The organism is Curtobacterium sp. ME12 (genome assembly GCF_903970855.1).
GTDB lineage: Bacteria > Actinomycetota > Actinomycetes > Actinomycetales > Microbacteriaceae > Curtobacterium > Curtobacterium poinsettiae_A.
Genome location: NZ_CAJCKD010000023.1, coordinates 1 through 54,818, shown reverse-complemented (window position 1 = coordinate 54,818; position 54,818 = coordinate 1). Strand labels below are relative to the sequence as shown.

The following is a 54,818-nucleotide window of genomic DNA, read 5'->3' as shown; positions in this document are numbered from 1 at the left end:
ACCCGGCCGCGGGACGGTCGCCGCAGGAACTCGGCGGCCAGGTCCGGCCAGTCCGTCAGCTCGGAGGCCGACCACGGCATGTCGATGCCACTCGTCATGGTGAGCAGGTGCCGGAGGGTGACCCGGTCGACGCCGGGGCCGAGAGCGAGGCCGCTGCCGGCCAGGTACGTCGCGATCGGTTCCTCGAGGTCGACCAGGCCGTCGTCGGCGGCGATGCCGGCGGCCAGGACGCAGATGCCCTTGGCGGCGGAGTGGACCTCGCGCCGGACGTCGGGGGTCCAGCGGTGCTCGGCGACGTCGTCCGCGGTGCCGTCGGTGCCCGGCGCCGCAGTCCGCGTGCGCACGTGGATGCCGTGTGCGGCGAACCCCGTCGCGTCGATGTGCCGGACGACGGCGTCGAGGATGGTCGCGGCGGTGTGCACAACCCCATCCTCTCGTGGCCGGGCGGCTGCGGGGACGGGCAGGGGCCGCCGCGTACCGTCGGCTCGTGTCCGACGAACAGCCCCGCCGCCCCGATCCCACCCGCGTCGGCGACCAGCCCGCGCTCCGGACGGCGTCGGGCTCGAACTGGCTCGTGTGGGGAGCCGTCACGGCCGTCATCGTCGCCGCGGTGATGGTGCTCATGGCGATCCGAGCACCGGCGATCGGCTGGCCGGCGCTGGTGCTCGTCGTCGTGTTGTTCGTGGCGATGGTCGTGGTGCGGACGGCCGTCCGGCCGCAGCGTGCCCGACTCGTCACCCTGGCCGCACTCGACCTCGGCATCGTGGCCGTCGGCCTGGTGGCGACCCTGGCGGTCCTGTACTCGACGCCGGCGGGCTGAGCGCCCGCGCGACTGAGCGCCCCAGCACCTCAGCGCCGGACGAGCACCCCGGCGACGAGTCGGAGCAGCAGGGCGACCACACCGACCGCGGCGATCCCGACCGACACGACCGTCGCCATCAGCATTCGAAGGCCGTCCGGCACGGCCGTCTCGTCGGACGCGGGGAGGAACGCCGACGCGACGAACACGCATCCCGCGGCGATCAGGAACAACACCCCGATGATCGTCACGGCCCGCAGCGCGGTCGGCACCGGTTCGTGGTCACCAGGACGAGCCGGACGGGCCCGGGCCCCCTCGGTCTCCCAGTCCGCCGGTTCCGTCATGGTGGTCCCCCTTCGTCGGAACGATCGTAGGTCCCGGCCCGGGCGGCACGGGCGCCGGTGCGGCCCGAGGCGGCCGCAGCGGTCGCGACGACGGACGGGAGGCGCGTCACGGGCCCTCCCCGCGCCTCCAGTCCGACGCCGGTCGCGACCAGTGCACGTGGCCGGCTACGCGCTGTCGGTCACCGTCGGCTGCGCCTGCCGCAGCCCGGTGACCAGGAGCGTCACGATCGTCCGGACGTCGTAGTCGGGGTCCTCGGGGCTCCACGCCACCAGGTCCCCGACGGCCCGGAGCAGCTGGTAGGGCGGGGTCGGCGCCGCCACCTCGCCGGACTCCCGCGCGGCGTCGAGCAGCCGTCCGAGCACGGGCACGAGCTCGTCGACGAACAGGGTGTGCAGCGCCGTGAACCCGTCGGCGTCGCCCTCCCAGACGCGCGCCAGGCCGTGCTTGGTGCCGAGGAAGTCGACGAACTGGTGCACCCAGCGCAGCAGGGCGGCGAACGGTGTCGGCTCGGAGTCGAGCAGCGCCGGCCCCGCGTCGACCAGGGCCTCGATCTGGTGCCGGTAGACGGCGACGACCAGGTCCGAACGGGTCGGGAAGTGCCGGTAGAGCGTGCCCACCCCGACACCGGCGGCGGCGGCGACCTCGCGCACCGGTGCGCCGACGCCCGAGGCCGTGAAGACCGCGGCAGCGGCGTCGAGGATCGTGCGCTCGTTGCGCTCGACGTCGCGACGGCGACGCGGCACGGGGTCGGTCGACGGGGTGCTCATGCATCGATCATCGCACGACACCGACGGGATACGGAACAGCGCTCCGCTTTCTTTTGCGATCCGGATCGTTGTTCCGTATCGTTCCGGAACGTCGCTCCGTTTCAGACGACAGTCGCTCCATCCGCGGGCGACACGGCATCCCGGAAAGGCCCCACATGGCACCCACAGCACCCCGACCACAGGTCATCAGCGTGCGACCCGTCACGCTCTCCGCCCCTTCGCGCGGTCAGGACCTCGAGGTCCGCATCACCGCACCGACGACCGGCACGGACCTGCCCGTCATCGTCTTCGCCCACGGCTTCGGCCAGTCCATGACCGGCGGCGACCCGCTGGTCGACCACTGGACCGCGAACGGCTTCGTCGTCGTCCAGCCGACGTTCCTCGACGCGAAGGCCTACGGACTGACGCTCGACGACCCGCGGTACCCGACCATCTGGCAGACACGGGTCGACGACCTCGAGCGGGTGCTCGACGACCTCGACCAGATCATCGACGCGGTCCCCGGCCTCACCGGACGCGTCGACACCGCGCGCATCGCGGCGGTCGGACACTCGTGGGGCGGACAGTCCGTGGGCATGCTGCTCGGGGCCCGCGTCCTGGACGCCGACGGACGGCCGGGTGAGGACCGCACCGACCACCGCCTGCGTGCCGGGGTCCTGCTGTCCACCACGGGGATCGCGCGCGGCGACCTCGTGCCGTTCGCGCAGGAGCACTTCGCGTTCATGAGCCCCGACTTCAGCCGACTGCACACCCCGTCGCTCGTCGTCGCCGGCGATCACGACCAGTCCCAGCTCTCGACGCGAGGCCCGGACTGGTTCACCGACGTCTACCACCTGAGCCCCGGTGCGCGGCACCTGGTGACCGTCCACGGCGGGGAGCACCTGCTCGGCGGGATCCAGGACTACGAGTCGACCGCCACCACGGACGAGAGCCCCGAACGTGTGGACCTCGTCCGCCGCACCACGACGGCGTTCCTCCGCACCGAGCTCGGCCTCGACCCCGACGCGTGGTCGGCGATCGTCGACGCCGTCGGCCCTGCTGCCGCCGTCGGCCCTGCTGCCGCCGTCGGCCACATCGAATCGAAGGAGCACCACTCGTGATCACCGACCAGCACCCCCTGCCCACTCCGTTCACCGCCGCGTCCACCGCCGCCGACGTCCTGCACGGCATCGACCTGACCGGCCGGAACGTCGTCGTGACCGGCGGACACAGCCGGCTCGGACGCGAGACCAGCCGCGCCCTCGCGGCGGTCGGCGCCGACGTCACCGTCGCGTCCCGTGACGTCGACCGGGCATCGGCAGCCGTCGCCGACATCCCGGGCATCCACGTCGAGGCCCTCGACCTCACCGACCCGGCGTCGGTCGATGCCTTCGCCACGCGCTGGTCGGCCTCCGGCCGCCCGCTGCACATCCTCGTGAACAGTGCCGCGATGCTCTTCACCCCGGACCGCCGGCTCGACGGGCGCGGCAACGAGCTGGCGTTCTCGACGACGCACCTCGGGCACTTCCAGCTCACGCGGGCGCTCCTCCCCGCCCTCCTGGAGGCCCGTGGTGCGCGGGTCCTGACCGTCACCTCCGGCGCTGCCCGGTTCGGCGAGATCCGGTGGGACGACCTGACGTTCGCCCGCGGGTACGACCCGGTCACCGCCTACGGGCAGTCGAAGCGGGCGAACGTCCTGTTCACGGTGGAGCTCGACAGCCGGTACGCCGACCAGGGCATCCGTGCTTTCGCCGCGCACCCGGGCGTCATCATCGGGCCCGGCCCCCACGACCCGACGGTGCTCGCGTCGTACCGCGAGCAGGGGCTGGTCGACGACCACGGGGTGACCGTCATCGACCCCGAGGTCGGCAAGAAGACCGTCGAGCAGGGCGCAGCGACGCTCGTGTTCGGTGCCGCGAGCCCGCTGCTCGACGGCGTCGGCGGGGTCTACCTGAAGGACAGCGACGTCGCCGTGATCGACGACCGGGTCCTACCCCTCACCGCGGACCGCATCCCGTCGGACGCGAACTCGGCGATGCTCGACGCCGACGATGCCCGGCGACTGTGGGAGGTCAGCGAGGGACTCCTGGCCTGATCGTGGTCGGCCGGGGGCCTCGTCTGCTCATCGTCCTCGTCGTCCTCGCTACTGTGTGACGGTGCTGACCGTGCGGATCGAGAGCCCCCGGCAGGACGACGTCCTGCACCTGCTGCAGCAGGGCGACGACTACGGACTGAGCCTCTACGCGGCCGAGAACTACCACGCCCTGGACGTCGACGACCTGGACCGGCCCGACGTCACGTTCCTGGTGGCGCGCGAGGACGGTACCGCCCTCGGCACGGTGGCGCTCGTCGACGCCGGTGACGGCACCGGCGAGGTCAAACGCATGTTCGTGAGCGACGCCGCGCGCGGGCTCGGCGTGGGGACGCGGCTGCTCGACGCCCTGCACGACCGCGCCCGTGCGGTCGGCATCGGGACCGTCCGGCTCGAGACCGGCCTGCCGCAGGCCGCGGCCATCGCGCTGTACCGGAAGGCCGGGTACGCGGACATCCCGCGGTTCGGCCCGTACGTCGACGACCCGACGAGCGTGTGCATGGAGCGGCAGCTCGGCTGATCGGCGCGCAGCAGCTCGTCTGATCGGCCCTCGGTCCCGACGTAGGATCGCGTGTGAGCTCCGAGCACCCCGAACCCAGCGGCATCGACCCCGACGACCTGAGCGTCGCGCTCCGGGTGCTCGAGCAGCTGCCGTCGATCGACGAGACGCATCCGGACTTCATCCGGGTCCGCCAGGCCACCGCGAAGATGTTCAAGGCGGTCAAGCGTGCGCACCGTCTCGAGAAGCGCAGCGTCATCGCCGAGGCCGACCGCCGGGTGATCGCCGCCACCGCCACAGGTGCCGCCGACCGGATCGACGACGAGACCCGCGGCGTCCCGATCAGCACCTCGACCGCGTCGACGACCGCCGGCACGCTGCTGAAATCGCGGCCCTGCTACATGTGCAAGCAGCACTACACGGTCGTCGACGCGTTCTACCACCAGCTCTGCCCGGCGTGCGCCCGCATGAGCCACGCGAAGCGCGACGCCCGGACGGACCTGACCGGCAAGCGGGCGCTGCTCACCGGTGGCCGCGCGAAGATCGGCATGTACATCGCCCTCCGGCTGCTACGCGACGGCGCCCACACCACCATCACCACGCGGTTCCCCCGCGACGCCGTACGCCGGTTCGCGAGCCTGCCCGACGCCGCCGACTGGATGGACCGGTTGAAGGTCGTCGGCATCGACCTGCGCGACCCTGCCCAGGTGATCGGGCTCGCCGAGGACGTCGCCGCATCCGGTCCCCTCGACATCCTGATCAACAACGCGACGCAGACCGTGCGCCGGTCGACCGGGGCCTACCAGCCGCTGGTCGACGCGGAACTCGCGCCCCTGCCCGACGGACCGCTGCCCGAACTCGTCACCTTCGGGCACACGAACGACCAGCACCCGCTGGCGCTCGCCCGCTCGGTGGCCGCGCACCCGATCCTCGCGGCCGCCGCAGCCCGAGCCGACGAACTGACGGAACAGGCGATGGCACCGGGATCGAGCTCGCTCGAACGGCTCGCCCTGGGCACCGCGATCGACGCCGGCGGCCTGGTCCCCGACCTGCACGACGAGAACTCATGGACGCAAGCCGTCGACGAGGTCGACCCGCTCGAGATGCTCGAGGTCCAGCTGGCCAACACCACGGCACCGTTCATCCTGATCTCGAAGCTCCGCCCCGCGATGGCCGCGAGCACGGGACGCCGCACCTACGTGGTGAACGTCAGTGCCATGGAAGGCGTGTTCGGCCGCGCCTACAAGGGGCCGGGACACCCGCACACGAACATGGCGAAGGCCGCCGTGAACATGCTCACCCGCACGAGTGCACAGGAGATGTTCGAGACCGACGACATCCTGATGACGAGCGTCGACACCGGCTGGATCACCGACGAACGGCCGCACCCCACGAAGGTCCGGCTCGCGGAAGAGGGCTTCCACGCGCCGCTCGACCTGGTCGACGGGGCGGCCCGCGTCTACGACCCGATCGTCCGGGGCGAAGCGGGCGAGGACGTGTTCGGCGTCTTCCTGAAGGACTACGCGCCGAGCTCGTGGTGACGAACGGCTGACCGGACCGGTCCCGTCAGCGCTCGGGCCCGGCCGTCTCCTGCGGCAGGACCGCGGCGAACCGCAGCAGGAAGTCCCGCACCACCGTCAGCGTGGCGTCGTCGTACGAAGCGAGCGCCTCGTCCAGTTCCGCGGCGCGTGCCCCGAGGAACCCGCTACTGCGCTCTCGGGTCAGCTCGGTGACGCGGAGGGTGACGATCCGGCGGTCCGTGCTCTCACGGCTCCGCTCGATCAACCCGCGCTCCTCGAGTCGGTTGACCAACGCGTTCGCCGCACCCGAGGTCATCCCGATCCGCCGGGCGAGACGCGTGCCGGTCATCGGCTCGCCCTCGTTCTCGGCCCAGAGGATCTCCCCCAGCGCGACGCCGTCCGACGTCGGCAGCTCCATCCACGCCGCGAAGTGCAACGCCGACTCCTGGTACCGGACGGCGTAGTGGCGGAGCGCCTCGAGGGTCTGGGAGCGCAGGTCGGTCATGCGACCGATTCTCCCGCGTTCGGTGCCCCCTGCAGTGTCGGGTAGTGCGGCAGGACGGGGACGTGCTTCTCGCTCGTCAGCAGGTACTTCTGGGCGAAACCGCGGACCGGACCGAGGGACGCAACCCGGAACACCGTCCGCATCGCGCGGACTCCGGTCGTCGACGACGGGTGCAGCAGGCGTGCACCGCCGCGGGGCAGGCCCTGGGCGCTGTCGGCGTACCCGCGGAGCAGGTCCTCGTAGCGCGCGAAGGCGTCCGCGATCGCGAAGCCCGTGCCGGGCTCGATCGTCCGCGCCAGCTCCCCGGCCAGGATGTGTGCGCCGACCAGTGACAGCGTGGTGCCCATGCCGGTCGGCCCGGAGCCCCAGGCAGCGTCACCGAGCAGGGCGATCCGGCCCTTGCTCCACCGCGACACGACGACCTGCTCCATCCGCTGCGTGTAGAACTCGTCGGGCCGCTCGGTGAACCCGTCGAGGATCCGCTCGGTCTGCCACCCCGCTCCCCGGAAGCGCTCGCGCAGGATCCGCAGCTGCACGTCGACGGGGAGCTGCTCGAAGCCCATCGGCTCCGACTCGAACGACATGCTCGCCCGGATCGTCCCCTCGTTGTCCGGGCGGATCGACGCCACACGTCCACGCGGTGCCGTGTACCAGTCCCAGTGGTCGGTGTCGCTGCTGATCCGGTCGATGGTGCCGTAGGTGATGCTGACGCCGAAGTCGCGGTACTCGGTCTCGTCGGCGAACAGGATCCGGCGGCTCCGCGAGCTCCTGCCCTCGGCGACGACGACCAGGTCGAACCGCTCCGGAGCGCCGCTGTCGTACCGGACGTCCACCCCGGTGTCGTCCTGCTCGGCTCCGGTGATGAAGTCCCCGTAGCGGCGCTCGATCGTGTCCGGCAACGCATCGACGAGGATCCCGGCGAACGTCCCGCGCAGGATCTCGATCTCGGCGGTCGGGCCGTCCTGCCCCTCGGCCTTCGGGAACGTGGCGTACGGGGTGCCGTGCTCGTCCACGTACCGGGTACCCGCTTCGCCGGTGAGGTGCCGCATGACGGTCCCGCGCAGGCCCATCCGCTCGAGGACCTCACGCCCGAGGCCCCGGACGTCGATGTTCTGGCCGGTGGTCCGCTGCTCCGGTGACCGCTCGAGCAGTGTGACGTCGAACCCCGAGCGGTCGAGTCCCCACGCGAGTGCAGGGCCGGCGATGCTCGCTCCGGTGATCAGGACGCGCGGGCGGTGGTGTGGCGTGGTCGCCATGAGTGGTCCTCTGCTCGTGGGGCGGCAAGTACCGCCCGATGACGAGTATACCTTCACTGTGATATCTCTTCGCAGAGAAGACAATTGACCTGGGAGACGTCGCCTCGAGACGGGGGCCGACCGCCTCCTCAGGCTGGGAGCTGCCGCCCCGTGACCCTCGACGCGCCATCGACGAATTGTTCGAAGCGTGCACGAGCCGACAGGTCCCCGCCGATGTCGAGGTGCGTCGGAACGGTTCCCCGCTCGTCGGACACCATGAGCTCGGCGTCGCCCGAATCCCGTACGAGCAAGTCGTGGGCGACCAGATCGGACACCACCAACAGGTGGGTGCTTCGGTTGTCCCGGTCCTCGGGGGAGCGCCGCAGCTCGGTGGTCACGGCGTCGGCCTCGAGCTGCGCCATCAGGAGCGAACCCCAGCGGTGGAAGTCTTCCGAGATCGACACTGCGCGCACCCCTCCTGCTCCTACGGCGACAGAGGAGCCCGCTTCCCCGCTCCGCCTCCAGGATTCGAACCCGGACCTAACGGCACCAAAGGCCGTCGTGCTGCCATTACACCAAGGCGGAACGCACCCGCAGGTGCTCCTCCATCCTCCCACGACCGACGAGGCTGGCTGTCCGCTCCGGGTTCGGCCAAGATGGAGGGATGCCGCATGAGGACGAGGTCGATCGCATCGTCGCGGCGTGGGGTCGTGAGCGCGCCGACCTCGACTTCGGCCCGCTCGAGGTGCTGTCCCGGGTGGATCGGCTCGCCCGACACCTGGACCGCGCCCGGCGGACGGCGTTCGACGCGAGCGACATGGAACCGTGGGAGTTCGACGTGCTGTCCGCCCTGCGGCGAGCGGGTGAGCCGTACGAGCTGAGCCCGAAGACCCTGCTGCAGCAGACCCTGGTGTCGAGCGGCACGATGACGAATCGGGTGGACCGCCTGGCAGCCCGGGGCTTCGTGGGCCGACGGACCGACCCGAAGGACGGCCGCGGCATCCTCGTCTCGCTGACGAGCAAGGGTCGGGTGGCCGTGGACGCGGCGATCGCGGACCTGTTGTCTGCCGAGCGGGACATCCTGTCGGGGGTGTCCGCCGAAGAGCAGGGCCAGTTGGCCGGGCTGCTCCGCCGACTCATCCTGGGTCTCGGGGACTGACCGAAAGCGTGGCACGGGCCGAGCGGCCCCGGCGTAGCGTGCGGCGCATGCACGCCATCACCCTCGCCGTCGCCGACGTCGCTCGATCGGCCGAGTTCTACCGCGCCCTGCTCGGCGTCGAGGGCAGCGGCGTCATCGGCACCGAATACCCCGCCACCGAGACGCAGGCCGGCGGCACCACGGCGATGTTCACCCTCGACGACGGCCTGATCGTCAGCGTCTACGGCCGGGACGACATGGCGAAGGACTCCGGCGTGCAGCTGGCCACGGCGCCGAGCAGCACGATCGGGCACTTCACGGGCAGTCAGACCGAGGCCGAGGCGTTCCTCGAGCGAGCGCAGGCAGCGGGCGCAACGATGCCCGAACCGCCGTACACACGCCCGTGGGGCATGTGGTCCGGCTTCTTCCAGGACCCGGACGGGCACCTGTGGGAGGTCGTGGCGAACCCCGGCGGCGGGGCGCCCGAGGACGCCACACCGGTGGACAGCGGCCAGGGCGCGGTCGACCCCGCGTCCGTCGAGTAGACCGGCTCAGACCCCGAGCAGCTCCGCGACCTCGAGCCAGCGCTCCTCGAGCTGCTCGACCTCGGCCTCGAGCGCAGCGAGCTTCGACTGCAGTTCGCCGAGCCCGGCGTAGTCGGACTGGTCGTGCGTCGCGAACTGGTCGAGCAGCTTCTTGCGGTCCGCGCCGACCTTCGCGATCTTCCGGTCGAGCGCCGACATCTCCTTCTCGGCCGTGCGACGCTCCGCGCCCGACAGCGACGACGCGGCAGACCCGGAACCGGACGTCGATGCACTGGACCCGGCCACGGCACCGGCCGAGCCGGTCCCGCCGACGGTGTCGGGCCTCCCGGCAGACGCGGCGGCAGCCGCAGAGGCGGTCCCGCCACCGGTGCCGGCCTCGCGCAGCCGCATGTACTCGTCGACGCCCCCGGGCAGGTGGCGCAGGTGCCCGCCGAGCACGGCGTACTGCTGGTCGGTGACGCGCTCGAGCAGGTACCGGTCGTGGCTGACGACCAGCAGGGTGCCGGGCCAGGTGTCGAGCAGGTCCTCCATCGCGGCGAGCATGTCGGTGTCGAGGTCGTTGGTGGGCTCGTCGAGGATGAGCACGTTCGGCTCGTCGAGCAGGATGAGCATGAGCTGCAGGCGCCGCTTCTGCCCACCGGACAGGTCCTTGACCGGCGTGGAGAGCTGCTCCGAGGTGAAGCCGAGCCGCTCGAGCAGCTGCGACGGCGTCATCTCCTTGCCGTCGGCGACGTAGCTCGTCTTCTTGCGCGCCACGACCTCGCGCACGCGGTCGTCGGCGAACTGCTGCAGGTCGGCGAGCTGCTGGTCGAGCACCGCCACCTGCACGGTCTTGCCGGTCTTCACCCGCCCGCTCGTCGGCTGCAGCCGACCCGAGACCAGGTTGAGGAGCGTCGACTTGCCGGCGCCGTTCGGGCCGAGGATGCCGGTCCGCTCCCCCGGGGCGATGCGCCACTCGATGCGGTCGAGGATCTGCGTGCCGTCGAACGAGACGCTCACGTCGAGCAGGTCGACGACGTCCTTGCCGAGGCGTGCGGTCGCCGTCCGGGACAGCGCGACCGTGTCGCGGATGGGCGGGACGTCGTCGATCAGGGCGTTCGCCGCGTCGATGCGGAACTTCGGCTTGCTCGTGCGGGCCGGGGCGCCGCGGCGCAGCCACGCGAGCTCCTTGCGGGCCAGGTTCTGCCGGCGCTGCTCGATCGTGGCCGCCTGCCGGTCACGCTCGACGCGCTGCAGGATGTACGCGGCGTAGCCGCCCTCGAAGGGGTCGACGACCCCGTCGTGGACCTCCCACGTGTCGGTCGACACGGCATCGAGGAACCACCGGTCGTGCGTCACGACGACCATGCCGCCCTGGTTCGACGACCAGCGGCGGTTGATGTGCCCGGCGAGCCACTCGATGCCCTCGACGTCCAGGTGGTTGGTCGGCTCGTCCAGGAACAGGACGTCCCAGTCGCCGACCAGCAGCCGCGCGAGCGCAACACGACGACGCTGCCCACCGGACAGGTCGTCGACGCTGACGTCCCACGGGATGTCGGAGACCAGCCCACCGATGATGTCGCGGATCTTCGGGTCACCGGCCCACTCGTGCTCCTCGAGGTCGCCGACGACGGTGCTGCCGACGGTCGCGCCCTCGGGCAGGATGTCGCGCTGGTCCAGGTAGCCGATGGTCAGCCCGCGGCGGTGCGTGACGCGGCCGCCGTCCGGCTCGAGGCGCTGCGACAGCAGTGCAAGGAGGGTCGACTTGCCGTCGCCGTTCCGACCGACCACGCCGATCCGGTCACCCTCGTCGATGCCGAGGGTGACGTTGTCGAAGACGACCTTGGTGGGGAACTCGAGATGCAGGTTCTCGGCGCCGAGGAGATGTGCCACCCGTCAAGGGTAGGTGGCGCGGCGGGGTGGTGGGTGCGGGGCGGGTGGTCGGGTGCGTTCGGCTGACGCGTGGCGGGCTCGTCGCACGGTGCGCGCTTGTTCGAGTGGTGCGAGGTTGCCCGCTCGGTGCGAGCCTGTAGCGGCACACGGAGCGCGCAACCTCGCACCAGTCGACAGAGGGCGCACGGTGCGTCGACCCGCCGACGTCGGCCTGGAGGCCCGGGTCAGCTCGCGGGGGTCGGCTCGGCTCCGGCGCGGGGCTCGGTCTCCTGCAGGAACGCGCGCCACTGCTTCCGGTAGCGCAGCGTCAGGACGAGGACCGTGACGAAGAACACCGATGCGACGATCTGGAGCAGGGAGGACGGCGCCCACTCGTGGTCGAAGAGGTTCGCGGCCCAGAGCAGCACGAATCCCGGTGCGAGCACCACGGTGAACGCCGACTGCTGCAGACGGTTGTCCGCGATGGACCGGAGCTCCTCGACGTGATCAGCCGGGAACGCCGCACGACCCTGGATCATCCTGTCGATCCACTGCCGCTCGCGTCGCGGCACACCGCTGGTCGGGGTTGACCACGCCTGCGGTGCACCCTGCCGGAGGTACCGCACGAACCCGATGACCCAGGCGACCAGCGCCCCGGCCGTCAGGACCGATCCGACGGTCGACGGCCAGCCAGATCGCATCTCCCCCGTCAGATCGTCGACGTGTGCGCCGGCGACGCCACCGAAGACGAAACCGAGAACCATGCAGAGGCCGGCGCTGACGACGACCACCACGGCCCAGCGCTGCCGGTTCATCCGCACCTTCGGGCGCGGTCGTCCAGCGATGTTGTCGGCGACGAGGGACCAGGTCTCCTCGGAGACCCTGACGTCGGCCGCGTTCTCCGCAGCCGGCACAGGCACGGTCAGCTCGCGGGGGCGGTGTCGCCCTCGCCCGCGGCTTCCTTCGCGCGCTTCAGGCGGGCCTGCGCCTCCCAGTACTCGATCTCGCGCTCGAGCTCGGCGAGCTCCTGCTCGGTGCCGGTCACGCGCTTCGTGCCGTGGGCGCTGCGGGCCTCGCCGAGGGTGGCGTAGCGGTCCTCGTGGCGGGTGGGCTCGATGTAGCGACCGTGGTTCCGTTCGCCCGGAGCCCAGTCGTGCCCGATGGCGAACCAGACGATGCTGCCGACGACGGGGACCAGGATCACGAGGATCACCCACGCGATCTTCGGCAGGCCGCGGATCTGGTCATCCGTCTTCGTCAGGATGTCGATCAGGGCGAAGACCAACAGGATGACGGTGATCCCGGGCAGCAAGACGCTCATGTTCGCGATTCTATGGACCCGCTTGGAGTCTCACCATTCCCCGAACGAGCGTCGTGGTTGCGAAGGTGCACAGGGTGGGCGTCGAGGTACCGACGGGCGAGCACGACGGAACGTGCCGTCAAGGCGAACTGCCCCGCGGCGGCGATACCACCCGCCAGGTAGACGGGCCAGAACGTGAACCCGGAGAACGCAACCGCCGCCCAAACGACGACGAGCCCCACGGTCAGCTGGAGGCCGGTGCCGTCGGCGAGTTCGACGGCTCGAGCTCGAACGATCGCCAGCCGGTCGGCGGGGGCAGCGCGCCGCCCGGTCGCAGCCGCGGTCACCGCGCGCTGCTCGTGTTGCTGCAACGGCGCGAGCACCGGCGCAGGACGAGCTGCCACCCCGTTCCGTCTCCGGCGGATGCCGACCTGCACGGCTTCACCGAGACCGGCCCCGAAACCCAGTGCGGCGACCGCCGCCGAGAGTGCGAAGCGCGCGTCGGAGCCGGCGGGCAGGACGATCGCCCCGACGCCGAGCACGACCAACACCAGCACGATCGCCAGGACGAACCAACGGACCTGCAGGAGCGCACCCGGGGGCTTCGCCGAGACGGCGCGAGCGCGGTCCTCGGACTCGGCCCACCGGCGTTCCACCGCTGTCAGTTCGGCGTTGGACCGTTCGGCAGATGTCACAGCGCCGCGACCCACTCGTCCGTCCCGTCGGTGAACCGCTGGTGCTTCCAGATCGGCACGCGCTCCTTCACCCGGTCGACCAGGGCACCGCACGCGGCGAACGCCTGCGCACGGTGCGACGACGACACCGCTGCAGCGAGCGCGACGTCCCCGATGCCGAGCGCCCCGACCCGGTGCAGCACGGCGATCCGGACGTCGGGGTGGTCCTCGGCGATGGTCCGGGCGACCTCGGCGATGACCTCGCCGGCGCTGGGGTGCCGCTCGTAGTCGAGCGCGGTGACGCCCTTGCCACCGTCGTGGTCTCGGACGATGCCGGCGAAGGTCACCACGGCGCCGTCCTGTTCGGTGGCCACCACGGCTGCGACTTCGTCGACGCTGATGTCGCGGTCGACGACGTCGGCGAGCACGACCCGTGCGGCGGTCTCAGTGCTGCTCACGAGGCGCTCCGCGGGGCGTGGCCCTCGCCGTGCACCTGCGCGAGCACGTGTTCGACCAGCCCGTCGAGCACGGCCAGCCCGTCCGCCACCCCGCCGCGCGACCCGGGCAGGGTGACGAGCAGGGATCCGCCGCTGCTGATGCCGGCGATGCCGCGGCTCAACAGTGCGGTCGGACCGGCCCCCACGAGCCCGCGACGACGGACCTCTTCGAGGAGACCGGGTAACTCCAGGTCGATGAGGGGCGCGACGGCCTCGGGCGTCCGGTCGGTCGGGGTGACGCCGGTGCCCCCGGTCGTGATGACGATCCGGGCCCCGGCCAGCAGTTCGGCGGTGACGGTCTCGGTGATCGCCCCGCCGTCGGGGACGATCACGGGCTCGGCGACGGTGAAGTCCCGCTCGCGCAGCCAGTCGGCGATGACGGGTCCGGTGCGGTCGAGCGCGGCATCGGCGGCGGCCTGCGTGGACACCACGACGACGGCCGCCCGGCCCCTGGTCGGCTCGGCGGTCATCGGTTGCTCCAGTCCCCGGAGCGTCCGCCGTGCTTCTCGAGCACGCGGACGTCCGTGATCACGGCCGCTCGGTCGACGGCCTTCACCATGTCGTACACCGTCAGGGCGGCGACGCTCGCCCCGGTCAGGGCTTCCATCTCGACGCCCGTGCGCGAGGTCGTGCGGACCGACACCTCGATCAGCACGCGGTCGTCGGCGCCGGTGATGTCGACCTGCACGCCGGCGATCGGCAGCGGGTGACACAGCGGGATCAGGTCGGAGGTCTTCTTCACCGCCATGATCGCGGCGATGCGGGCGGTGCCGACGACCTCGCCCTTGGGCAGCGAGCCGTCGAGGATGCGTGCGACGACGTCGGGGCGGCTGACGACGGTGGCGGTGGCGGTCGCCGAGCGGTCGGTGACGTCCTTCGCGGAGACGTCGACCATGTGCGCGCTGCCGTCCGCGCGGACGTGCGACAGCTGGTCGGAGGCGGACGGGTCGGTCATCGGAGGCTCCAGACGGTCAAGGGGTCGCCGGGTTCGACGGTGTCGACGCCGACGGGGACGTCCACCAGGTGGGTGGCGGCGGCGTAGTGCACGAGCAGGTGCGAGCTCGGCCCACCGACGAAGTGCACGGCGCCGTCCTGCACCCGGCCGCGGCGGATCTGGTGCTTGCCGGCGGGTGAGCCGGCAGCGGACGCCGCCGGCAGGACCTGCGTGGGGCGGTCCGGCGTGAGCCCGACGGCGGCGGCGAGCAGGGGGCGCAGGAACACCTCGAACGAGACGAGCGCCGACACCGGGTTGCCGGGGAAGGACACGACCGGTACGGCGCGACCGTCTCCGAACACGACGCTGCCGAACGCCTGCGGCCCACCGGGCTGCATCGCGACCGGCGTCACCGCGAGCCCGCGGGGTCCGAGTGCCTGTCGCACGACCTCGTACGCCCCCGCACTGATGCCCCCGGTGGTCAGCACGAGGTCGGCCCAGTCCCCCACGGCGGCATCGAGCGCGCGGTCGAAGGCGGCGACGTCGTCGGGCACCCGGACGGCACGCGGGTCCGCACCGACCTGCGCCAGGGCCGCGCGCAGCGCGATGCCGTTCGCGTCACCGATGGTCGCCGCGTCCGTGTCGGCGCCCTGCAGCTCCGAGCCGGTCGACACGACGAGGACCCGCAGCGGTCGGCGCACCGACACGGTCGTCACCCCCGCAGCAGCCAGCGCCCCGAGCAGCGCCGGCGTGACCGGGGAGCCGGCCGGAGCGAGCTCGGCACCGGTGGGCAGGTCGCTGCCGGTGACCCGCACGAAGGTGCCCGCGGTCAGGTCGGCGGGCACCGTCACCCGCGGCAGCTCCAGCGCCGCCGGGAACGCACCGGGCTCGGTCGCCTCGACGGGGAACACCGCGTCGGCACCGGTGGGGATCCGCGCACCGGTCATGATCGGCGCGGCGGTGCCGGGTTCGAGCGGTTCGGGCACCACGCCGGCCGGCACCGGTCCGACGACCCGGACCTGCTGCCCGGCCTCGGCGACCCGCACGGCGAACCCGTCCATCTGGCTGTTGTCGAAGGGCGGCAGCGGAACGGGCGACGCGACGGGAGCAGCGAGCACGCGGTGCGCGGATCCGACACGCGCACCCGCACCCACGAGCTCGTCGAGCGACAGTTCTTCCGCTCCGAGGCCCGCCACCACCGGCGCGAGCAACGCCGCCAGGTCGTCGCGGTGCTGACCGATCGTTCGCACAGGTGCCTCCGAACAGGGGTTGGCGGCGCCGCTCCCGGTTCGCCCGGTGGCGCCGTCAGTAGCGTATCCAGCGCGCAGCCCGCGCCGACGACCAACCGGAGGACCTGTGGAGAACGACGAAGCCGTGACGATCGGTGTCATCGGAGGCTCCGGCCTCTACCAGCTGTTCGAGGAGGGCACCGCCGACGAGCTCGACGTCCCGACCCCGTTCGGCCCGACGTCGAGCCCGATCAGCATCGGCACGATGGCCGGACGACGGGTCGCGTTCCTGACCCGCCACGGCCGTGAGCACTCCGTCGCCCCACACCGCATCAACCACCGTGCGAACGTCTGGGCGCTCCGTTCGCTCGGCGTCCGCGCGGTCGTGTCCTCGAGCGCCGTCGGCGGCCTGCATCCCGACTACGCCCCGGGCACCTTCGTCGTGACCGACCAGCTCATCGATCGCACCTGGGGCCGCGCCGACACGTTCTTCGAGGACGACGTGCAGCACCTGTCCTTCGCCGACCCGTTCGACCCGACGCTCCGCCGCGCGGCGATCGACGCCGTCGCCGGGCTCGACGTGCCGTTCCGTCCGACCGGCACGTGCGTCGTCATCCAGGGTCCCCGCTTCTCGACGCGCGCCGAGTCCGTCTGGCTCCGCCAGGCCGGAGGCCACACGATCAACATGACGATGACGCCCGAGGTCCCGCTCGCCGCCGAACTCGGCATCGCCACGGTCAACCTGTCGTTCGTCACCGACGCCGACGCCGGCCTGGCCCCGACCGAGGACGAGGCCGCAGCCGCTGCCGCAGCCAGCAGTCCCGACGTCGACGACGCCGGAGCCGTCGTCACCCACGCCCTCGTCATGGAACGCCTCGCCCGCGCAAACGAGGTCATCGTCCGCGCCATCGGCCGGATCGTCGCCGCCGTCCCCGCCGACTTCACCCCGCGCGAACTCGTCCCGACCAGCGCGAGCGCCCGCATCATGCAGGCCCGGCCCACCGCCGACGCCACCGCCGACGCCACCGCCAACGCGGGTGTCACCGCATGAGCCGCCTCCTCGTCACCGGCGGCGCGGGCTTCATCGGCTCCGCGATCGTCCGCCGCGCCCTGGCCGACGGCCACGAGGTCCGCGTCCTCGACTCGCTGCGCGACGACGTGCACGGCGACCCCGCCGAGGTCGTCCACGCCCACCAGCAGCAGGGCATCGCGTTCGTGCACGGCGACGTCCGCGACCGGGTCGCCCTCGACGCCGCCCTCGACGGCATCGACGTCGTGTGCCACCAGGCCGCCAAGGTCGGCCTCGGCGTGGACTTCCAGGACGCCCCCGACTACGTCTCGTCGAACGACGCCGGCACCGCCCACGTCCTCGCCGGCATGGACCGGCACGACATCGGCCGGCTCGTCGTCGCCAGCTCGATGGTCGTCTACGGCGAGGGTGCGTACACCACCGCCTCCGGCGAACCCACCCGTCCGCCGGCCCGCCGCCGCGAGGACCTCGACGCCGGCCGCTTCGACCCGATCGGCCCCGACGGTCAGCCCCTGCTGCCCGGCTTGATCGACGAGTCGGCCGCACTCGACCCCCGCAACGTGTACGCGCAGACGAAGGTCGCGCAGGAGCACCTCGCCTCGAGCTGGGCACGCGCCACGGGCGGTCGCGCGATCGCCCTCCGCTACCACAACGTGTACGGACCGGGCATGCCGGCGAACACCCCCTACGCCGGTGTCGCGTCCCTGTTCCGCTCGGCGCTGGCCCGCGGCGAGGCACCCCGCGTCTTCGAGGACGGCGCCCAGCGACGCGACTTCGTGCACGTCGACGACGTCGCCGGCGCGAACGCTGCCTCCATCGCGGCGACCGCCGACCTGCCGTCGGACACGTTCCGCGCGTACAACGTCGGCTCCGGCACCGTGCACACCATCGGCGACATGGCCGCCGCCATCGCCGGCCCCGACGGCCCGCAGCCGGTCGTCACGGGCGAGTACCGTCTGGGCGACGTCCGCCACGTCACGGCGAGTTCGGCACGCATCGCCGCCGAGCTCGGCTGGCACGCCGAGGTCGACTTCGAGGCCGGCATGCGCGACTTCGCGACGGCTCCGCTCCGCAGCGCCGTCCGCTAGCCGGAACGCGTGCGCGAGCGGCGCACCGCAGGCCGTGCCTGAGAACGCGGCCAGCCACCGGACGGGAGGCCCGTGACGGCCCCGCCCCGCGCCTCCCGTCCGGAGTCCCCGCCCCCACGTCCCCGCGGGACGCCGTCGTGTCGGAACCACGCCCCCTGGTGCGCGAGACGCCGCCGTACTCGGCGGCGTCTCGACGACACGACGGCGTCCTGGGACCCCCAGGACGCGAGACCCGCGTGTCTCTGTCCCCCGTTCTGGGGACCGGACGCGCGTCGAGCGCGCTGAACGACCAGGACCCGGCAGTTTCCTGTACCCCGCAGCGCGTCGTCGTGTTGTGTCGAGTGCATGCCAGGACAGACCCGTCGATCCGACCGACCGCACCGAATGACGGACATGACTGTCGACGTGATCCTGCCGTGCCTCGACGAGGCGGATGCCCTGCCGAAGGTCATCGCGCGCCTCCCCACGGGCTACCGGGCGATCGTCGTCGACAACGGGTCGACCGACGGATCGGCCGACGTCGCCCGCGCCCACGGTGCCCTGGTGGTGACGGAACCCGTCAAGGGGTTCGGGTCGGCCTGTGCCGCCGGGGTCGCCGCGGCGACCGCCGACTTCGTCGCGTTCTGCGACGCCGACGCCTCGATGGACCCCGCCGAGCTCCCGCCCCTGGTCGACCGCGTGGCCAGTGGCCGCGTCGACCTGGCACTCGGCCGCCGCGTCCCGACCGGCCGCGGTGCGTGGGCTCCGCACGCGCGCTTCGCGAACCGTGTCCTCGCCGTCCTCATGCACCGCGCGACCGGCTACCGCCTGCGCGACCTCGGCCCGATGCGCGTGATGCGCCGCGAGGACCTCGTCTCCCTCGACCTGCGCGACCGCCGCAGCGGCTACCCGCTCGAGATGGTCCTGGCCGCCCACGCCGCCGGCTGGCGCGTCGACGAGTCCGACATCGGGTACGCGCAGCGCATCGGCGACAGCAAGGTCACCGGCACGCTCCGCGGCACGATCAACGCGGTGCGGGACATGTCCCGTCTGCTCCGTGCGTACCGCCGGGAGGCCCGTGTCCGGGTCGTCGCACCGGGACCGCTCCGCCAGGCGGCCGAGTCCACGCCCGTGGTCGAGGAGGTCCGCTCGTGACCGCCACCCACGTCCACGTCGGCGACGCTGCGCGCGCCGACGTCACCGTCGCCGTCGTGGCGAAGGAGTGCCTGCCCGGCAAGGTGAAGACCCGCCTGACGCCGGCGCTCTCCCCCGAGGGCGCCGCACGCGTCGCGTCCGCGAGCCTCGCCGACTCCCTGGCGACCGTCCGCGCACTGCCCGCGGCCCGTCGGGTCCTGTTCTTCGACGGCGACGTCGTGCCGGCGTCAGCCGAGGGGTTCGAGGTGCTGCACCAGCCCGGTGGCGGCCTCGACGAGCGCCTCGGGTTCCTGTTCGACGCCGTCGACGGCCCGCTGCTGCTCGTCGGTATGGACACCCCGCAGGTGTCCACCGCGGACCTCGCACCGGTGTTCGAGGACGCCGGGCGCGATGCCTGGTTCGGCCCGGCCGAGGACGGCGGCTTCTGGTCGCTGTACCTGCGACAGCCCACCGGAGACCTGCTGCGCGGCGTCCCGATGTCGCGCGACGACACCGGAGCCGTGCAGCTCGCACGCCTGACCGACGCCGGACTCGACGTGGGCGTGCTCGGGGAGATGCTCGACGTCGACACGATCCCGGACGCCGAGCGGGTCGCCGACCTCGCACCCGACTCCGACTTCACCCGGGCACTCCGTGCCGAGACCGTGGGGAGCACCCGATGACCATGCACGCACCCGTCTCGTTCGGTGCCGGCGGCGGCGAGCCGTACGCCCGCGCCCTGCGCACCGACGGCCACCTGCGCCTGACCGATGCCAACCGTCCCGACGCCGTCACCACGATGGACGTCGGTCGCTGGAGTGCCGCCGCCGACCGTGTCGACCGCTCGCTGCTCGACGACGTCGACGGCGGGGTCATCGACATCGGCTGCGGCCCGGGCCGGATGCTCGTCGCCGCACGGTCGCGGGGCATTCCGGCGCTCGGCGTGGACGTCTCCGCCGAGGCAGTCGCCATCGCACAGCGCTCCGGCGGCACGGCGCTGCAGGGTTCCGTGTTCGACGCCGTGCCCGACGAGGGCCACTGGGACACCGCGCTCGTGATCGACGGCAACATCGGCATCGGCGGCGACCCCACCGCGCTGCTCGCTCGCTGCCGTGAGATCGTGCGCGCCGGTGGCCGGGTCATCGTCGAGACGAACCCCGAGGTCACGGCTGACCGGGTGTACACCGCCCGGGTGGTCGACGCCGACGGCAACGAGAGCGCCGGGTTCCCCTGGGCCGAGGTCGGCCTCGACGCCCTGCACCGGCACGCGGCGGAAGCCGGGTTGGTCGCGCGGCAGAGCTGGACGGCCGAGGGCCGGAACTTCTGCGAGCTGCTCGCCTGACCTTCCGACACGCGTTTGTTTTGCATGATGCAAGACAAACGCGTAGGGTGGTGGTCATCCAGCCGACGGCGTCGCGGTCGCCGGCTCGGTGACCTGCGGACCTCGGCACGACGACGAGGAGCACCCATGCAGAACCGTCAGAACCCCCTGGGCGGCGCCTACGTGACCGGCCTCGAGACGCGCGCCGAGCTCGGCGCCTTCACGGGCGACGCGACCCGCAGCCCGATCGGCAGCTACACGGGCACCGGCGTCGGCCGAGCAGTCGGCCGCTTCGTCGACACGCAGTTCCGCCGCCCCGGCACCGCGACGTCCTCGATGCGCACCGTGACCGGCTCGTTCCGCACGGCGACGGGTTCGTTCCGCACCGCCTGAGGCATCCGCCTCCACAGACCGCGAGCGGTCGTCCACCCCGGGGGTCCCCCCTCAACCCGGGTGGGGCGGCCGCTCGCTCGCGTTCCCCCGCCCCCGGTGCACTTCCCCCGAACGCGCCAGGGCGGCCGATGCCAGGATGGACGCATGAACGACCGTGCCGGCACCCCAGCGACCGCAGACGACCTCGTCGACCTCGACGAGCTCCTCGCCGCCTACCACGACCGAGTGCCCGACGTCTCGGTCCCCGAGCAGAAGGTCGTGTTCGGCACGTCCGGACACCGCGGGTCGTCGCTCGACACCGCCTTCAACGACACCCACATCGCCGCCATCACTCAGGCGATCGTGGAGTACCGCCGCGACCAGGGCACCGACGGGCCGCTCTTCATCGGCCGCGACACCCACGCGCTCTCCGCCCCCGCCGAGCAGACCGCACTGCAGGTCCTCGCCGCCAACGGCGTGCGCGTGCTCGCCGACAGCGCGGACGGCTTCGTGCCGACGCCGGCGCTGAGCCACGCGATCATCCGCTACAACCGTGCCGGCAACCCGGACACCGCCGACGGCATCGTCATCACGCCGAGCCACAACCCGCCCCGCGACGGTGGCTTCAAGTACAACCCGCCGCACGGTGGTCCCGCCGACAGCGACGCCACGAGCTGGATCGCGAACCGGGCGAACGCGATCATCGAGGGCGGCAACGCCGAGGTGCAGCGCACCGAGGACGCCGAGCCCGAGCGCTACGACTTCCTGAACACGTACGTCGCCGACCTCGAGAACATCATCGACATCGCGGCGATCAAGCGTGCCGGCGTGAAGATCGGCGCCGACCCGCTCGGTGGCGCCTCGCTGCCGTACTGGAACGCCATCCGCGACCACTACGGCCTCGACCTGACCGTCGTGAACCCCGAGGTCGACCCCACGTGGGCGTTCATGACGCTCGACTGGGACGGCAAGATCCGGATGGACCCGTCGAGCCCCTCGGCGATGGCCTCGGTGCTCGCGCGCAAGGACGACTTCGACGTCCTGACCGGCAACGACGCCGACTCCGACCGGCACGGCATCGTCACGCCCGACGGCGGGCTGATGAACCCGAACCACTACCTCGCGGTCGCGATCGAGTACCTCTACGCGCACCGACCCGAGTGGCGCGACGACGCCGCGATCGGCAAGACCCTGGTGTCGTCGAGCATCATCGACCGCGTCGCCGAGTCCCTGGGCCGTCGCCTGTGGGAGGTCCCGGTCGGCTTCAAGTGGTTCGTCCCCGGCCTGATCGACGGCTCCGTGGCCTTCGGCGGCGAGGAATCCGCGGGTGCGTCGTTCCTGCGCACCGACGGCACCGCGTGGACCACCGACAAGGACGGCATCATCCTGGCGCTCCTGGCGTCCGAGATCGTCGCCGTCACCGGCAAGACCCCGTCCCAGCTCTACGCCGAGCTGACCGAGCGCTTCGGCGCCCCGGTCTACCAGCGCGTCGACGCCGCGGCCTCGAAGGAGCAGAAGGCGCGCCTCGGCAAGCTCGACGGCGACGCCATCACCGCGGACACCCTGGCCGGTGACCCGATCACCACGAAGCTGTCGAAGGCCCCGGGCAACGACGCAGCCGTCGGCGGCGTGAAGGTCGTCACCGACAAGGCGTGGTTCGCCGCGCGCCCGTCGGGCACCGAGGACGTCTACAAGATCTACGCGGAGAGCTTCGTCGGGCAGGAGCACCTCGAGCAGGTGCAGCGCGAGGCCAAGGAGATCGTCGACGCAGCACTGGGCGCGTAGCGCCCTCGTCGGACGGGCTTCGGGTCTCGGACACCGCAGCCCGTCCGACGGAACCGAGCCGGGCCTCCAGGCCGTGTGCCGCCGGGGTGAACCGGGCGTACCGTGACTGCCGATCCACTCAGGAAGCGGTCTCGGCGCGACCGAGCACTTGCGGCAGTTGTAACTTTGCAGGCAGCGCAAAAATCGTTCTGCCAGCGCATCGGTACCCGGGAGACCCTGCTCATGACCCAGACGGCGACCGCACCCGCGGCCCCCACCACGGCGTCCAACGTCGTGATGAACCACCGACAGATCCTCTTGGTGATCTACGGCCTGATGGCCGGCATGTTCCTCGGTGCCCTCGACCAGACGATCGTCGGCACCGCGATCCGCACCATCGGTGACGACCTGCACGGACTCGACCAGCAGGCCTGGGTCACCACCGGGTACCTCATCGCGTCGACGGTGACGACCCCGATCTACGGCAAGCTCTCCGACATCTTCGGTCGCCGTCCGCTCTTCATCACCGCGATCGGCATCTTCATCGTCGGCTCGTTCGCGGCGTCGTTCTCCGACTCGATGCTCATGCTCGCCGGCTTCCGCGCCTTGCAGGGCCTGGGTGCCGGTGGTCTGATGTCCCTGCCGCTGGCGATCATGGGCGACATGCTCGCCCCTCGCGAGCGGGCGAAGTACCAGGGCTACTTCCTGGCGGTCTTCGGCATCTCGTCCGTCATCGGGCCGCTCGTCGGTGGTGTCTTCGCCGGCGCGGACCAGCTGCTGTTCATCGCCGGCTGGCGCTGGGTGTTCCTGATCAACGTGCCGATCGGCATCATCGCCCTGTTCATGGTGCTGACGTTCCTGCACCTGCCGAAGTTCGGCGACCGCGGCAAGCCCCGCATCGACTGGTGGGGCGCGACGCTCGTCATCGTCACACTCGTGCCGCTGCTGCTCATCGCCGAGCAGGGCCGCGAGTGGGGCTGGGACTCCCCCGCCGCCTTCGCCTGCTACGCCATCGGCGCCCTCGGCCTGATCGCGTTCATCATCGTCGAGCGGGCCATGGGCGACGACGCGATCCTGCCGATGAAGCTCTTCGGATCGCGGGTGTTCTCGATGTCCGCGATCCTGTCCGTGCTCGTCGGCTTCGGCATGTTCGGCGCGATGCTGACGATCCCGCTGTACCTGCAGATCGTCAAGGGCGTGACCCCGACCGAGTCCGGGTTCGCCATGCTGCCCATGGTGCTCGGCCTGATGATCTCGTCGATCGCCTCCGGCCAGATCATCTCCCGCACCGGCAACTACCAGGTCTTCCCGATCACCGGCACGGCGTTCACGGCCGTCGGCTTCACGGTCCTGACGTTCCTGACCGCCGACCGACCCCTGTGGTTCCTGATGCTCGGCATGTTCGGCATCGGGCTCGGACTCGGGCAGCTCATGCAGACGCTGACCCTGGCCGCGCAGAACTCGGTCTCGCCGCGGGACATCGGTGTCGCCACGAGCGCCGCGACGTTCTTCCGGCAGATCGGCGGCACGATGGGCACCGCCGTCCTGCTCTCCGTGCTGTTCACCCTGATGCCGACGAACATCAGCGCCGCCATGCAGAACGAGTCCGACCTGAAGAGCGCGCTGAACGCCGCGATGACCCCGTCGGTCGCGAACGCGTCGAAGAACCAGGGCGTGATGGACGAGATCTGGACGAAGATCGTCGACCCGGTGCAGCAGAACGTGCAGGACGGTCTCGACCAGGGCACCGCGCAGGCGAAGCAGGCCGCGGATGCTGCCGTGACCAAGCAGGTGACGGCAGCCGTGCAGCGGCAGGTCGCCGCGGGCACGGTCCCCGCCGCCGCAGCGGACACGATCATCGCCCAGCAGGTCGACGACGCGAAGCCCGCGGCCGAGCAGCAGGCGCTCGAGACGGCGGCCACGAAGGCGAACGCCTCGGTCGTCGACGGGAAGCTGCAGATCGACTACTCGGACGAGGCGCAGCGGGAGAACGTCGTCGACCAGGTCGCGCCGACGCTCATCAAGCAGCTCAAGAGCGGCGACTCGGCCGCGAGCTCGTCCACCGACTCGGCGACGAGCGACACGTCGTTCCTGAACGGGGCGGACCCCCGGCTCAGCCGTCCGTTCCTGGTCGGGTTCAGCGACTCGGCCGTCCGCGTGTACTACGTCGGCCTCGCGGTGATCCTGCTCGCGTTCGTGCTGACCTGGTTCTTCCGGGTGCCGCCGCTGCGCAAGACGTCGGCGCTGCAGGAGCAGGCCGATGCCGCACGGACCGCTGCCGGTGCGGAGTCGGACGGGAGTGCCGCCGCAGCCGCTGGCGCCGCGGCACCCGGGGCTGGTCCGGTGCCGTCGGGGTCGTCCTCCGCCGACGTGCCGCGTTCGCCCGACGTGCCGACCTCGCCGGACGTGCAGCCTCGGTCCGCCCGGGCCGCCGGAGCATCGGACGTCTCGGTGCTGCCGAGTGGGGTCGACGACACCCGCGCTCCGCTGCCGAACGCCACGACGCACGGTGCGCACTCGGCGGCTGCGCCGGTCGACGAACCCCCGACGACGACCGGTGCGATCCGGACCAGGGCCGCCCATGCGGCTGCGGTCGTGGAGCCGGACGCCCATGGTGCCAGCGCTGATGCGGCGGAGGCGAGCCGGGCCTCCCGGCCGGACGCTGACGACGCGCACGGGCACGGGCACGGGCGGCACTCGGTCGAGTAGCCGGCGCGGACGCTCGCTCGGTGCGTGGGCATGTTCCGACGATCCACGCGTCGAACGACTCGTGGATCGTCGAAGCACGCACCCGCATCGTGTGCGTGGGCAAGATCCGACAGAACGGGCGTCGAACGACTCGCGCATTGTCGCTCGATGCACCCGTGTGTACCACGCGCACCGCGCACCGGCCACCGCCGACACCGTGCCTCAGACGGCCGGCGCCGCGTCCCCCGATGCCGACCCCGCCCCGGCTGCCGCCACCTCGAACGACGCCCCCGGCAACCGCTTCCGCATCACGTCGATCGCCGCAGGGTTGTCGTCCACCAGCACGTACCGTCGGCCCAACGCTTGTGCCACGGCACCCGTGGTCCCGCTGCCCGCGAAGAAGTCGAGGACCCAGTCCCCCTCGCGTGACGACGCCTGCACGATCCGCCGCAGCACGCCCTCGGGCTTCTGCGTCGGGTAGCCGGTCTTCTCGCGGCCCGTCGGCGAGACGATCGTGTGCCACCAGACGTCGGTGGGCAGCTTGCCGCGCTCGCGCTTCTCGGGGGTGACGAGCCCCGGCGCCATGTACGGCTCGCGGTCGACGGCCTCGGAGTCGAACCAGTACCGCGACGGGTCCTTCACGTAGACCAGGATCGTGTCGTGCTTGGTGGGCCAGCGCGTCTTGGACTTGGCACCGAAGTCGTAGGCCCAGACGATCTCGTTCAGGAACGACTCGCGGCCGAACAGCGCGTCGAGCAGCACCTTCGCGTAGTGCGACTCGCGGTAATCGAGGTGCAGGTACAGCGTGCCGTCGGCGGCGAGCAGCCGCCAGGCCTCGATGAGTCGGGGTTCGAGGAACGACCAGTAGTCCTCGAATCGGTCGTCGAAGCGCATCAGGTCGCCGCGCACCCGTTCGTAGGTCCGGCCGTGGAACCCCATCACGGGGCCGTCGGCCTTCGGTACGGCGGAGGTCGCGTGCCGACGCTGGTACCGGCCGGTGTTGAACGGCGGGTCCAGGTACACCAGCGTGAAGGAGCCGTCCGGGTACGCGGGGACCACGTCGAGGGCGTCGCCGAGGACGACGCGGTCCGGGCCTCGGTCGTCTCCCCTGCGCACGGACCCATTGTCGCGCACCGCGCAGGCCTGCAGCGCGCGGCGCAGGCGTCCAACACAGACCGCACGCCCAGCCCCAGGCGTACGGTCGAGTGCATGGCAGCAGCACCCGAGGTCCGCAAAGACACCGACAAGCAGCAGTACTCCCTGATCGAGGACGGCGAGGTCATCGGTCTCGCTGCGTACGAGATCGACGGCGACGAGATCCGCTTCGTGCACACCGAGGTCGATCCCGAGCACCGCGGTGGTGGGCACGCGTCGATCCTGGTGCAGCACGCCCTCGACGACGTTCGCGCGAGTTCGTCGCGCCGGGTCGTCGCGCAGTGCAGCTACGTGCACGCGTGGATCGAGCGGCACCCGGACTACCAGGAGCTCACGACCCGCTGACGCGAGCGACGCACAGACGGGCGCGACGCCCGTCCGCTCAGTACGACCGGTCGTGCGTCCCCGCGCGGGCCTCGTGCCGCCCGGCGGTCCGCACCGTCGGCACCCGGATGAGCACACTGCCGCTGAGCAGGTCGTGGTCGTGATCCGCCGGTGACGGGGCCTGTTCCGGCAGGCGCGCCTGCCGTTCGTACTCGGCCTGCGTCTCGTGCCGGGTCGGCGCGAACACCTCGTCCAGCATTCCGCCCATGCCTCCGGATCCGCCGCTCCGCTGGGACTTGTTCGACAGGTCGATCCACCCCATGCGATCGGCGATCCACACCACGACGGCCACGGCGGCCACCGCCCCCAGGAAGATCAACCAGTTCACGGCAGCGACGCTACGTGGGCTGCGCGGTGAGCGGATCAGCCGCGCGGGGGATTCTCATCATCCACACGTCTGGTTCATGAGGTCGAGGCGCACACTCGACAGCAGCGGCGGCCGGGACGTCCCCCCTCAGCTCCGGCCGCCGCGTCCACCGTCGATCGGGCGCAGGCTCACGGCACCCGCTCGAGCCACTCCTTCGTCGCGAACTTCGTCCGCACCAGCTCCTGTGCCTTCTCGCGCTCGGCGTCGGTCACCGCGCCGGGAGTCGCCCCGTACAGCTTCGTGAACGTGCCGATCAGCCGGTCGATGATCTCGGCGCGGGACAGCCCCGTCTGCGAGCGCAGCGGGTCCACCCGCTTCGCGGCCGATGTCGTCCCCTTGTCGCTCATCTTCTCGCGCCCGATGCGCAGCACCTGCACCATCTTCTCGCCGTCCATGTCGTAACTCATGGTGGCGTGGTGCAGCAGCGAACCGGTGCCGAGGCGCTTCTGTGCGGCCCCGCCGATCTTGCCCTTGGTCGAGGTGATGTCGTTGAGGGGCTGGTAGTACGCCTCGATGCCGAGCGACTTGAGCGCCTCGATCACCCATTCGTCGAGGAACGCGTACGAGTCGGCGAACGTCATGCCCTGCACCAGGTCGGACGGCACGTAGAGCGAGTACGAGATGACGGCCCCGGCGTCCATGAACATCGCGCCCCCGCCGGAGATGCGTCGGACCACCTGCACGCCGTACTTCTCGGCGCCGGCGGGGTCGACCTCGTTCTTCAGCGACTGGAACGAGCCGATCACGACGGCCGGCTGGTCCCACTCCCAGATGCGCAGCGTCGGACCGCGGCGGCCGGCGCCGACCTCTTCGGTCAGCACCTGGTCGAGCGCGAGGTGCTCGTTCGGGCTGATCGGCCCCTCGTGCACGATCTGCCAGTCGTGGTCGCGCCAGGTCGAGGCCCGCGACAGCGCACGGCGCACCGCGACGCCGACGGACTCGGGCGTGAAGCCGAGCAGCACGGCATCGGTCGGCAGGGCCGCCCGCACCGCTGCGGCGATGCCCGCGGCGTCGGTGGTGGCGGGGAGCCCGTTCACGGCCGCGTCGATGAGCGGCAGCGCGTCGTCGGGTTCCAGGAAGAAGTCACCCGCCAGGCGGAACTGCTGGATCGTGCCGTCGACGACCTCGAGGTCGACGACGACCAGCTTGCCTCCGGGGACCTTGTACTCACCGTGCATGCCGCAACCCTATTCCGGACGGCCGACGGCCCGGCAGTGAGTCGGCCCGATGACGGCCTGGAGGCGCGTGGCGGCGCCGCCACGCGCCTCCAGTCCGTCACCGGTCGCGTCGCAGGACCCGGCGAGCGCCCTCAGCGCGTGGTCACCCGGTCGAGCCACGCGACCAGGTCGCCGATGACCTCGGCGCGGTTCGTCTCGTTGTAGACCTCGTGCCGGGCGCCGTCGTACACCTGCACGGTCACGTCGGACAGCCGGCCGCGTCGGCGGTACGCCTGCGCCAGACGCTCGATCGAACGCGGGCCCCCGAGGGTGTCGTCGGAGCCGACCTGCAGCAGCATCGGCAGGTCGTGCGGGATCCCACGCCGCGGCACACCGAGCAGCCGGAGGGTGTCGGCGAGCCCGAACAGCCCGATGACGTCGGCCTCGACCGCCAGGGGGTCGAGCGCCATCGCGTCGATGATCTTCCGGTCGCGGGTGAGCCACTCGTACTTGGTGGGCCCGGACCCTGCGTGCCGGGCGTTGAGGTCGCCGCTGTTCATCCAACCGGGCAGCCGGTAGGCGCTCGCGGACAGGACGACGCCGTCGTAGCGGTCCGACGAGGTGTTCACGATCCGCTGCGCCATGAGCGACCCCCACGAGTGACCGAGCAGCACGAGCGGCAGCCCGGGTTCGTCGGCCCGCGCGACCGCGCTCATCTGCTCGACCGCGGCGATCGCAGCGCGCAGGCCGCCGGGGCCGAGCCGACCGAGCTTGGCGTGGTCGCCGTCCCACTGGGCCAGCCCGGTACGTCCGTGCCCGCGGTGGTCGTTGGCGTGCACGGTGTACCCGGCGCGCACCAGGTCCTGCGCGAGCGGTTCGTAGCGGAGCCCGTGTTCCCCGACGCCGTGCGCGATCTGCACGACGCCCTTCGGCCGCGCCGCACGCCAGGTCGAGTAGACGATCTCGACGCCGTGGGCGTCGGTGAACGAGGCGTCGCCGCGAGCGGCGGAGAAGGTTGGCACACCCGCATCTTCGCAGACGCGCTCCATCCCGGACCTGTTCACCCGGCGTTCACGCAGCGGGTTCTGGGCGGGCCTACCGTCCTGCGCATGGACGTCATCGTCATCGTCACGCTGGTGATCGTCGTGGCCCTCGTGTTCGACTTCACGAACGGGTTCCACGACACCGCGAACGCCATGGCCACGTCGGTCGCCACGGGAGCGCTCAAGCCCCGGACCGCCGTGCTCATCTCCGCCGTGCTCAACGTGGTCGGCGCGTTCCTGTCCACCGAGGTCGCCAAGACCGTCTCGCAGGGCATCATCCGCGAGGGGCAGGACGGCATCCACATCTCCCCGACGATGATCTTCGCGGGACTCGTCGGCGCGGTGCTGTGGAACCTGGCGACGTGGTACCTCGGGCTGCCGTCGTCGTCCACCCACGCGCTGTTCGGTGGGCTCATCGGCGCCTCGATCATCGGGGCGGGGCTGAACTCGATCAGCTGGGCGACGGTGGTGTCGAAGGTCGTGCTGCCGGCGCTGCTCTCCCCGGTCATCGCCGGGGTGATCGCCCTGGTCGCGACGTACCTGGCGTACGTGCTCACGAAGAACGCGACGACCCACGGTGCCGCGACCGGGTTCCGGCACGGACAGACGATCTCGGCGTCGCTGGTGTCGCTCGCGCACGGCACGAACGACGCGCAGAAGACGATGGGCGTCATCACGCTGACCCTCATCGCCGCGAACTACCAGGCCGCCGGCACCGGTCCGGCGCTCTGGGTGATCCTGGCCTGCGGGCTCGCGATCGGCCTCGGCACCTACATGGGCGGCTGGCGGATCATGCAGACCGTCGGCAAGAAGATCTCCGACGTGCAGTCGCCGCAGGGCTTCGCCGCCGAGACGAGCTCCGCGGCGACGATCCTCATCTCGTCGCACCTGGGCTTCGCGCTCTCGACGACCCACGTGACGAGCGGCGCGGTCGTCGGCTCGGGCCTCGGCAAGAAGCTCGCCGACGTGCACTGGTCGGTCGTCGGCCGCATCGTCGTCGCATGGGTGATCACGCTGCCGGCCGCTGCGGTGGTCGGGGCGCTCGCGACCTGGCTCGCGTCGACCTCGGTGTTCGGGCTGGTGCTCGTCGCGGTCCTCGCCCTGGCCGGCGGGCTCACCTTCTTCCTCCTCGCCAAGCGCAAGCCGATCTCGCACGAGGACATCACCACCGAGTCCGGGCCGGCCGAGCAGACCGAGCCGCAGCCGACCGGCGCGACGAACTGAGGGGAACGACGATGGACATCGACTTCACCGCGATCGGCACGGTCGCCGGCGTCGGCTTCGTGGCCGCCGTGGGCCTGGTGCTCGTATACACGCTCGGCCTCCGGCTGCTCGGCACGGGGCAGCCGGACGACGCGGGCGGCGAGCGCACGCAGTACTCCGACGAGACCCCGCGCTCAGGGCACACCCCGCCGGCAGCACTGGCGGGAGCTGTGGTGTGCTTCGCGCTGTGCACCGCCGCCGTGCTGGCCGGCATCTGGCTCACGATCCCCCAGTTCCACTGAGGACGTTCCTTCCCAGAACACCCGGAACCGCCAGAACCGCCCCCTGGGATGATCGAGCGGTGACCACCCACCACCTCGACGCCACGGTCGACTCCGCCGTCGACGTCTTCACCGCCGAACGCCAGCCGGTCCTGACCGTGGAGCCGGGCGACACGGTGACCGTCCGTACCCTGAGCGCCGCGGGCTACACGGAACGCCAGCCGGGCCCGGGCCTGGACGCCCCGACCCTGATCGACCCGCGCCGAGGCCACTGCCTGGTCGGGCCGATCGCCGTCGCGGGCGCTCGTCCGGGGATGGTCCTGGCGGTGCACTTCGACGACCTCGTGCCCGACGACTGGGGCTACACGGCCTCGGGCGGGGTCGACTCCCCGGTGAACCGCGCACTCGGCCTGACCGACCCGGCGTCGCGCGGCCCGCTCCTCTGGGACATCGACGTGGCTGCCCGGGTGGCTGTCAACCAGCTCGGCCTCGGGGTGCGGACGGCACCGTTCCTCGGCGTCGTCGGCGTCCCACCGCAGGCCACCGGGGAGCACTCGACGATCCCGCCCCGCGCGGTCGGCGGCGGCAACGTCGACTGCCGCGAGCTGATCGCCGGCTCGACCCTGTACCTGCCCGTGACGGTGCCGGATGCCCTGCTCCACGTCGGGGACGGGCACGCGGCCCAGGGCGACGGCGAGGTCTCCGGCACGGCGGTCGAGTGCGGCATGACGACGACGATGACCCTGACGCTCCTCGACCAGGCCCCGGTCGAGGGCGTGCACGCCGACACCCCCGCGGGTCGCGTCACCTTCGGCTTCGACGCCGACCTCAACCTCGCGACGGCCACGGCACTCGACCGGATGGTCGACTGGATCGCCGGGATGCACGGGATCGGCCGCGCCGAGGCCCTCGCGATGGCGAGCGTGGCGGTGAGCATGCGCATCACGCAGGTCGCGAACCGCACGTGGGGCGTGTACGCCCTGCTCCCGCACGACGCGATCCTGACGGACCCGCGGCTCTGAAGGCCGGGAGGCCCGCCCAGCGCGAGCCGACCGGCGCACGCTGGGCGGGCCTCCCGTCCGACGTTCCTTCCCATCGCACCAGCGCTGGAGAGCGGAAACGGGCGTACCTGGTCGGAAGAACCGACCAGGTACGCCCGTTTCGACCAGGTACGCCCGGAACGACGCGGTGCACCCGAGCCGTCAGTGGGCGGAGTAGCCGCCGTCCACCAGGTGGTAGCTGCCCGTGATGAACGAGGCCTTGTTGCTCAGCAGGAACAGCACGAGCGCGGCGACCTCGGCGTCGGTGCCGAGCCGCTTCGAGGCGTGCTCGTCCTCGAGCGCCGCGATGGCCTCGGACGAGAGCGACCCGCGGAGCAGCGGGGTGTCGATGAACCCGGGGCCCACGGCGTTCGTGCGGACGCCCTGCGACGAGTACTCCAGTGCGGCGACCTTGGTCAGCCCGGCGAGCGCGTGCTTCGAGGCGACGTAGGCGGCGTTCTGCGCCATGCCGACCGTGCCGAGCACCGACGCCATGTTCACGATCGCGCCACCACCGGCAGCCACCATCGCGGGGATCTCGTAGCGCAGCCCGTAGAAGACGCCGTCCAGGTCGACCGCACGGACGCGGTCCCAGGCGGCGACGTCGTACTCGCCGATGGGCTGCGGTGCTGCGCCGATGCCGGCGTTGTTCACGGCCAGGTGCAGCGCGCCGAACGTGTCGACCGCGAACTGCACCATGCGCTCGTTGTCCGCGGCGACCGCGGAGTTCGCCTCGAACGCGCGGGCGGTGCCACCGGCCTCCACGATCGACGCGGCGACGCGCTCGGCGCCCGCCAGGTTGATGTCGGCGACGACCACCGTGGCGCCCGCCGCGGCGAGCTCCTTCGCGACGGACTCGCCGATGCCGCTGCCACCACCGGTGACGACGGCGACCTTGCCCTCGAACTCGGACATGTTCTCCTTCTCTCTCGGCAACACGTGTTGTCTAAGAGCACGGTACACCCGAAATCAAGTTCGTTCGCTGAACTAATGAGATAGGCTGACGACCGATGACCGACGCCACCGACCTCCGCACCGCGGTGAACCGGCTGTCCCGCACACTCCGTGCCCAGAAGGCCGACTCGAGCGTCACGGACGCGCAGTTCTCCGCCCTCGCGCGACTCCACCGCGACGGCGCCATGACCCTGGCCGACCTGAGCCGACAGGACGGCGTCACACCGCCCTCGATGACGAAGACCATCGCGGTGCTGGTCGAGCGGGGTCTGGTGTCGAAGTGCGGGCACGGCGACGACCGCCGCAAGGTGCTGCTCGGTGCGACGCCCGCCGGAGCGGCCTTCGTCGAGGAGACCCGACGCCGCCGCGACGGCTGGCTCAGCCCGCGACTCGCAGCGCTCACGGCTGACGAGCGGAGCACCCTCGCCGACGCGACCGAGATCATGAGGAGGCTGGCCCAGCAGTGACCGCCATGTTCCGTTCCCTCGCCGGACGCAACTACCGCATCTGGTTCGCCGGGGCCCTGGTGTCGAACGTCGGCACCTGGATGCAGCGCACCGCCCAGGACTGGATCGTGCTGACCCAGCTCTCCGACGACGACGCCGTCGCGGTGGGCATCACGATGGCCCTGCAGTTCGGCCCCCAGCTGCTGCTCCTGCCGCTCACCGGGCTCGCCGCCGACCGGTTCGACCGCCGGAAGATGCTCATGGTCACCCAGGGCCTGATGGGGCTGCTCGGGCTGGGACTCGGCGTGATGGTCCTGACCCACACCGCCACCCTGCTCGCGCTGTACGGCTTCGCCCTGGCACTCGGCATCGTCGCCGCGTTCGACGCCCCGATCCGGCAGGCCTTCGTCTCCGACGTCGTGCAGGGCGAGGACGTCTCGAACGCCGTCGCCCTGAACTCCGCGTCGTTCAACGCCGCGCGCCTGATCGGCCCCGCGGTCGCCGGTGTGCTCATCGCGGCGATCGGGTCCGGCTGGGTGTTCGTCATCAACGCCGGGTCGTTCCTGGCCGTCCTCGTCGCACTCCGGTTCGTCGACCCCGCCCAGCTCGCCGAACGGGTCCGGGCGGGCCGAGGGAAGGGGCAGATCGTCGCCGGCTTCCGGTACGTCCGCACCCGGCCGGACATCGTCGTCGTGCTCTGCATGATCTTCGTCGTCGGCACGTTCGGCGTGAACTTCCCGATCTTCACCTCGACGATGGCGCGGGTCGAGTTCCACCAGGGCGCCGGCGAGTTCGGGCTGCTCAACTCGGTGATGGCCATCGGCTCCGTGCTCGGTGCGCTGCTGTCCGCCCGCCGGGACAAGCCGCGGATGCGCACCCTCGTGCTCGCCGCCGGCGGGTTCGGGCTCGCGTGCACCGCGGCCGCCCTCGCCCCGACGTACTGGACCTTCGCGATCGTCCTGGTGTTCGTCGGGCTCGCGTCCCTGACCTTCATGACCACGGCGAACGCCCTGGTGCAGACCACGACGAAGCCCGCGATGCGTGGCCGCGTGATGGCGCTGTACATGGCGATCTTCGCGGGCGGCACCCCCATCGGCGCCCCGCTCGTCGGTGCCGTCGCCGACGCCTTCGGCCCGCGCTGGGCGATCGTCGTCGGCGCGGCCTCGGGCTTCGTCGCACTCGGGATCGCGCTCGTCTGGCTCGTCCGGTACCAGCGGGTCCGGCTGCGCTACGACGCCGACTCGCGGCTGCACCTGGCGATCACACACGCCGTGCCGGTGGTCGGCTCGCGCGCGGCGCTCCGCCGCGAGCTGGAACGCGACGAGACGCTCGCCGACCGGTCCAGCGCCGTCTGACGGACAGGCGGGTCGCCCTGCCCGTCGGCCGACGGCCCGTGACGCACCGCCCGTCGGACGGGAGGCCCGCACCGGCGCCGCCACGATCCTCCCGTCCGACGTCACCCGGACCCACGGCCGCGGTCGCGCCGCGCGGACCGACCCGGTCCCCACACACGCGCCGACCCGGCTCCGGACACGCGCGCCGGGCGGGCTCAGAGCACGGGCGCGGACGACGCGAAGACGCGCTCGTCGAGGGCCGCGGCGACCCGGTCGGCAGCCACCGCCAGCCGGAGCCCGACGTCGCCCGCCACGGCGAGCGCCGACTCTTCCGGGATCCCGTCGAGCAGGGCGCGGACCTCGTCGAACCCGGCGACCTCGTCCGCGACGCAGGCCGGCGCGACGTCGGCCAGGCACTCGGCCGCGCGGTGCACCGTGAAGCGCAACGACCGCGGGCTGTGCGCGTCGAGGAGCAGGAAGGCGGCGGCGTCGGACGGCACCGGTGGGTGGTCCCGGCCACGCAGGAAGGCCTCGCCCGCGCCGCACGCCCGGAGCGCCGCCGTCCACGAGGTGACCGCGTCCGGCTCGAGCAGCCGCGACGCCAGGAGCCGTGCCGTGGAGGCGCAGCGGGTGAGCGAGCGCCCGAGGGTGAAGAACTCCCACACCTCGTCACGGCTGGCGTCCCCCTCGACCACCCCGATGGCGAGGGCACTGCGCTCCCGCACCCAACCGAGGAACTCGTGCGCACGGTCCGGGGCGATCTTCCGGGGCATCCGCGACCGCGTGACGTCGAGGCAGTCCCAGAGCTCGCTCGAGACGACCTCGCGGGCACGGCGTGCGTGGTCGCGGGCAACGGCGACCGCGGCGGCGATGGACGCGGGTTCGTGCCGATCGAGCGCGAGGGCGTCGACGGTGGCCGCGCGGTCCGGGTCGTTCGCGGGGCCGGTGGTCCCGATGACGCTGCGGAGCTCGGTGGACACGAGTCGGTCGTCGTCGAGCGTGCCTGGTTCGCGGCGGGCGACGTAGACGTCGAGCAACCGTGCGACGACGTCGGTGCGCTCCACCGCGCTCCCCACGTGGAAGACGTTCCCCGCGAGGCGACTCAGCACGGCTGCTCCTGCATGTCCAGAACCTAACGAGCCGGCGTTGCCGGGGTGTTACAGAACCGCGTCACGGGTGTTGCAGGTGTCCCGTCTCCGTGCTCGCTAGACAATCTAACTAGAGCGTCTAGCATTGGGGGCATGACGTCCGAGGTGATGACCAGCACCGCGGGGTACTGGTACGAGGACTCCGCGGTCTCCGCCGTGGACGTCCTCAACGCCCTGCGGCGGTACCGAACGGCCGAGAGCGCTGCCCAGCGCCGAGCGCGCGAGGCACTGGGGATCGGCGAGAACGCGCTGCTGGCGCTCCGGTTCCTGATCGACGCCGAGCACGACGGCCGCACCGTCAACGCGAAGGACCTCGCCGAGCGGCTCGAGATCACGGCAGCGTCGACATCGGCGCTCGTCGACCGGCTCGTCCGCAGCGGCCACGTCGAACGGCACGCCGACCCGAACGACCGCCGTGGTGTGATCCTCACCGCCACCGGCACCTCGATGCGGCACGCACTTCGGGTCATCGAGGAGCTCGACGCACGCGCGCTCGAGGTCACCGAGCACCTGCCGAGCAACGAGATGGCGGTCGTCGTGGACTTCCTGGACGAGATGGTCCGCGTCGTGGACGAGCTCGACGCCGGGTCGGACGACGCCGGTCGCGCGTAACCTGGACCGCATGGACCCTCGCGGCGAGCACCACCCCGAGGACGACATGCCGTTCGCCGAACTCGACCCGCGGGCCCGCGCAGACGCCGCACTCCGACGCATCCAGGCCGGGTCCGACCCGGCTCGTGAGGCGTTCGACCTCGCCAACACCATGAACGACGAGGCCGTGGGGCGGATCACGAAGCGCCTCCGGCAGGTGTTCCGCCGGGGCTGATCGCTCGGCAGGCCCGTGCGTGTGCCCGTGCCCGTGCGTGTGCCTGCGCGTGCGTGTGCCTGTGCCTGTGCCTGTGCGTCAGAACGCGGTGCCGACCGCGGCGATGTCGTCACGCCCGTGCCCGGCTGCACTGGCATCGGCGTAGACGCGCCCGAGTGCCTCGAGCAGCGTGGTGGACACCCCCGCCGTCCGGGCGGCATCGGTGATGAGCCCGATGTCCTTCCGCAGGCCGTCGAGTGCGAACTGGGCGGGGAACTCACCGGCGATCATCGCAGCGCCCTTGGCGTGGGCGTAGGCGGAGTCGCTCGCGCTGCCCTCGATGGCCTGCAGGAACAGCGCGGGGTCGAGCCCGAGCGCCGCCGCGAGGGCCAGCGACTGCCCGGTCGCCGCGGTGATCGAGGCGATCCAGGTGTTCGCGGCGAGCTTGAGTGCGGTGCCGTCGCCGACGTGGTCGCCGGCGCGGACGGTCTTCGCGCCGATCGCGTCGAGCACGGGGTCGACGCGGTCGAGCAGGTCCGCCGGGCCGGCCGCGAGCATCGTGAGCTTGCCCTGTTCGGCGGGGGCCTTCGTGCCGAGCATCATCGCCTCGACCAGGGTGATGCCGTACTGCTCGGCCAGTTGCAGGACCGTCGCGGCGCCGTCGACCCCGATCGTCGAGGCCTGCACCCACACGGCGTCGGTCGGGGCGTCGCCGGCGGCCCGCTCGAGGACGTCGACGACCGCGTCGGTGTCGAACAGGGTGAGCAGGACGACCTCGGCGTGCTCGACGGCGCTGGCCGGGTCACTCGCCACCGAGGCGCCGCGGTCACCCAGGGGTGCGGCTTTGTCGGCACTCCGGTTCCAGACCGTCACCTCGTGGCCGTCGCGGAGCAGTGATCCCGCCACGCCGGCGCCCATCGCACCCGTCCCCAACACCGTCACTCGCACGTGCGTCTCCGTCCTGGCGCGACAGCGTGCCGCGACCGCTCCGACGCTACGCCCGACGCCGTCAGAGGAGCCCGCGAGCCTGCAGCCACGCGGCCGGGTCGATCGGGGTGCCGGCCACGATGACCTCGAAGTGCAGGTGGGCGCCGGTCGAGACGCCCGTGTTGCCGACGGCCCCCAGGCGCTCCCCCGCGCGGAGGACCTGCCCGGGGCGGACGTCGATCGCCGACAGGTGCCCGTACCGCGTCGCGGTGCCGTCGGCGTGCTGCAGGAGGACCTGGTTGCCGTAGCCACCGAGCACACCCGCCGAGACGACCCGCCCGGGCAGCGCGGCGACGACCGGGGTCCCGATGTCCGCCGCGAAGTCGACCCCCTGGTGGTTCGAGGAGCAGGCCGCGCAGCCGACGACCCAGCGGGAGCCGAAGGCACCGGCCTCGGGGATCGCACCGGCCGTGGGGCGGACGGCTCCACCGGACGGGGCCGCGCCGCCGGGGAACCGGAGCGCCGCAGCAGCACGACCGACCGAGAAGTCGTCGCGGCCGGCGGTCGGCCCGGTCGAACCGTCGGCGACGAAGTGCTGCACACCAGCGGGTGCCGACGTGGGTTCCGGAGCGGTCGGAGCAGCGAAGGCGGTCTGCGGGGAGCCGACCGCGACGAACAGGCACGTGACCGCGGTCACCGCCACGGCGGGCAGGGTCCGCCGGGCGGGGATCCGGAAGGACGCGGGGCGGCGACGTGCGGGAGCGACAGGCTGTGCGGGAGCGACAGGCTGTGCGGGAGCAGCCGACTCCGTGGGCCGGGCGGGGTGCGTGGGCCGGATGGGCTGTGCAGGCCGGATGCGTCGCATCGGCTGGGTGGATGCCGGGGTGGCGGGAGGGGGCACCGCCACCCCGGCGGCTCGGAGCGGCCCCGGCTGTGCAGCGTGCCGTGCACGGCGCGGCCGGGGCGCGGGCGGTCGGTCGGCGGCGCGGCGCTCGGCGCCGCGTGGGCGTCGGGGCAGGCCATCGTCGAGGGTCGACATCGTGCGGAGACCGGCCCGGTCAGACGCGGACGACGCCGTCACGGGCGATCCGGTCGAGCTCGCCCACGACGGCGTCGACGACCGCGCGGGTGATCGCGTCGGCGACGGTCTCGACCAGGACGAGGTGCTCGGGACGGATCGTGACCTCGGTCACGAGAGCCGACGCCACCCGCACCGGGATCTCGTCGATCGCGGCGACGAGCGCGGCCGGCACCAGCGTGGAGTCACCCGGTCGGACGGGCGCGGACATCGGCGAGGTCGGCACCGGGGTCACGACGGCGATCGCCGGCGACGGGGTGGAGTGCGCGGTGGAGTGCGGGGCGTCGGCCTGATCGCGACGCTGGGCGATGGAGTCGAAGAGCGGGGTGGAGGACATGCTGCGGACGGTCCGATCTGGATGTCGTGGCTGGTCGTTCTCGGGCGACCGGCGATGGCGGCGTGCCGAGCGGCACGTCCGCCATTCAACCACCGATATTTCAGATGTGCAATAGTGACCGGACAGTGGCGGCGATCAGTCGGGGTCGACGGCGGCAGCGGTCGGGTCGTCCGGCTGCAGCGCACGACGGACCCGCTCGACGATCGTCGCGGGTGGGTTGTTGTAGGCGTTCGCCGACTCCTGGCCGCTGAGCTCCTGGATCGCCGCCATCACCGCATCGGTCGCGTGGCGCCGAGCACGGCCGGACGACGCCTCGCCGAAGGACGACAGGTCGATCGGCTGCCCGAACTCGATCGTCACGCGGGCGAGCTTCGGCAGCCGGGAGCCGACCGGCTGCACGTCCTCGGTGCCGGTGAGCGCGACGGGCACCACGGGGGCACCGCTCGTCAACGCCAGCCACGCCACACCCGTGCGGCCCTTGTAGATCCGGCCGTCGAGCGAGCGCGTGCCCTCCGGGTAGATCGCGAACGCCTCGCCCTCCTGCAGGCGTGCCAGCCCGAGGTCGAGGGCCTGCTGGGCCGCCGCACCCGCGCCACGTTCGACCCCGATGGCGCCGATGCCACCGAAGAACGCCCGCGAGACGGCTCCCTTGAGACCCGAGCCCGTGAAGTACTCCTGCTTCGCCAGGAACGACACCTTGCGCGGCGCCATGAGCGTGATCGCGGGCGAGTCGATGAACGAGCGGTGGTTGCTCGCGAGGATCACCGGGCCGCGCTTCGGGACGTTCCGACGACCGATGATCTTCGGGCGCCACAGCAACCGGGCGAGCGGGGTCACCACCGCGCGACTGAGCACGGTGGCGAACTTCGTCGAACCGGACACCGGACCTCCTCGTGGTGACGAGCTACCGAGTGTAATGAGGCGCGCGGCGGGTACATGCCCGGAACGGCATGCAGTGGTGGCAGGGCGTCAGTCGGCCGCGGCGACGACGTCGAGGACCGCCCGCCCGTACCGCTCGAGCTTCGCCGCGCCGACCCCGGAGATCTCGCCGAGCTGGTCGACGTCGGCGGGTCGGACGGCGGAGATGCCCCGGAGCGTCCCGTCGTTGAAGACCACGTACGCGGGGACGCCCTGCTCGCGGGCCTCGGCGGCACGCCAGGCACGAAGGGCCTCGAACAGGCCGACGGCTTCCTGCGGCATGTCGGTGACGACCGTCCGTCGACCGCTGCGTCCGGCCCGCGGTGCCTTGACCGGGTCGCGACGCATCCGCACCTGCACCTTGCCGGTCAGGACCTCGGCGCTCGTGGGACTGAGGACGACCGTGCCGAAGCCGTCGCCCGACACCGCCGCGTAGCCCTGGGCCAGCACCTGTCGTGCGACCGCGCGCCACTCGCCCTCGGACAGGTCGGCACCGATGCCGAAGGTCGCCAGGGTGTCGTGCTGCAGCTCCTGCACGCGGGGCGAACGCTTGCCGATCAGGATGTCGACCAGGTGCGAGACGCCGTACCGCTGGCGGCGCTCGCGCTCGAGCCGCACGACGGTGGACAGGAGCTTCTGCGCGGGGATCGTGCCGTCCCACGACTCCGGCGGCGCGATGCACGTGTCGCAGTTGCCGCACGGGGAGCTCTCCTGCCCGAAGTACGCGAGCAGCCGCACCCGGCGGCACTCGATCGTCTCGCACAGGCTGAGCATCGCGTCGAGGTGGGCGCTGAGCTGCCGACGGTGCGCGGCGTCGCCCTCGGACTGGTCGATCATCCGCCGCTGCTGCACGACGTCGTTCAGGCCGTACGCGAGCCACGCGGTGGCCGGCAGCCCGTCACGACCCGCACGGCCCGTCTCCTGGTAGTACCCCTCGACCGACTTCGGCAGGTCGAGGTGCGCCACGAACCGGACGTCGGGCTTGTCGATGCCCATGCCGAACGCGATGGTGGCCACCATGACGACGCCGTCCTCGCGCAGGAACGTCGACTGGTTGCGCGCACGCACCCGGGCGTCGAGGCCCGCGTGGTACGGCAGGGCGTTGATCCCCTGCTCGGCCAGGGCGGTCGCGGTGCGCTCGACGGAGTTGCGGGACAGGCAGTACACGATGCCGGCGTCGCCGCTGTGCTCCGTGCGGATGAAGGTGAGCAGCTGCTGCAGCGCGCCGGTCTTCGGCTCGATGCGGTACTGGATGTTCGGCCGGTCGAAGTCGGCGACGAAGTGCGCGGCGTCGTCGAGGCCGAGCCGTGCGGAGATCTCGCGGTGGGTCTGCGGCGTCGCGGTGGCGGTCAGGGCGATGCGCGGCACCGTCGGCCACCGCTCGTGCAGGACGCTCAGCTCGAGGTAGTCCGGGCGGAAGTCGTGGCCCCACTGGGCGACGCAGTGTGCCTCGTCGATGGCGAACAGCGAGACGCGCGCACGGTCGAGGAGCGCACGGGTGGACTCGAGTCGGAGCCGCTCGGGCGCGAGGTAGAGCATGTCGACCTCGCCCTGCACGACCGCCCGTTCGACTCGAGACCGCTCGTCGGGGCCCTGCGTGGAGTTGAGGAACGCGGCGCGCACGCCGTTCGCCGCGAGGGCGTCGACCTGGTCCTGCATCAGGGCGATGAGCGGCGACACCACGACCCCGACGCCGTCGCGGACGAGCGAGGGCACCTGGTAGCAGAGGGACTTGCCACCGCCGGTCGGCATGAGCACGAGGGCGTCACCACCGCCGACCACCTGGTCGATGATGGCCGCCTGCTCACCGCGGAAGTCGTCGTAGCCCCACACGCGGTGCAGCACGTCGAGCGCAGCGGCACGCGGTGCGGACACGGCATCGGGAGCAGGCACGGCAGCGGGCGCGGGCGTGGTGCTCATGCCACGAGCCTACGGGCGACCGGCGACACCCACCGCACTGTCCACAGTCGGGGTCAGCGCGCCTCGCCGTGCTCGGCGCCGTCCGTGCCGGAGTCGGCACGGCGGTCGGAACCGGCCACGTCGTCGGCGCGGGCCGGCGTGGTCGCCCAGCCCGTGCCTCCAGGCCGCGTCCATCGCACCCCGCCCGCCCAGGCCGGGGTCACACCGCGGAACCTGGGTGCCTCGTGCCCGGCGAACCGGCGGTCCAGGCCCCGCCACCACGCCAGGAACTCGACCATGCCCCAGAACGCGAGCGACGTGCCCAGCGTGACGAGCCAGCCCTGCCACGTGCCGTTCGCGTCGGACGAGGTCAGGTCGATCCGCGACCAGCCGGGTGCCTGCAGCACGAAGATCATGATGTTGTTGAACGCGTGCTGCAGGACCGTGGCCTCGAGCCCACCGGTCCGGAGGACGATGATCGCCGCGATCAGGCCGAACGAGCCGACGTCGAGGATGCCCCAGACGTTGTAGCCGTTCGGGATGTGCAGCACCGCGAACACGACCGTCGAGATCGCCACGGCGATGATCGTGCCGGCGCGACGCGGGATCCACGACGCGATCGTCTGCATCAGGAAGCCACGGAAGATGTACTCCTCGGCCGCGCCCTGGAACGGGACGAGCAGGACGACGAGGACGATCGTCAGGGTGAGGGTGCCGAGGGAGACCGTCGACTGGCCGATCGCGTCGTGGTTCCACGCCAAGCCCCCGTCGAAGGTGAGCATGCCGCTCCCCTGCCACCAGAACATGAACGCGGCGATGACGAGCGTCGGCAGCAGGCACCACGCCGTCCAGGCCCACCGGACCCGGAACCGCGTCGACGACAGGATGCCGGCCGGTCCGATCCGCGCGATCTTCACGGCGAGCAGGATCCCCGGCAGCAGGACCACGAGCGACACCAGCGACATCGAGAGCACGACCGGGTCGGTGGGGTCGAGCGCACCGCTCGCCAGGTCGTTCTGCAACTGGATCAGGCCGTCGGCGCCCTGTGCGCGGAGGATCGGAACGAAGTACGCGACCGCGATGACGATCTGCGACACGAGGTACCACCCCGCCAGGAACGCGAGGGCGACGAGCGGCCGCCACCACCTCCAGCGCGCGTCGATCCGGGGCAGGCGCTGGTAGGGAACACTCACGCACCGCAGGGTACCGGGCCGGGCAGGATGGGAGCCGTGCTCACCGTCCTGTTCGGCCTGTCCGGCGCGATCGTCTACGGGTTCGCCGACTTCCTGGGCGGACTCGCCTCGCGCCGCGTCCGACCGGTCGTCGTCACGGCGGTGGCCGCCGCGATCGGGATCCTGCCGCTGCTCGTCGGGCTGGTGGTCCTGGGTGGCGTGTTCTCGTGGCCGGCCGCGGTCTGGGGTGCGGTCGCCGGGCTCTCCGGCGGTGTCGGGGTGCTGCTGCTCTACGCGGCACTCGCGATCGGACCGATGAGCGTGCTCTCCCCCGTCACCGCCGTGTTCGCGGCCGTCGTGCCGGTGCTCGTCGCGGTGCTCCGCGGCACGGTGCTGTCGCCCGTGGCCACCGGCGCGCTCGGGGTCGCCGTCGTCGCGGTGGTCCTGGTCGCGGTGGTCCGGGACGCCTCGGGCACACGGCTCACCGCGCGGGGCGTCGTCGCCGCCGCCGTCGCCGGGTGTGGCTTCGGCGGGATCGTGCTGGCCTACGACATGACGCCGTCCGACTCGGGCATCGCACCCCTCGTGGTCGCGCGGGTGCTGCAGGCGGTGCTGCTGGGTGCGGCGGCGATCGTCGTCGTGCTCCGGACGGGAGGCCCGGTGTCCGCCCCGACGTCGGCCCGCCCCGACGGGGCTGCCGCCGTCCACGAGCCTCGGTCGCGTCGCGCATGGGGTCCGCGGCTGCTGGTCACGGTGGCCGTGTGCGGCGTCTTCGACGCGATGGCGAACGTGTTCATCCAGGCGGGACTGCACAGCAGCGACGACCCGGCGACCCTGCCCGTCGTGAGTGTGCTCAACGCGCTCTACCCGATCGGCACGGTGATGCTGGCCGGGGTGGTGCTGCGGGAACGGTTGACCGCGCAGCAGTGGATCGGCATCGTGCTGGCGTTCGTCGCGTCGGTGGCGCTGGCGCTGGCGTAGGGCCCGTTCGGGGCTGGCACGGTGCCGGGTCGGGTCGGGTCGGGGCCGGTCGGGGCTGGTCGGGGCTGGTCGGGGCTGGGCGGGGCGGGGCGGGGTTGGGCCGGTCGGGGGCGGCCACCCCGTGCGAGGTCGACCGCCCGGTGCAGACCTGCAGCACCGCACGAGGCCGCCGACACCGCACCCGATGAGCGAACCCGCACCGTGCAGCCTGGGCTCCGGAGCACGAGGAGGCCCTCAGGCGTCGGGGATGAGGCGCTTGCCGAGCGAGACCGTGCGGTCGTCGGTGTAGCCGAGGGCCGCGTAGAACCCGAGCACCTGCTCGTTGCCCGTCCGCACCTGGAGGTTGAGCTTCGGGCAGCCGAGGTCGGTGAGCAGCCGCTCGAACTCGGCCATCAGGGTGCGACCGAGGCCGGAGCCCTGCAGGTCCGGGCGCACGGCGAGGTAGTTCACCCAGCCGCGGTGCCCGTCGAAGCCTGCCATGCCCGCGGCGACCACTTCGGCGGTGTCGGAACCGTCCGGCTCCGCGACCAGGAAGAGCTCGGACTGGACCGTCAGCTTGCGGGCGATGTCACGCCGGGGGTCGTTCCAGGGTCGGACGAGGTCGCACGATTCCCACAGGGCGACGACCGCGTCGGTGTCCTCGGTGCGGAACGGGCGGATCCGGTACTCCATGCCCCCACGTTAACGGGGGTGGGGAGAACGTCGTCACCGGCCTGTCGCCGTGATCTGATAGACCTGTCCGACCACCAAGCCGATCAGGAGCCCCGTGACCGCACACGACACCCTCCCGTCGCGCCGCAGCGCACGGGACGACGAAGCCGGTTCGCGGTCCCGGCGTTCCCCGCGCAGACGGCAGACGGTCGGCGGCGCGATCGTGTCGCTCATCGCCGAGTTGCTCATCATCGCGGGTGCCGGCACCGGCCTGTACGTCGTGTGGACGGCGTGGTGGACCGACGTCGTCGCCGTGAACGAGCAGACGAAGCTCGTGCAGGGCCTCGACCAGGTCAAGACGCCGAAGGTCGAGGGCACCGAGCACCGTGGCACCGCACCCGTGCTGGACGAACCGCCGGGGTTGTCGGACGTGTTCGGCACGATGCAGATCCCCCGGTTCGGTAAGGACTACAACCGGCCGATCGGCGAGGGCACGGATCGTGAGCAGGTCCTCAACACCATCGGGCTCGGCCACTACCAGGACACCGCGATGCCCGGAGCACCCGGCAACTTCGCCGTGGCCGGACACCGCGTCACCTACGGCAAGCCGCTCAACCAGATCGCGGAGCTGCAGAAGGGCGACTCGGTCGTGGTCCGGGTCACCGACGTCAAGACGAAGTTCGACGTCTGGTACGTCTACAAGGTCACCGACAGCCAGATCGTCACGCCCGACAAGATCGAGACGATCGCGCCGGTGCCGAACGAGCCGGGCGTGGAACCGACCCCCCAGGACCGCTGGCTCACGCTGACCGCCTGTCACCCGATGTGGTCCGCGGCGGAGCGGTTCGTGACGCACGCGAAGCTCGACTACTGGATGCCCGCGTCCGAGGGCACCCCGAAGGAACTCTCGGAGACCGCCAAGTGATCTTCCCCCTGGTCTGGCGGCTGCTGCCCGGCCCCACCGCCCTGAAGGTGCTCGAGCTGCTCGTGCTCCTCGTCGCCATCGTGTTCGTGCTGTTCCAGTGGGTGTTCCCGTGGATCGCGGCGGACATCCTGCCGCCGCCCGACGGCACGGTGGAGTCGACACCGACCCCGTAGCGTCCCGCCGGTCAGACCGTGGTCGTCACCTGCGACCCGCCGGCCGGGTTGCGTCGCACGGCGATCCGCTCCGGGATCCGCTGCTTGAGTTCCTCGACGTGGCTGACGATCCCGACCTGTCGCCCGCCCGCGGTCAGTCGCGACAACTGCCCGATGACGTCGTCGAGGGTCTCGGGGTCGAGCGTGCCGAACCCCTCGTCGACGAACAGGGTGCCGAGCGAGACCCCGCCGGCCTCGGCCTGCACGACGTCGGCCAGGCCGAGCGCCAGGCACAGCGACACGGTGAACGTCTCGCCGCCCGACAGGCTGCGGGGATCACGGATGGTGTCGGTCGTGTGGTCGTGCACGGCGAGGGCGAGCCCCGTCCGTCGCGACCGTGACCCGGATTCCCGTTCGTCGGAGGTCTCGAGGGTGAACCGCCCGGCGAGCATGCCGCGCAACCGGTCGTTCGCCGCCGCCACGACGTCCTCGAAGCGCCGCATGAGCACGTAGGTGCCGAGCGTGATGCCGGTCGGGTTCACCGATGCCACACCGTTCGCGACGTCGGCGAGCCGGACGACGGCGCGGCTGCGGGCCGAGGTCTCCTGCCGCGCGCGAACGGCGCGGTCGACCTCGGTCGCACACTGCTCGACGGCCTCGGCGCGGTGCGCTGCGGTGACCGCGAGCCGGGTGGCCTCGTCGAGCTCGGCCGTGGCGCGGACCCGTTCAGCCTGGGCCGCCTGCAGGTCGAGCTGCTCCGGATCGTCGTCGGCGGCCTGCACCACCGCGGGGTCGTCGAGCCCTGCCCGGACGACGGCGCGTTCGGCCTCGGCTGCGCTGATGCTGCTGCGGAAGCGTGCGACGGTGTCGGGCTCGAGCAGGCCGGCTCGTGCGGCGTCGACGTCGGGGAACGCCTGCTCGTCGAGGACCCGGGCGACCTCGGCGCTGCGCTCGTCGCGTGCGCGGGCCGCGACTGCCGCGCGGTCGTCGGCCTCGGCGACGGCGCGGAGCACCGTCAGCCGTCCGTCGAGCTCGTCGACCACGGCCCGGAGCGAGACCGGCGCGCTGTCGCTGTCGCTGGTGTCGTCGCCGTCGAGCAGCGCGCCGAGCCGGTCGATCGCCTCGTGCACAGATCGCAGGTCGGCCTCGAGCCGCTCGGCATCTGCGGCCGCAGTCGTCACGAGCACCGTCCGCCGGGCGTCGAGGTCGTTCCGCTCACGCTCGAGCGCCCTGGTCGCGGTGTCGTGCGCCGTTCGCTCACGCTCGTGGTCCAGCACGAGCGCCGCGGCGTCGTGCGCCGCTCGGACCCGCTCGTCGGCGGCGACCGACATGGCGTCGAGGGCGACCGCGTCGACCGCGCCGACGACGGCGACCAGTCGGAGGTACTCGGCGCGCTCGACGGCCAGGTCGGCCGCGGCGTCCGCGAGCTGCTGGTCGGCCAGACGCGTGGCGTCGCCCGCGGACTCCACCGCCTGGATCGTCGGGTGGTCGTCCTGCGGCGCGGCCACGGAGGGGTGCACGGTCGACCCGCAGACCGGGCACGGGTCACCGGGGGTCAGCGCGGCTCCGAGCTCTCCGGCGAGCCCGGCGATCCGCCGCTCGCGCAGGGAACGTTCGGCGTCGAGCGCCTCGGTGGCACGACGGCGGGCATCGGCCACGATGCGTTCGGCATCGGCGACGCGATGCTCGGCGCCGTCGCGCGCGGCCAGGTCGGCGCGGAGCGACTGCACCCGGGCGACCTCGTGCGCGGCGGCGTCGGCGTCGGCAGCGGTCGTCGAGGCGGTGCGGGCGGCCTCGACGATCCGGGCTCGTTCCGTCGGCCGGGCTTCGAGCGCGGTGTCGAGGGCGGCGAGGTCGTCGGTGAGCCGCGATGCGGTCGCAGTGGTCTCGGCGATGGCGGTGCGTCGTGCGTCCGCTTCGGCCTCGACCGCGACGACGTGCCGGACGTCGGACAGGGCGTCGGTCAACGTGTCGCGGCGCCGGACGACCTGCCCTGCATCGGCGGCGAGGAGCGCGTGCTGGTCACGCAGCCGGGCCGCTGCCGCGGCGGTGTCGTCGGCCCGCACGGTTGCGGCGTCGAGGCCGTCGGCAACCGCCGCGACCCGGGCGGCGCGCTCGGCCGTCGCGACCGCTGCCCGCGCCTGCTCGATCTGCGGGGCGTCGTCGTCGAGCAGCGCCTGCCGCCGCAGCAGTGCCGCTCGCCGGTCGAGGGCGGCCGCACGAGCCGTCACCGATCGTTCGTGTTCGGTCGCCGCCGTCGCAGCGGCAGCCGCAGCCGCCCGGGCTGCCCCGGCGGCGTCGGCCGTCGCGCGGAGGGACGCCACCGTGCCGGGGACCACGGATTCGTCAGCGTCGGCGAGGCCGGCCGCCTGCGCGAATCGGGCCAGGGCGTCGCGGACGCGGTCGTCGGCCCCCTCGACCTCGGCCTGCACGGCTCGGCGGCGAGCGGCGAGCTCGTCGGCGGTGCGGTCGTAGACCTGGGTGCCGAACAGCGACTGCAGGAGCTTCCGGCGGTCTTCCCCCGGGGAGCGGAGGAACCGTGCGAACTCGCCCTGCGGCAGCACCACGGTCTGCAGGAACTGCGCGCGGTCGAGCCCGACGATCCGGGCGATCTCGACCCCGACCTCGGGGATGCGGGACGACATGGGTTCGCCGGCGACGTCGGTGGGCGCCGCGAGTCGGAACAGCTCCACGGACGCCTGCTGCTTCACCGTGCCGGTCCCCCGCTGCTTCGGTCGGTCGTACTGCGGGGTGCGCCGGACCCGGAACACGCCCGCACCGGTCTCGAACACGAGCTCGACGAACGGCTCGACCACGGGGTCGGCGTGCTGGCTGTGCAGCCGGTCGGAGCTGGCGTCGGACCCGGCGAGTCCGCCGTACAGGGCGAACACGACGGCGTCGATGATCGTCGACTTGCCGGAACCGGTCGGCCCTTCGAGCAGGAAGACCCCGGACGCGGCCAGCGCCGCGAAGTCGATGGTCACGAGGTCGGGGTACGGCCCGATGGCGCGCAGTTCGAGTCGGTGCAGGTACATCAGCGGTCCCCCTCACGCTGCAGGGCGAGCGCCGCGGCCTCGTACGCCTCGGTGAGCACCGCCCGTTCGTCGTCGTCGGGCAGCCCGCCGGTGGCGAAGGCCACGAAGTCACCGGCGACCTCGACCGGGTCGGACGTCGCGGTGACGGCCCGCGCGGCGGTGGCGGTCGGCCGGTCCGCCGGTTCGTGTGTGATCGCCAGGGCGTGCGGGAAGTGGTCCTTCACGCGGGCGTACATGCGTTCCGGGTGCACGGTGTCGGTCACCGCGACGCGGACCCAGGCATCGGTATCGGCCCGGAAGTCCCCGGACTCGATGGCGTCGATGCTGCCCCGGACGTCCACGAGCCGCCGCGGCACCGGGGTCGGCACGAGCTCGACGGTGACGGCACCGGCCGCGTCGAGTTCGGCGATGGTCACGGACTTCCGCTGGTGCCGCTCGCCGAACGAGAACGCCAGCGGTGACCCGGCGTACCGGACCCGGTCGTCGTCGCCGACGCGTTGCGGGCCGTGCAGGTGTCCGAGGGCGACGTAGTCGAACCCGTCGAACACCGACTCGGCGACGCGGTCGACCCCGCCGACGCGGATGTCCTGCTCGCTGTCGCTCGGGTCGGCGCCCCCGACGAAGGCGTGCGCGACGACGACGCTCCGGGTGCCGGCCCGCGTCTCGAGGTCGGCGCGGACCCGTTCGGTGGCGGCGTGCACGACGGCGTGGTGCGAGCGGGCGAGGGGTTCGTCGGGGACCGCCGCCAGGGCGTACCGCGTGAGGTCGGGGTGCAGGTACGGGATGCCGTACACGGCCACCGGGCCGTCGTCGTCGGTCACGAGCACCGGATCGGCCACGTGTGCGGGCTCGGCGAGGATGCGCACGCGCTGCCCCATCACGCCGGCCCCGAAGCCGAGCCGCGCGGCGGAGTCGTGGTTGCCCGGCGTGAGCACCACCGTCGTGGTCTCGGCGAGGCGCTCCAGCACGCGGGAGAGCATGCGGACGGCGTCCACCGGCGGGATCGCACGGTCGTAGACGTCGCCGGCGATGACGACGAGGTCGACCGCGCGCTCGCGGGCGAGGTCGACGAGCCAGTCGGTGAACGCGGCCTGGTGCTCGAGCAGGTCGGCACCCAGCAGTGTGCGGCCGAGGTGCCAGTCGCCGGTGTGCAGGATGCGCATGCGGCCACGGTAACGCCGTCCGGGGACATCCCCGGACACCTCGCGGTGCCCTGTGGACAACCGATCGGGCGTCAGTTCGCGCAGCTCAGGTTCGTGCCGACGAGCGCGGTCTGGATGCGCGTCGTCGCCGTGCTGTCGACGTACCAAGAACCTGCCCAGTTGGTGCGGATCTTCACGGTGACGACCGCACCGAGGGTGAGGATGCCGCTGCCCGTGACCCGGATCGGCGCCGTGCTGCCCGCCGGTCCGGTCGCCGCGATCGTGTTCGCGTTCGTGTTGAGCACCGAGAAGGACGCCGCTGCCGGCCCGTTGTACGCGAAGCCGATGTTCACCGAGCCGTCACCGTTCGGCGTGCAGGTCAGCGCCGTGGCGGGGGTCGCCGTGCCCGCCGTGAAGGCCGCGGTCGGTGCGACGGTGGTCCGTGACCAAGGAGCCGCGTCCGCCGCTCCTGGCAGCAGGACACTGGCTGCCGCAGCGAGCACGAGCACCGCGGCGCCGCCGCCGACGCGGCGCAGTCGGCGCACGCGACGCGCTCGTCGCCGCAGCGCGCGACGGGTGAGGACGCTGGACGCAGCGGTCGGGAGGCCCGTGGCGGCGCCGTCCCGCGCCTCCAGGCCGTCGTCGGTACCGGCTGCAGGACCGGCCGCGTGGTCCGGGCCAGCCGCGGCGTCCGGACCGCCGGCTGCACCGTCGGTGTCGTCGTCGGCTTCGACGAGTCGCCGGAGCGACCCGTCGATCGTGCAGAGCGCGAGCACCGCGGTCAGGCCGAGCGCGAGCATCGCAACCAGGCCCCACTCCCCTGCACTGATCCACCGGATCGGGGTGCCGATGAAGGGGATGCGCAGGAAGGCGACGCCGTGCACCGCGGAGCGCTCGATCGGTGTCGAGTCCTGCTGCGGGTTGGCGTCGCCCTTCGTGACCATGGTGCCGCCGGGGCCGTCCTCGACGTAGCGGTGCATGCGCAGGTGGTCCGCCTGGTCCGGGTCGTCGGCGAGCAGGACCTTGCCCGTCGCGATCTCGCCGGAGCCGACCGGACGCGAGACGACCACGTCACCGGGGACGATCCGCGGCTGCATCGAACCGGTCATCACGGTGGTCGGCTGCCAGCCGATGAGGGCCGGCGCGGCCGCCCAGAGCGCGAGGCCGAGCAGCGTCGCGACCACGCCCCGGGCGACGGTGGCGATGACGACGCGCCCCCAGTCGACGGCGTCACGGACCGCTGCGTGCGGTGCGGGACCACCGTGCACTGCGATGCTGCTCATGACTGCCTTCGACCGGGGGCGCGTTGCGGGGCGGGAACGAACGGGGCTGGTTCGGCCCCGGGCCCGGCTCAGCTGTTCTGGGCCTCCCAGGTGAAGCCGAGGGCTGCGGTGCCGCCCTGCACCGTGTTCGGCGCGGTGCTCGAGACCGTGTAGGTGACGCGGTAGACGCGCGTCTCGGACGCGGTGCCCGTCGGGGCCCAGGTGCCGACGCCGGTCGCGTAGTTGGTCGACGCGGCGCCGAAGCCCGCGACGGTGCCGCTGTAGAGCGAGCCGCCGGTGGCGGCCGGGGTGAAGCCGGAGCAGGAGCCGAAGCCGCCGCCGGTGCCCTGCTCGACGGTCAGGTTGACGTTCGCCGCCAGGTCCTTCGTGGTCGAGACGTTCGTGCCGTAGAGCTTCACGGCCGAGGGCAGCGAACCGGTCGACGTCACCGCGATGCAGTTCGCACCGGTCGAGCCGGGCTTCAGGTTGTTCGCCGTGAACAGCGCGGTGTTGTTGTCGTCGTCGGACAGGGCGACACTGCCGGCCGTCCAGTTGTTCGTCGGGTTGACCGTGGTCGAGGAGAAGGCCGCGTACGAGGCCGTCGACACGACGACCCCCGAGGCGACGAGGGCGGCGGGGATGGCGATCCAGGCGGCGAGGCGGGCAGCACGAGGCGTGACACGAGACATGGTTGGACTCCGTGAGGAAGAGATCTGATCGGTGGTTCGGACGGGCCCGCGGTGGTTGGTCGCGCTACGTGCCGAGGTGGTACGACGATCAAGCTACTTTGCGGTCGAGTTGCTCACAAGGGCGAGGACACCCCCCGTGCTGGGGGTATCTTAATGATTGAGATACTTGTTGACTGAGATTCCCACCCCGAACCTGAGACGAGCCCCCATGACGGACACCGACCCGGCCGTCCTCCCCCCGCACACACCCGCCGCCCCCGCGGCACGCGTCGACCCCGTGACCCCGCCGGCGCCGGTGTCGCCCGACGTGACGGCGCTCGACCCGATCGGCGCCGGGGCGGACCCGGACGTCGACCTCCCGCGACTGCTCACCGCCTTCCGGGTGCTCCAGGTGCAGCACGCGCGCGTCCTGCACCACGAGAGCACGATCCGCGGGCTGCACGACACGGACACCCGCTTCGTGTTCTTCCTCAGCGCCGCCGGCGGCCACGGCGTGACCCCGAAGCAGGCCGGCGAGTACCTCGAACTCACCACCGGTGCGATGACGTCGCTGATCGACCGACTCGAGAAGCACGGACACCTGGAGCGTCGCCCGAACCCCGAGGACCGCCGGAGCGTGCTGCTGCACCTCACACCGTCGGGCACGGCGGTCGCCCGCGAGGTCGGCGCCGTCTACTCCGACGCGTTCCGGCAGGTCGTCGCACCGTCGGACCGTGCCGCGGTCGCGGCCGCGTTCGAGGGGCTCGGCGCCGCCCTGGAGCGCCACCACCGCAGCACCGCCGTGTGACAGCGGGTGTCACGGCCCCCGCGTAGCGTGAGCGCCATGACCCCCTCTGAACTCCTCATCGAAGCGTTCTCCCGCGTCCCCGAGACGGTCGAGCGGGCCGTCGACGGGCTCTCCGAAGACCAGCTCGCGGCACGCCCGGCCGCCGGGGCGAACACCCTGGCGTGGCTCGCATGGCACATCGCCCGCGGCCAGGACGTGCAGATCGCCGACCTCGCCGGCTCCGAGCAGGTCTGGACGGCGGACGGCTGGTACGACCGGTTCGGCCTGCCGTTCCCTGCCGAGGCGCTCGGCTACGGCATGTCCCGCGACGACGTCGGGCGGGTGCGGGCGTCCGCCGAGCTGCTCACCGGGTACCTGCGCGCCGTGCACGAGCGCACGGTCGCGTACCTCGGCACGCTCGGCCCGGACGACCTCGACCCCGTCGTCGACGACGCGTGGGACCCGCCCGTGACGGCCGGCGCGCGACTCGTGAGCATCCTGGACGACTGCACGCAGCACGCGGGGCAGGCCGGCTTCGTACGCGGGCTGCTGTTCTTCAACCGCTGAAGGCGCGCTGCCGCGCGGCCGCTTCGTGAGCAGGAATGGTCGGGTCCGACTTCGCGACCCGACCATTCCTGCGCACCATGTGACGGACGGGAGGCCCGGTACCAGCTGGTGGGGCCCACCTCCCGTCCGTCGTGTGGTCGCGACTACCGCGCGGCGAGCTCCGACACGATGCCGTCACCGGGTGCGGCCTGCACCAGGTCCGCCTCGATCTCCGCGCGCTCGAGGATGCCCTCGATCTTGCGGATGCGGCCACGCGGGACGATCGTCACGACCGTGCCCTCCTTGCCGGCACGGCCCGTGCGGCCGGAGCGGTGCATGTACGCCTTGTAGTCGTCCGGGGCATCCGCCTGCACGACGAGCGAGACGTCGTCGACGTGGATGCCGCGGGCGGCGACGTCGGTGGCGACGAGCACGTTCACCCGGCCGCTGGTGAGCAGCTGCAGGTTGCGGGTTCGGCGCGACTGGTTCAGGTCGCCGTGGAGCGAGGTCGCGCGGATGCCGGCGTCCTCGAACTGGTCGGCCAGACGCTCGGCGTAGGCACGGGTCCGGGCGAAGACGATGGTCTTGCCGTCGCCGGCGACCAGCTCCTCGAGGAGACGGTCCTTCTCGCGCTGCTCGACCACGAGGACACGGTGGTCGATGGTCGAGGACGCCTGGTCCTCACCCGCGACCTCGTGCACGCTCGGCTCGTGCAGGAACTGCTCGACGAGCGCCGCGACCTGGGTGTCGAGCGTCGCGCTGAACAGCAGCTTCTGCGCGCGGTTGCCCTGCGGGGTGACCTCGGCCGTGGCGGAGAGGATCTCCTGCACCGGCTCGAGGAACCCGAGGTCGCACATGTGGTCGGCCTCGTCGAGCACGGAGATGATGACCTCGCTGAGGTCGAGCTTCCCCTTGTTCATGAGGTCCTGCACGCGACCGGGGGTGCCGACGATGATGTCGACACCGCGCTCGAGCGCGCCCTCCTGACGGCCGTAGGGCACGCCGCCGTAGATCTGCGTCGTGAACAGGCCGACGGAACGGGCGATGGGCTGCACCGTGCGGTCGATCTGCAGGGCGAGCTCACGGGTCGGCGCGAGGATGAGCGCACGCGGGGCGCGGCCCATCTTGCGCTTGGTGCCACCGCCGTGCTCCATGAGCTTCTCGACCAGCGGCGCACCGAAGGCGATGGTCTTGCCGGAGCCGGTGCGGCCACGGCCGAGGACGTCCTTGCCGGCGAGCACGTCGGGGATCGTCGCCGCCTGGATCGGGAACGGGCTCGACGCGCCGAGCTCCTGCAGGGCGCGGGAGATGTTGCCGCCGATGCCGAGGTCGCCGAAGGTCACGCCCTCGACGTCGGCCGCGATCGTGGCCTCGGCCTGGAGCTTCTCGAGCTTGACGTCGTCGGCCGGCACGAACCCGCCGCGCTCGGGCTCGTCGAACGAGCGGCGCGGGGCACGGTCGGTGCGGTCGTCGCGGTCGAACTTGCGCGGGGCGCGGCCGTCACGGTCGAACTTGCGCGGAGCATCGCGGTCGAACGAGCGACGCGGACGGTCGTCGCTGTCACGACGCGGTGCACGGTCATCGCGGTCGAACGAACGACGCGGACGGACGTCGTTGTCACGACGGGGAGCACGGTCGTCACGGTTGAAGCTGCGCGGTGCACGGTCGTCGCGGTCGAACGAGCGACGCGGACGGTCCTCGTTGTCACGACGGGGAGCACGGTCGTCACGGTTGAA

General features: G+C 72.1%; 60 protein-coding genes, 1 tRNA gene and 1 pseudogene (1 of these 62 running past the window's edge). 28 read left to right on the top strand and 34 right to left on the bottom strand.

Annotated elements, in window-relative coordinates:
* Positions 1–422, bottom strand: partial view of a serine hydrolase domain-containing protein gene (locus tag H7A73_RS12120; RefSeq protein ID WP_182066186.1) — the 5' portion only. The gene continues 523 nt to the left of window position 1, outside the view; the window shows 422 of its 945 coding nt (coding positions 1–422); it begins with the start codon at positions 420–422; its stop codon lies beyond the left edge, outside the window.
* 65 nt (positions 423–487) lie between these two features.
* Between H7A73_RS12120 and H7A73_RS12115 the strand changes: the two genes are divergently transcribed.
* A complete protein-coding gene (locus H7A73_RS12115; RefSeq protein WP_182066185.1) occupies positions 488–820 on the top strand; it encodes a hypothetical protein in 333 nt (110 codons plus the stop codon).
* Positions 821–849: 29 nt separating this feature from the next.
* Here the strand turns inward: H7A73_RS12115 and H7A73_RS12110 are convergent, their stop codons facing one another.
* A complete protein-coding gene (locus tag H7A73_RS12110; protein WP_182066184.1) occupies positions 850–1,143 on the bottom strand; it encodes a hypothetical protein in 294 nt (97 codons plus the stop codon).
* A 165-nt stretch (positions 1,144–1,308) separates the two neighbouring features.
* The gene (locus H7A73_RS12105) at positions 1,309–1,911 is read right to left on the bottom strand and encodes a TetR/AcrR family transcriptional regulator (protein ID WP_182066183.1); all 603 of its coding nucleotides are present in this window, start codon (positions 1,909–1,911) and stop codon (positions 1,309–1,311) included.
* A gap of 155 nt (positions 1,912–2,066) precedes the next feature.
* Here H7A73_RS12105 and H7A73_RS12100 point away from each other — a divergent pair, with 155 nt between their 5' ends.
* The 4 genes from H7A73_RS12100 (at position 2,067) to H7A73_RS12085 (ending at position 6,022) form a co-directional block, all read left to right on the top strand.
* Positions 2,067–3,011, top strand: a complete 945-nt coding sequence (locus H7A73_RS12100; RefSeq protein WP_182066182.1) for an alpha/beta hydrolase family protein — start codon at positions 2,067–2,069, stop codon at positions 3,009–3,011.
* Complete coding sequence (locus tag H7A73_RS12095) at positions 3,008–3,985, top strand: SDR family NAD(P)-dependent oxidoreductase (RefSeq protein WP_182066181.1); 978 nt, start codon at positions 3,008–3,010, stop codon at positions 3,983–3,985. Before H7A73_RS12100 ends, H7A73_RS12095 begins: the two co-directional genes overlap by 4 nt.
* Positions 3,986–4,046: 61 nt before the next feature.
* Entirely contained in the window at positions 4,047–4,502 is a 456-nt protein-coding gene (locus H7A73_RS12090; RefSeq protein ID WP_259362866.1) for a GNAT family N-acetyltransferase, read from the top strand.
* A gap of 53 nt (positions 4,503–4,555) precedes the next feature.
* On the top strand, positions 4,556–6,022 hold the full coding sequence (locus H7A73_RS12085; RefSeq protein ID WP_182066179.1) for an SDR family oxidoreductase: 1,467 nt from the start codon (positions 4,556–4,558) through the stop codon (positions 6,020–6,022).
* Between the two features lie 25 nt (positions 6,023–6,047).
* Here H7A73_RS12085 and H7A73_RS12080 read toward each other — a convergent pair whose 3' ends face one another.
* The 4 genes from H7A73_RS12080 to H7A73_RS12065 all read right to left on the bottom strand — a co-directional run bounded on the left by H7A73_RS12080 (position 6,048) and on the right by H7A73_RS12065 (position 8,326).
* On the bottom strand, positions 6,048–6,506 hold the full coding sequence (locus tag H7A73_RS12080) for a MarR family winged helix-turn-helix transcriptional regulator (RefSeq protein ID WP_220456611.1): 459 nt from the start codon (positions 6,504–6,506) through the stop codon (positions 6,048–6,050).
* On the bottom strand, positions 6,503–7,762 hold the full coding sequence (locus H7A73_RS12075) for an FAD-dependent monooxygenase (protein WP_182066178.1): 1,260 nt from the start codon (positions 7,760–7,762) through the stop codon (positions 6,503–6,505). Before H7A73_RS12075 ends, H7A73_RS12080 begins: the two co-directional genes overlap by 4 nt.
* A gap of 128 nt (positions 7,763–7,890) precedes the next feature.
* The gene (locus H7A73_RS12070) at positions 7,891–8,163 is read right to left on the bottom strand and encodes a hypothetical protein (protein ID WP_182066177.1); all 273 of its coding nucleotides are present in this window, start codon (positions 8,161–8,163) and stop codon (positions 7,891–7,893) included.
* A 91-nt stretch (positions 8,164–8,254) separates the two neighbouring features.
* Positions 8,255–8,326, bottom strand: a tRNA-Gln gene (locus H7A73_RS12065).
* A gap of 79 nt (positions 8,327–8,405) precedes the next feature.
* On the opposite strand from H7A73_RS12065, the gene H7A73_RS12060 reads away from it, so the two are divergent.
* Positions 8,406–8,900: a MarR family winged helix-turn-helix transcriptional regulator gene (locus H7A73_RS12060; protein ID WP_182066176.1), complete on the top strand. Its 495-nt coding sequence runs from the start codon at positions 8,406–8,408 to the stop codon at positions 8,898–8,900.
* A 47-nt stretch (positions 8,901–8,947) separates the two neighbouring features.
* Complete coding sequence (locus H7A73_RS12055) at positions 8,948–9,424, top strand: VOC family protein (protein WP_182066175.1); 477 nt, start codon at positions 8,948–8,950, stop codon at positions 9,422–9,424.
* 6 nt (positions 9,425–9,430) lie between these two features.
* Here the strand turns inward: H7A73_RS12055 and H7A73_RS12050 are convergent, their stop codons facing one another.
* From H7A73_RS12050 to glp, 9 genes and pseudogenes are all read right to left on the bottom strand, one after another.
* The gene (locus H7A73_RS12050; protein WP_411469314.1) at positions 9,431–10,804 is read right to left on the bottom strand and encodes an ABC-F family ATP-binding cassette domain-containing protein; all 1,374 of its coding nucleotides are present in this window, start codon (positions 10,802–10,804) and stop codon (positions 9,431–9,433) included.
* 23 nt (positions 10,805–10,827) lie between these two features.
* Positions 10,828–11,194: pseudogene (locus H7A73_RS18235) on the bottom strand (ATP-binding cassette domain-containing protein); the annotation flags it as partial.
* Positions 11,195–11,520: 326 nt separating this feature from the next.
* The gene (locus H7A73_RS12045) at positions 11,521–12,195 is read right to left on the bottom strand and encodes a hypothetical protein (protein ID WP_182066173.1); all 675 of its coding nucleotides are present in this window, start codon (positions 12,193–12,195) and stop codon (positions 11,521–11,523) included.
* Between the two features lie 2 nt (positions 12,196–12,197).
* Positions 12,198–12,596: a PLDc N-terminal domain-containing protein gene (locus H7A73_RS12040; protein ID WP_182066172.1), complete on the bottom strand. Its 399-nt coding sequence runs from the start codon at positions 12,594–12,596 to the stop codon at positions 12,198–12,200.
* Positions 12,593–13,270 carry a hypothetical protein gene (locus tag H7A73_RS12035; protein WP_182066171.1) on the bottom strand — a complete coding sequence of 226 codons (678 nt, stop codon included), beginning with the start codon at positions 13,268–13,270 and terminating at the stop codon, positions 12,593–12,595. Before H7A73_RS12035 ends, H7A73_RS12040 begins: the two co-directional genes overlap by 4 nt.
* On the bottom strand, positions 13,267–13,707 hold the full coding sequence (locus H7A73_RS12030) for a molybdenum cofactor biosynthesis protein MoaE (RefSeq protein WP_182066170.1): 441 nt from the start codon (positions 13,705–13,707) through the stop codon (positions 13,267–13,269). Before H7A73_RS12030 ends, H7A73_RS12035 begins: the two co-directional genes overlap by 4 nt.
* Positions 13,704–14,216, bottom strand: a complete 513-nt coding sequence (locus H7A73_RS12025; RefSeq protein ID WP_182066169.1) for a molybdopterin-binding protein — start codon at positions 14,214–14,216, stop codon at positions 13,704–13,706. The genes H7A73_RS12030 and H7A73_RS12025 overlap by 4 nt, the downstream gene beginning before the upstream one ends.
* Complete coding sequence (gene moaC / locus H7A73_RS12020; RefSeq protein WP_182066168.1) at positions 14,213–14,701, bottom strand: cyclic pyranopterin monophosphate synthase MoaC; 489 nt, start codon at positions 14,699–14,701, stop codon at positions 14,213–14,215. The genes H7A73_RS12025 and moaC overlap by 4 nt, the downstream gene beginning before the upstream one ends.
* Positions 14,698–15,930 (bottom strand): gephyrin-like molybdotransferase Glp, encoded by a 1,233-nt coding sequence (glp, locus tag H7A73_RS12015; protein ID WP_259362865.1) that lies wholly within the window; start codon positions 15,928–15,930, stop codon positions 14,698–14,700. Before glp ends, moaC begins: the two co-directional genes overlap by 4 nt.
* A 106-nt stretch (positions 15,931–16,036) precedes the next feature.
* On the opposite strand from glp, the gene H7A73_RS12010 reads away from it, so the two are divergent.
* The 8 genes from H7A73_RS12010 to H7A73_RS11975 all read left to right on the top strand — a co-directional run bounded on the left by H7A73_RS12010 (position 16,037) and on the right by H7A73_RS11975 (position 25,306).
* Positions 16,037–16,960 (top strand): MTAP family purine nucleoside phosphorylase, encoded by a 924-nt coding sequence (locus H7A73_RS12010; protein WP_182066166.1) that lies wholly within the window; start codon positions 16,037–16,039, stop codon positions 16,958–16,960.
* Positions 16,957–18,027 carry an NAD-dependent epimerase/dehydratase family protein gene (locus tag H7A73_RS12005; RefSeq protein WP_182066165.1) on the top strand — a complete coding sequence of 357 codons (1,071 nt, stop codon included), beginning with the start codon at positions 16,957–16,959 and terminating at the stop codon, positions 18,025–18,027. The genes H7A73_RS12010 and H7A73_RS12005 overlap by 4 nt, the downstream gene beginning before the upstream one ends.
* Before the next feature lie 384 nt (positions 18,028–18,411).
* Positions 18,412–19,161, top strand: coding sequence for a glycosyltransferase family 2 protein (locus tag H7A73_RS12000; protein ID WP_182066164.1), 750 nt, complete (start codon positions 18,412–18,414; stop codon positions 19,159–19,161).
* Positions 19,158–19,823 (top strand): DUF2064 domain-containing protein, encoded by a 666-nt coding sequence (locus tag H7A73_RS11995; RefSeq protein ID WP_182066163.1) that lies wholly within the window; start codon positions 19,158–19,160, stop codon positions 19,821–19,823. Before H7A73_RS12000 ends, H7A73_RS11995 begins: the two co-directional genes overlap by 4 nt.
* Positions 19,820–20,482 (top strand): class I SAM-dependent methyltransferase, encoded by a 663-nt coding sequence (locus H7A73_RS11990; RefSeq protein ID WP_182066162.1) that lies wholly within the window; start codon positions 19,820–19,822, stop codon positions 20,480–20,482. Before H7A73_RS11995 ends, H7A73_RS11990 begins: the two co-directional genes overlap by 4 nt.
* Before the next feature lie 126 nt (positions 20,483–20,608).
* Positions 20,609–20,854, top strand: a complete 246-nt coding sequence (locus H7A73_RS11985; RefSeq protein ID WP_182066161.1) for a hypothetical protein — start codon at positions 20,609–20,611, stop codon at positions 20,852–20,854.
* 144 nt (positions 20,855–20,998) lie between these two features.
* Positions 20,999–22,618 carry a phosphoglucomutase (alpha-D-glucose-1,6-bisphosphate-dependent) gene (gene pgm / locus H7A73_RS11980; protein WP_182066160.1) on the top strand — a complete coding sequence of 540 codons (1,620 nt, stop codon included), beginning with the start codon at positions 20,999–21,001 and terminating at the stop codon, positions 22,616–22,618.
* A gap of 222 nt (positions 22,619–22,840) precedes the next feature.
* Positions 22,841–25,306: an MDR family MFS transporter gene (locus H7A73_RS11975; RefSeq protein ID WP_182066159.1), complete on the top strand. Its 2,466-nt coding sequence runs from the start codon at positions 22,841–22,843 to the stop codon at positions 25,304–25,306.
* A 201-nt stretch (positions 25,307–25,507) separates the two neighbouring features.
* On the opposite strand, the gene H7A73_RS11970 is transcribed toward H7A73_RS11975, so the two are convergent.
* Positions 25,508–26,401: a DNA-methyltransferase gene (locus tag H7A73_RS11970; protein WP_182066158.1), complete on the bottom strand. Its 894-nt coding sequence runs from the start codon at positions 26,399–26,401 to the stop codon at positions 25,508–25,510.
* Positions 26,402–26,494: 93 nt separating this feature from the next.
* Between H7A73_RS11970 and H7A73_RS11965 the strand changes: the two genes are divergently transcribed.
* Entirely contained in the window at positions 26,495–26,785 is a 291-nt protein-coding gene (locus tag H7A73_RS11965) for a GNAT family N-acetyltransferase (RefSeq protein ID WP_182066157.1), read from the top strand.
* 37 nt (positions 26,786–26,822) lie between these two features.
* Here the strand turns inward: H7A73_RS11965 and H7A73_RS11960 are convergent, their stop codons facing one another.
* The 3 genes from H7A73_RS11960 to H7A73_RS11950 all read right to left on the bottom strand — a co-directional run bounded on the left by H7A73_RS11960 (position 26,823) and on the right by H7A73_RS11950 (position 29,370).
* On the bottom strand, positions 26,823–27,152 hold the full coding sequence (locus H7A73_RS11960) for a hypothetical protein (protein ID WP_182066156.1): 330 nt from the start codon (positions 27,150–27,152) through the stop codon (positions 26,823–26,825).
* Positions 27,153–27,319: 167 nt separating this feature from the next.
* Positions 27,320–28,369, bottom strand: a complete 1,050-nt coding sequence (locus H7A73_RS11955; RefSeq protein WP_182066155.1) for a biotin/lipoate A/B protein ligase family protein — start codon at positions 28,367–28,369, stop codon at positions 27,320–27,322.
* Positions 28,370–28,500: 131 nt separating this feature from the next.
* Positions 28,501–29,370, bottom strand: coding sequence for an alpha/beta hydrolase (locus H7A73_RS11950; RefSeq protein ID WP_182066154.1), 870 nt, complete (start codon positions 29,368–29,370; stop codon positions 28,501–28,503).
* An 87-nt stretch (positions 29,371–29,457) separates the two neighbouring features.
* On the opposite strand from H7A73_RS11950, the gene H7A73_RS11945 reads away from it, so the two are divergent.
* The 3 genes from H7A73_RS11945 to H7A73_RS11935 are packed head-to-tail and all read left to right on the top strand — an operon-like array spanning position 29,458 to position 31,897.
* Complete coding sequence (locus H7A73_RS11945) at positions 29,458–30,615, top strand: inorganic phosphate transporter (protein ID WP_182066153.1); 1,158 nt, start codon at positions 29,458–29,460, stop codon at positions 30,613–30,615.
* 11 nt (positions 30,616–30,626) lie between these two features.
* The gene (locus H7A73_RS11940) at positions 30,627–30,896 is read left to right on the top strand and encodes a hypothetical protein (RefSeq protein ID WP_182066152.1); all 270 of its coding nucleotides are present in this window, start codon (positions 30,627–30,629) and stop codon (positions 30,894–30,896) included.
* Between the two features lie 59 nt (positions 30,897–30,955).
* A complete protein-coding gene (locus H7A73_RS11935; protein WP_182066151.1) occupies positions 30,956–31,897 on the top strand; it encodes an acetamidase/formamidase family protein in 942 nt (313 codons plus the stop codon).
* Between the two features lie 180 nt (positions 31,898–32,077).
* On the opposite strand, the gene H7A73_RS11930 is transcribed toward H7A73_RS11935, so the two are convergent.
* Positions 32,078–32,830 carry an SDR family NAD(P)-dependent oxidoreductase gene (locus H7A73_RS11930; protein ID WP_182066150.1) on the bottom strand — a complete coding sequence of 251 codons (753 nt, stop codon included), beginning with the start codon at positions 32,828–32,830 and terminating at the stop codon, positions 32,078–32,080.
* A 95-nt stretch (positions 32,831–32,925) separates the two neighbouring features.
* On the opposite strand from H7A73_RS11930, the gene H7A73_RS11925 reads away from it, so the two are divergent.
* A complete protein-coding gene (locus tag H7A73_RS11925) occupies positions 32,926–33,336 on the top strand; it encodes a MarR family winged helix-turn-helix transcriptional regulator (RefSeq protein ID WP_182066149.1) in 411 nt (136 codons plus the stop codon).
* Positions 33,333–34,670 carry an MFS transporter gene (locus H7A73_RS11920; protein WP_182066148.1) on the top strand — a complete coding sequence of 446 codons (1,338 nt, stop codon included), beginning with the start codon at positions 33,333–33,335 and terminating at the stop codon, positions 34,668–34,670. Before H7A73_RS11925 ends, H7A73_RS11920 begins: the two co-directional genes overlap by 4 nt.
* Positions 34,671–34,864: 194 nt before the next feature.
* On the opposite strand, the gene H7A73_RS11915 is transcribed toward H7A73_RS11920, so the two are convergent.
* Positions 34,865–35,758 (bottom strand): alpha-E domain-containing protein, encoded by an 894-nt coding sequence (locus H7A73_RS11915; RefSeq protein WP_182066147.1) that lies wholly within the window; start codon positions 35,756–35,758, stop codon positions 34,865–34,867.
* A 132-nt stretch (positions 35,759–35,890) separates the two neighbouring features.
* Here H7A73_RS11915 and H7A73_RS11910 point away from each other — a divergent pair, with 132 nt between their 5' ends.
* On the top strand, positions 35,891–36,409 hold the full coding sequence (locus H7A73_RS11910; protein ID WP_182066146.1) for a MarR family winged helix-turn-helix transcriptional regulator: 519 nt from the start codon (positions 35,891–35,893) through the stop codon (positions 36,407–36,409).
* Between the two features lie 10 nt (positions 36,410–36,419).
* Positions 36,420–36,623 (top strand): hypothetical protein, encoded by a 204-nt coding sequence (locus H7A73_RS11905; protein ID WP_182066145.1) that lies wholly within the window; start codon positions 36,420–36,422, stop codon positions 36,621–36,623.
* Between the two features lie 78 nt (positions 36,624–36,701).
* Here H7A73_RS11905 and H7A73_RS11900 read toward each other — a convergent pair whose 3' ends face one another.
* The 6 genes from H7A73_RS11900 to H7A73_RS11875 form a co-directional block, all read right to left on the bottom strand.
* Positions 36,702–37,538 (bottom strand): NAD(P)-dependent oxidoreductase, encoded by an 837-nt coding sequence (locus H7A73_RS11900; protein WP_259362867.1) that lies wholly within the window; start codon positions 37,536–37,538, stop codon positions 36,702–36,704.
* A 73-nt stretch (positions 37,539–37,611) separates the two neighbouring features.
* Positions 37,612–38,232: a M23 family metallopeptidase gene (locus H7A73_RS11895; protein WP_182066144.1), complete on the bottom strand. Its 621-nt coding sequence runs from the start codon at positions 38,230–38,232 to the stop codon at positions 37,612–37,614.
* A gap of 355 nt (positions 38,233–38,587) precedes the next feature.
* On the bottom strand, positions 38,588–38,944 hold the full coding sequence (locus tag H7A73_RS11890; RefSeq protein ID WP_182066143.1) for a hypothetical protein: 357 nt from the start codon (positions 38,942–38,944) through the stop codon (positions 38,588–38,590).
* A 135-nt stretch (positions 38,945–39,079) separates the two neighbouring features.
* A complete protein-coding gene (locus tag H7A73_RS11885; RefSeq protein ID WP_182066142.1) occupies positions 39,080–39,826 on the bottom strand; it encodes a lysophospholipid acyltransferase family protein in 747 nt (248 codons plus the stop codon).
* 87 nt (positions 39,827–39,913) lie between these two features.
* Positions 39,914–41,782 (bottom strand): DNA helicase RecQ, encoded by a 1,869-nt coding sequence (gene recQ / locus H7A73_RS11880; protein WP_182066141.1) that lies wholly within the window; start codon positions 41,780–41,782, stop codon positions 39,914–39,916.
* Between the two features lie 53 nt (positions 41,783–41,835).
* Complete coding sequence (locus H7A73_RS11875; protein WP_182066140.1) at positions 41,836–42,954, bottom strand: CPBP family intramembrane glutamic endopeptidase; 1,119 nt, start codon at positions 42,952–42,954, stop codon at positions 41,836–41,838.
* 36 nt (positions 42,955–42,990) lie between these two features.
* Between H7A73_RS11875 and H7A73_RS11870 the strand changes: the two genes are divergently transcribed.
* A complete protein-coding gene (locus tag H7A73_RS11870; RefSeq protein ID WP_182066139.1) occupies positions 42,991–43,914 on the top strand; it encodes an EamA family transporter in 924 nt (307 codons plus the stop codon).
* A gap of 234 nt (positions 43,915–44,148) precedes the next feature.
* Here H7A73_RS11870 and H7A73_RS11865 read toward each other — a convergent pair whose 3' ends face one another.
* Complete coding sequence (locus H7A73_RS11865) at positions 44,149–44,586, bottom strand: GNAT family acetyltransferase (protein ID WP_182066138.1); 438 nt, start codon at positions 44,584–44,586, stop codon at positions 44,149–44,151.
* A 94-nt stretch (positions 44,587–44,680) separates the two neighbouring features.
* Here H7A73_RS11865 and H7A73_RS11860 point away from each other — a divergent pair, with 94 nt between their 5' ends.
* Positions 44,681–45,490: a class E sortase gene (locus H7A73_RS11860; protein ID WP_259362864.1), complete on the top strand. Its 810-nt coding sequence runs from the start codon at positions 44,681–44,683 to the stop codon at positions 45,488–45,490.
* A complete protein-coding gene (locus H7A73_RS11855; RefSeq protein ID WP_156463787.1) occupies positions 45,487–45,663 on the top strand; it encodes a hypothetical protein in 177 nt (58 codons plus the stop codon). The genes H7A73_RS11860 and H7A73_RS11855 overlap by 4 nt, the downstream gene beginning before the upstream one ends.
* A gap of 11 nt (positions 45,664–45,674) precedes the next feature.
* On the opposite strand, the gene H7A73_RS11850 is transcribed toward H7A73_RS11855, so the two are convergent.
* From H7A73_RS11850 to H7A73_RS11835, 4 genes are all read right to left on the bottom strand, one after another.
* Positions 45,675–48,677, bottom strand: coding sequence for an AAA family ATPase (locus tag H7A73_RS11850; protein ID WP_182066137.1), 3,003 nt, complete (start codon positions 48,675–48,677; stop codon positions 45,675–45,677).
* On the bottom strand, positions 48,677–49,840 hold the full coding sequence (locus H7A73_RS11845; protein ID WP_182066136.1) for an exonuclease SbcCD subunit D: 1,164 nt from the start codon (positions 49,838–49,840) through the stop codon (positions 48,677–48,679). Before H7A73_RS11845 ends, H7A73_RS11850 begins: the two co-directional genes overlap by 1 nt.
* 71 nt (positions 49,841–49,911) lie before the next feature.
* Complete coding sequence (locus H7A73_RS11840; protein WP_182066135.1) at positions 49,912–51,102, bottom strand: S24/S26 family peptidase; 1,191 nt, start codon at positions 51,100–51,102, stop codon at positions 49,912–49,914.
* Between the two features lie 68 nt (positions 51,103–51,170).
* The gene (locus H7A73_RS11835) at positions 51,171–51,770 is read right to left on the bottom strand and encodes a hypothetical protein (protein WP_110864334.1); all 600 of its coding nucleotides are present in this window, start codon (positions 51,768–51,770) and stop codon (positions 51,171–51,173) included.
* A gap of 208 nt (positions 51,771–51,978) precedes the next feature.
* On the opposite strand from H7A73_RS11835, the gene H7A73_RS11830 reads away from it, so the two are divergent.
* Positions 51,979–52,557 carry a MarR family winged helix-turn-helix transcriptional regulator gene (locus tag H7A73_RS11830; RefSeq protein WP_182066134.1) on the top strand — a complete coding sequence of 193 codons (579 nt, stop codon included), beginning with the start codon at positions 51,979–51,981 and terminating at the stop codon, positions 52,555–52,557.
* Positions 52,558–52,593: 36 nt separating this feature from the next.
* Complete coding sequence (locus H7A73_RS11825; RefSeq protein ID WP_182066133.1) at positions 52,594–53,103, top strand: mycothiol transferase; 510 nt, start codon at positions 52,594–52,596, stop codon at positions 53,101–53,103.
* 143 nt (positions 53,104–53,246) lie between these two features.
* Here H7A73_RS11825 and H7A73_RS11820 read toward each other — a convergent pair.
* Positions 53,247–54,818: DEAD/DEAH box helicase (locus H7A73_RS11820; protein ID WP_182066132.1), on the bottom strand; the 1,572-nt coding region annotated here is incomplete at its 5' end.

Excerpts from the sequence above, each read along its gene's own strand:
- H7A73_RS12110 (WP_182066184.1), bottom strand. The coding sequence starts at position 1,143 with ATGACGGAACCGGCGGACTGGGAGACCGAGGGGGCCCGGGCCCGTCCG.
- H7A73_RS12105 (WP_182066183.1), bottom strand. The coding sequence starts at position 1,911 with ATGAGCACCCCGTCGACCGACCCCGTGCCGCGTCGCCGTCGCGACGTC.
- H7A73_RS12100 (WP_182066182.1), top strand. The coding sequence starts at position 2,067 with ATGGCACCCACAGCACCCCGACCACAGGTCATCAGCGTGCGACCCGTC.
- H7A73_RS12080 (WP_220456611.1), bottom strand. The coding sequence starts at position 6,506 with ATGACCGACCTGCGCTCCCAGACCCTCGAGGCGCTCCGCCACTACGCC.
- H7A73_RS12075 (WP_182066178.1), bottom strand. The coding sequence starts at position 7,762 with ATGGCGACCACGCCACACCACCGCCCGCGCGTCCTGATCACCGGAGCG.
- H7A73_RS12070 (WP_182066177.1), bottom strand. The coding sequence starts at position 8,163 with ATGGCGCAGCTCGAGGCCGACGCCGTGACCACCGAGCTGCGGCGCTCC.
- H7A73_RS12060 (WP_182066176.1), top strand. The coding sequence starts at position 8,406 with ATGCCGCATGAGGACGAGGTCGATCGCATCGTCGCGGCGTGGGGTCGT.
- H7A73_RS12055 (WP_182066175.1), top strand. The coding sequence starts at position 8,948 with ATGCACGCCATCACCCTCGCCGTCGCCGACGTCGCTCGATCGGCCGAG.
- H7A73_RS12040 (WP_182066172.1), bottom strand. The coding sequence starts at position 12,596 with ATGAGCGTCTTGCTGCCCGGGATCACCGTCATCCTGTTGGTCTTCGCC.
- H7A73_RS12025 (WP_182066169.1), bottom strand. The coding sequence starts at position 14,216 with ATGACCGCCGAGCCGACCAGGGGCCGGGCGGCCGTCGTCGTGGTGTCC.
- moaC (WP_182066168.1), bottom strand. The coding sequence starts at position 14,701 with ATGACCGACCCGTCCGCCTCCGACCAGCTGTCGCACGTCCGCGCGGAC.
- H7A73_RS12005 (WP_182066165.1), top strand. The coding sequence starts at position 16,957 with ATGAGCCGCCTCCTCGTCACCGGCGGCGCGGGCTTCATCGGCTCCGCG.
- H7A73_RS12000 (WP_182066164.1), top strand. The coding sequence starts at position 18,412 with ATGACGGACATGACTGTCGACGTGATCCTGCCGTGCCTCGACGAGGCG.
- H7A73_RS11990 (WP_182066162.1), top strand. The coding sequence starts at position 19,820 with ATGACCATGCACGCACCCGTCTCGTTCGGTGCCGGCGGCGGCGAGCCG.
- H7A73_RS11985 (WP_182066161.1), top strand. The coding sequence starts at position 20,609 with ATGCAGAACCGTCAGAACCCCCTGGGCGGCGCCTACGTGACCGGCCTC.
- pgm (WP_182066160.1), top strand. The coding sequence starts at position 20,999 with ATGAACGACCGTGCCGGCACCCCAGCGACCGCAGACGACCTCGTCGAC.
- H7A73_RS11975 (WP_182066159.1), top strand. The coding sequence starts at position 22,841 with ATGACCCAGACGGCGACCGCACCCGCGGCCCCCACCACGGCGTCCAAC.
- H7A73_RS11965 (WP_182066157.1), top strand. The coding sequence starts at position 26,495 with ATGGCAGCAGCACCCGAGGTCCGCAAAGACACCGACAAGCAGCAGTAC.
- H7A73_RS11955 (WP_182066155.1), bottom strand. The coding sequence starts at position 28,369 with ATGCACGGTGAGTACAAGGTCCCCGGAGGCAAGCTGGTCGTCGTCGAC.
- H7A73_RS11945 (WP_182066153.1), top strand. The coding sequence starts at position 29,458 with ATGGACGTCATCGTCATCGTCACGCTGGTGATCGTCGTGGCCCTCGTG.
- H7A73_RS11940 (WP_182066152.1), top strand. The coding sequence starts at position 30,627 with ATGGACATCGACTTCACCGCGATCGGCACGGTCGCCGGCGTCGGCTTC.
- H7A73_RS11930 (WP_182066150.1), bottom strand. The coding sequence starts at position 32,830 with ATGTCCGAGTTCGAGGGCAAGGTCGCCGTCGTCACCGGTGGTGGCAGC.
- H7A73_RS11925 (WP_182066149.1), top strand. The coding sequence starts at position 32,926 with ATGACCGACGCCACCGACCTCCGCACCGCGGTGAACCGGCTGTCCCGC.
- H7A73_RS11910 (WP_182066146.1), top strand. The coding sequence starts at position 35,891 with ATGACGTCCGAGGTGATGACCAGCACCGCGGGGTACTGGTACGAGGAC.
- H7A73_RS11905 (WP_182066145.1), top strand. The coding sequence starts at position 36,420 with ATGGACCCTCGCGGCGAGCACCACCCCGAGGACGACATGCCGTTCGCC.
- H7A73_RS11890 (WP_182066143.1), bottom strand. The coding sequence starts at position 38,944 with ATGTCCTCCACCCCGCTCTTCGACTCCATCGCCCAGCGTCGCGATCAG.
- recQ (WP_182066141.1), bottom strand. The coding sequence starts at position 41,782 with ATGAGCACCACGCCCGCGCCCGCTGCCGTGCCTGCTCCCGATGCCGTG.
- H7A73_RS11865 (WP_182066138.1), bottom strand. The coding sequence starts at position 44,586 with ATGGAGTACCGGATCCGCCCGTTCCGCACCGAGGACACCGACGCGGTC.
- H7A73_RS11850 (WP_182066137.1), bottom strand. The coding sequence starts at position 48,677 with ATGTACCTGCACCGACTCGAACTGCGCGCCATCGGGCCGTACCCCGAC.
- H7A73_RS11845 (WP_182066136.1), bottom strand. The coding sequence starts at position 49,840 with ATGCGCATCCTGCACACCGGCGACTGGCACCTCGGCCGCACACTGCTG.
- H7A73_RS11840 (WP_182066135.1), bottom strand. The coding sequence starts at position 51,102 with ATGAGCAGCATCGCAGTGCACGGTGGTCCCGCACCGCACGCAGCGGTC.
- H7A73_RS11835 (WP_110864334.1), bottom strand. The coding sequence starts at position 51,770 with ATGTCTCGTGTCACGCCTCGTGCTGCCCGCCTCGCCGCCTGGATCGCC.
- H7A73_RS11830 (WP_182066134.1), top strand. The coding sequence starts at position 51,979 with ATGACGGACACCGACCCGGCCGTCCTCCCCCCGCACACACCCGCCGCC.
- H7A73_RS11825 (WP_182066133.1), top strand. The coding sequence starts at position 52,594 with ATGACCCCCTCTGAACTCCTCATCGAAGCGTTCTCCCGCGTCCCCGAG.